The sequence below is a fragment of the Candidatus Mesenet endosymbiont of Agriotes lineatus genome (genome assembly GCF_964019585.1).
Taxonomy (GTDB): Bacteria; Pseudomonadota; Alphaproteobacteria; order Rickettsiales; family Anaplasmataceae; genus Mesenet.
This window is the reverse complement of the sequence record NZ_OZ026454.1, coordinates 57,672-115,342: the sequence shown is the minus strand read 5'-3', so window position 1 is coordinate 115,342 and position 57,671 is coordinate 57,672. Positions and strand designations below refer to the sequence as shown.

General features: G+C 31.8%; 49 protein-coding genes and 10 pseudogenes (2 of these 59 cut by a window edge). 30 read left to right on the top strand and 29 right to left on the bottom strand.

The features are described 5' to 3' along the window. The 4 genes and pseudogenes from AACL19_RS00555 to AACL19_RS00540 all read right to left on the bottom strand — a co-directional run. Positions 1-432 carry the start of an ankyrin repeat domain-containing protein gene (locus AACL19_RS00555; RefSeq protein WP_339045364.1) on the bottom strand. It extends 2,739 nt beyond the left edge of the window, so only the first 432 of its 3,171 coding nucleotides appear in the window; its start codon is at positions 430-432; its stop codon lies off the left edge, out of view. A 266-nt stretch (positions 433-698) separates the two neighbouring features. Further along, positions 699-827 (bottom strand): annotated as a pseudogene (locus AACL19_RS00550) (JAB domain-containing protein); the annotation flags it as partial. A 329-nt stretch (positions 828-1,156) separates the two neighbouring features. Beyond that, positions 1,157-1,291 (bottom strand): hypothetical protein, encoded by a 135-nt coding sequence (locus AACL19_RS00545; protein ID WP_339045362.1) that lies wholly within the window; start codon positions 1,289-1,291, stop codon positions 1,157-1,159. 393 nt (positions 1,292-1,684) lie between these two features. Then, complete coding sequence (locus tag AACL19_RS00540; protein ID WP_339045361.1) at positions 1,685-1,882, bottom strand: hypothetical protein; 198 nt, start codon at positions 1,880-1,882, stop codon at positions 1,685-1,687. Positions 1,883-2,216: 334 nt separating this feature from the next. Here AACL19_RS00540 and AACL19_RS00535 point away from each other — a divergent pair. From AACL19_RS00535 to AACL19_RS06970, 4 genes and pseudogenes are all read left to right on the top strand, one after another. After that, positions 2,217-3,021 (top strand): annotated as a pseudogene (locus AACL19_RS00535) (transposase family protein). Between the two features lie 92 nt (positions 3,022-3,113). Then, a pseudogene (locus AACL19_RS00530) lies at positions 3,114-3,503 on the top strand (IS481 family transposase); the annotation flags it as partial. Positions 3,504-3,628: 125 nt separating this feature from the next. Further along, a complete protein-coding gene (locus AACL19_RS00525) occupies positions 3,629-3,916 on the top strand; it encodes a hypothetical protein (protein ID WP_339045839.1) in 288 nt (95 codons plus the stop codon). 310 nt (positions 3,917-4,226) lie between these two features. Next, positions 4,227-4,673 (top strand): annotated as a pseudogene (locus tag AACL19_RS06970) (IS256 family transposase); the annotation flags it as partial. Positions 4,674-5,021: 348 nt separating this feature from the next. Here AACL19_RS06970 and AACL19_RS00520 read toward each other — a convergent pair. From AACL19_RS00520 to AACL19_RS00490, 7 genes and pseudogenes are all read right to left on the bottom strand, one after another. Further along, the gene (locus AACL19_RS00520; RefSeq protein WP_339045838.1) at positions 5,022-8,870 is read right to left on the bottom strand and encodes a DEAD/DEAH box helicase family protein; all 3,849 of its coding nucleotides are present in this window, start codon (positions 8,868-8,870) and stop codon (positions 5,022-5,024) included. A gap of 542 nt (positions 8,871-9,412) precedes the next feature. Beyond that, on the bottom strand, positions 9,413-9,652 hold the full coding sequence (locus tag AACL19_RS00515) for a hypothetical protein (protein WP_339045837.1): 240 nt from the start codon (positions 9,650-9,652) through the stop codon (positions 9,413-9,415). Positions 9,653-9,711: 59 nt separating this feature from the next. Beyond that, positions 9,712-10,206, bottom strand: coding sequence for an IS630 family transposase (locus tag AACL19_RS00510; RefSeq protein ID WP_339045836.1), 495 nt, complete (start codon positions 10,204-10,206; stop codon positions 9,712-9,714). A 761-nt stretch (positions 10,207-10,967) separates the two neighbouring features. Beyond that, complete coding sequence (gene lipA / locus AACL19_RS00505) at positions 10,968-11,843, bottom strand: lipoyl synthase (RefSeq protein ID WP_339045835.1); 876 nt, start codon at positions 11,841-11,843, stop codon at positions 10,968-10,970. A gap of 279 nt (positions 11,844-12,122) precedes the next feature. Continuing rightward, positions 12,123-12,422, bottom strand: a pseudogene (gene rpmB / locus AACL19_RS00500) (50S ribosomal protein L28); the annotation flags it as partial. Between the two features lie 107 nt (positions 12,423-12,529). Continuing rightward, on the bottom strand, positions 12,530-13,690 hold the full coding sequence (locus AACL19_RS00495) for a protein-disulfide reductase DsbD family protein (protein WP_339045834.1): 1,161 nt from the start codon (positions 13,688-13,690) through the stop codon (positions 12,530-12,532). Positions 13,691-13,908: 218 nt separating this feature from the next. Beyond that, the gene (locus AACL19_RS00490; RefSeq protein WP_339045833.1) at positions 13,909-15,258 is read right to left on the bottom strand and encodes a phosphomannomutase/phosphoglucomutase; all 1,350 of its coding nucleotides are present in this window, start codon (positions 15,256-15,258) and stop codon (positions 13,909-13,911) included. 66 nt (positions 15,259-15,324) lie between these two features. On the opposite strand from AACL19_RS00490, the gene AACL19_RS00485 reads away from it, so the two are divergent. From AACL19_RS00485 to AACL19_RS00455, 7 genes and pseudogenes are all read left to right on the top strand, one after another. Next, positions 15,325-18,240, top strand: a complete 2,916-nt coding sequence (locus AACL19_RS00485) for a hypothetical protein (RefSeq protein WP_339045832.1) — start codon at positions 15,325-15,327, stop codon at positions 18,238-18,240. A 64-nt stretch (positions 18,241-18,304) separates the two neighbouring features. Then, positions 18,305-18,781: a single-stranded DNA-binding protein gene (gene ssb / locus AACL19_RS00480; RefSeq protein ID WP_339045831.1), complete on the top strand. Its 477-nt coding sequence runs from the start codon at positions 18,305-18,307 to the stop codon at positions 18,779-18,781. 2 nt (positions 18,782-18,783) lie between these two features. Then, positions 18,784-19,515, top strand: a complete 732-nt coding sequence (fabG, locus tag AACL19_RS00475) for a 3-oxoacyl-[acyl-carrier-protein] reductase (protein WP_339045830.1) — start codon at positions 18,784-18,786, stop codon at positions 19,513-19,515. A 25-nt stretch (positions 19,516-19,540) separates the two neighbouring features. Continuing rightward, positions 19,541-20,002, top strand: a complete 462-nt coding sequence (gene tsaE, locus AACL19_RS00470) for a tRNA (adenosine(37)-N6)-threonylcarbamoyltransferase complex ATPase subunit type 1 TsaE (RefSeq protein ID WP_339045829.1) — start codon at positions 19,541-19,543, stop codon at positions 20,000-20,002. After that, positions 19,983-20,243 carry a hypothetical protein gene (locus tag AACL19_RS00465; protein WP_339045828.1) on the top strand — a complete coding sequence of 87 codons (261 nt, stop codon included), beginning with the start codon at positions 19,983-19,985 and terminating at the stop codon, positions 20,241-20,243. The genes tsaE and AACL19_RS00465 overlap by 20 nt, the downstream gene beginning before the upstream one ends. 24 nt (positions 20,244-20,267) lie before the next feature. Then, the gene (locus AACL19_RS00460) at positions 20,268-20,549 is read left to right on the top strand and encodes a hypothetical protein (RefSeq protein WP_339045827.1); all 282 of its coding nucleotides are present in this window, start codon (positions 20,268-20,270) and stop codon (positions 20,547-20,549) included. 295 nt (positions 20,550-20,844) lie between these two features. Further along, a pseudogene (locus tag AACL19_RS00455) lies at positions 20,845-21,709 on the top strand (IS481 family transposase). Between the two features lies 1 nt (position 21,710). On the opposite strand, the gene AACL19_RS00450 reads toward AACL19_RS00455, so the two are convergent. Next, complete coding sequence (locus AACL19_RS00450; protein ID WP_339045826.1) at positions 21,711-23,435, bottom strand: hypothetical protein; 1,725 nt, start codon at positions 23,433-23,435, stop codon at positions 21,711-21,713. Between the two features lie 150 nt (positions 23,436-23,585). Here AACL19_RS00450 and AACL19_RS00445 point away from each other — a divergent pair, with 150 nt between their 5' ends. The 6 genes and pseudogenes from AACL19_RS00445 to AACL19_RS06965 form a co-directional block, all read left to right on the top strand. Then, entirely contained in the window at positions 23,586-25,244 is a 1,659-nt protein-coding gene (locus tag AACL19_RS00445; RefSeq protein ID WP_339045825.1) for an ankyrin repeat domain-containing protein, read from the top strand. Between the two features lie 156 nt (positions 25,245-25,400). Continuing rightward, positions 25,401-28,871 carry a DEAD/DEAH box helicase family protein gene (locus AACL19_RS00440; RefSeq protein ID WP_339045824.1) on the top strand — a complete coding sequence of 1,157 codons (3,471 nt, stop codon included), beginning with the start codon at positions 25,401-25,403 and terminating at the stop codon, positions 28,869-28,871. Positions 28,872-28,910: 39 nt separating this feature from the next. Further along, positions 28,911-29,912, top strand: coding sequence for a hypothetical protein (locus AACL19_RS00435; RefSeq protein ID WP_339045823.1), 1,002 nt, complete (start codon positions 28,911-28,913; stop codon positions 29,910-29,912). Between the two features lie 137 nt (positions 29,913-30,049). Next, positions 30,050-30,628 (top strand): hypothetical protein, encoded by a 579-nt coding sequence (locus tag AACL19_RS00430; protein WP_339045822.1) that lies wholly within the window; start codon positions 30,050-30,052, stop codon positions 30,626-30,628. Between the two features lie 316 nt (positions 30,629-30,944). Then, the gene (locus AACL19_RS00425) at positions 30,945-31,109 is read left to right on the top strand and encodes a hypothetical protein (RefSeq protein ID WP_339045821.1); all 165 of its coding nucleotides are present in this window, start codon (positions 30,945-30,947) and stop codon (positions 31,107-31,109) included. Between the two features lie 15 nt (positions 31,110-31,124). Then, positions 31,125-31,924 (top strand): annotated as a pseudogene (locus AACL19_RS06965) (IS4 family transposase); the annotation flags it as partial. A gap of 268 nt (positions 31,925-32,192) precedes the next feature. Here the strand turns inward: AACL19_RS06965 and AACL19_RS00415 are convergent. The 5 genes from AACL19_RS00415 to AACL19_RS00395 all read right to left on the bottom strand — a co-directional run bounded on the left by AACL19_RS00415 (position 32,193) and on the right by AACL19_RS00395 (position 36,698). Then, positions 32,193-32,360: a hypothetical protein gene (locus AACL19_RS00415; RefSeq protein ID WP_339045820.1), complete on the bottom strand. Its 168-nt coding sequence runs from the start codon at positions 32,358-32,360 to the stop codon at positions 32,193-32,195. 97 nt (positions 32,361-32,457) lie between these two features. Next, complete coding sequence (locus tag AACL19_RS00410) at positions 32,458-33,720, bottom strand: ankyrin repeat domain-containing protein (RefSeq protein ID WP_339045819.1); 1,263 nt, start codon at positions 33,718-33,720, stop codon at positions 32,458-32,460. 197 nt (positions 33,721-33,917) lie between these two features. After that, the gene (locus tag AACL19_RS00405; protein ID WP_339045818.1) at positions 33,918-34,355 is read right to left on the bottom strand and encodes a hypothetical protein; all 438 of its coding nucleotides are present in this window, start codon (positions 34,353-34,355) and stop codon (positions 33,918-33,920) included. Positions 34,356-34,389: 34 nt separating this feature from the next. Then, positions 34,390-35,361: an ankyrin repeat domain-containing protein gene (locus AACL19_RS00400; protein WP_339045817.1), complete on the bottom strand. Its 972-nt coding sequence runs from the start codon at positions 35,359-35,361 to the stop codon at positions 34,390-34,392. Positions 35,362-35,468: 107 nt separating this feature from the next. After that, a complete protein-coding gene (locus AACL19_RS00395) occupies positions 35,469-36,698 on the bottom strand; it encodes a lipoprotein-releasing ABC transporter permease subunit (RefSeq protein WP_339045816.1) in 1,230 nt (409 codons plus the stop codon). 106 nt (positions 36,699-36,804) lie between these two features. On the opposite strand from AACL19_RS00395, the gene grxD reads away from it, so the two are divergent. The 3 genes from grxD (at position 36,805) to AACL19_RS06960 (ending at position 38,332) form a co-directional block, all read left to right on the top strand. Continuing rightward, positions 36,805-37,137 carry a Grx4 family monothiol glutaredoxin gene (gene grxD, locus AACL19_RS00390; RefSeq protein ID WP_339045815.1) on the top strand — a complete coding sequence of 111 codons (333 nt, stop codon included), beginning with the start codon at positions 36,805-36,807 and terminating at the stop codon, positions 37,135-37,137. Between the two features lie 74 nt (positions 37,138-37,211). Next, entirely contained in the window at positions 37,212-38,096 is an 885-nt protein-coding gene (locus AACL19_RS00385; RefSeq protein WP_339045814.1) for a cation diffusion facilitator family transporter, read from the top strand. An 11-nt stretch (positions 38,097-38,107) separates the two neighbouring features. Further along, the gene (locus tag AACL19_RS06960) at positions 38,108-38,332 is read left to right on the top strand and encodes a DUF1467 family protein (protein WP_410519860.1); all 225 of its coding nucleotides are present in this window, start codon (positions 38,108-38,110) and stop codon (positions 38,330-38,332) included. A 1,373-nt stretch (positions 38,333-39,705) separates the two neighbouring features. Here the strand turns inward: AACL19_RS06960 and AACL19_RS06955 are convergent. Next, positions 39,706-39,994, bottom strand: a pseudogene (locus AACL19_RS06955) (IS630 family transposase); the annotation flags it as partial. Between the two features lie 190 nt (positions 39,995-40,184). On the opposite strand from AACL19_RS06955, the pseudogene tnpA reads away from it, so the two are divergent. Next, positions 40,185-40,570 (top strand): annotated as a pseudogene (gene tnpA / locus AACL19_RS06950) (IS200/IS605 family transposase). Between the two features lie 61 nt (positions 40,571-40,631). Here the strand turns inward: tnpA and AACL19_RS00380 are convergent. The 3 genes and pseudogenes from AACL19_RS00380 to AACL19_RS00370 form a co-directional block, all read right to left on the bottom strand. Beyond that, positions 40,632-40,778: pseudogene (locus tag AACL19_RS00380) on the bottom strand (IS630 family transposase); the annotation flags it as partial. 158 nt (positions 40,779-40,936) lie between these two features. Beyond that, positions 40,937-42,040, bottom strand: a complete 1,104-nt coding sequence (locus tag AACL19_RS00375) for a hypothetical protein (protein WP_339045813.1) — start codon at positions 42,038-42,040, stop codon at positions 40,937-40,939. A gap of 128 nt (positions 42,041-42,168) precedes the next feature. Then, entirely contained in the window at positions 42,169-42,771 is a 603-nt protein-coding gene (locus AACL19_RS00370) for a DUF2460 domain-containing protein (RefSeq protein WP_339045812.1), read from the bottom strand. Positions 42,772-42,907: 136 nt separating this feature from the next. Here AACL19_RS00370 and AACL19_RS00365 point away from each other — a divergent pair, with 136 nt between their 5' ends. From AACL19_RS00365 to infC, 3 genes are read left to right on the top strand one after another with little or no spacing between them, the layout of a single operon-like run. Then, positions 42,908-43,843, top strand: a complete 936-nt coding sequence (locus tag AACL19_RS00365) for a hypothetical protein (RefSeq protein ID WP_339045811.1) — start codon at positions 42,908-42,910, stop codon at positions 43,841-43,843. Between the two features lie 54 nt (positions 43,844-43,897). Continuing rightward, positions 43,898-45,802 (top strand): threonine--tRNA ligase, encoded by a 1,905-nt coding sequence (gene thrS / locus AACL19_RS00360; RefSeq protein WP_339045810.1) that lies wholly within the window; start codon positions 43,898-43,900, stop codon positions 45,800-45,802. Then, positions 45,793-46,323, top strand: a complete 531-nt coding sequence (gene infC / locus AACL19_RS00355; protein WP_339045809.1) for a translation initiation factor IF-3 — start codon at positions 45,793-45,795, stop codon at positions 46,321-46,323. Before thrS ends, infC begins: the two co-directional genes overlap by 10 nt. A gap of 79 nt (positions 46,324-46,402) precedes the next feature. Here the strand turns inward: infC and AACL19_RS00350 are convergent, their stop codons facing one another. Further along, the gene (locus tag AACL19_RS00350; protein ID WP_339045808.1) at positions 46,403-47,872 is read right to left on the bottom strand and encodes a TrkH family potassium uptake protein; all 1,470 of its coding nucleotides are present in this window, start codon (positions 47,870-47,872) and stop codon (positions 46,403-46,405) included. A gap of 75 nt (positions 47,873-47,947) precedes the next feature. On the opposite strand from AACL19_RS00350, the gene AACL19_RS00345 reads away from it, so the two are divergent. Both AACL19_RS00345 and AACL19_RS00340 read left to right on the top strand, forming a co-directional pair. Further along, on the top strand, positions 47,948-48,964 hold the full coding sequence (locus AACL19_RS00345) for an ABC transporter ATP-binding protein (protein WP_339045807.1): 1,017 nt from the start codon (positions 47,948-47,950) through the stop codon (positions 48,962-48,964). 16 nt (positions 48,965-48,980) lie between these two features. Further along, entirely contained in the window at positions 48,981-49,154 is a 174-nt protein-coding gene (locus AACL19_RS00340) for a twin-arginine translocase TatA/TatE family subunit (RefSeq protein WP_339045806.1), read from the top strand. A 65-nt stretch (positions 49,155-49,219) separates the two neighbouring features. On the opposite strand, the gene AACL19_RS00335 is transcribed toward AACL19_RS00340, so the two are convergent. Together AACL19_RS00335 and AACL19_RS00330 are read right to left on the bottom strand one after the other, a co-directional pair. Further along, positions 49,220-49,522, bottom strand: a complete 303-nt coding sequence (locus AACL19_RS00335) for a hypothetical protein (RefSeq protein ID WP_339045805.1) — start codon at positions 49,520-49,522, stop codon at positions 49,220-49,222. Positions 49,523-49,531: 9 nt separating this feature from the next. Further along, entirely contained in the window at positions 49,532-49,672 is a 141-nt protein-coding gene (locus tag AACL19_RS00330) for a hypothetical protein (RefSeq protein ID WP_339045804.1), read from the bottom strand. A gap of 685 nt (positions 49,673-50,357) precedes the next feature. Here AACL19_RS00330 and AACL19_RS00325 point away from each other — a divergent pair. From AACL19_RS00325 to folK, 4 genes are all read left to right on the top strand, one after another. Next, positions 50,358-51,140 (top strand): succinate dehydrogenase iron-sulfur subunit, encoded by a 783-nt coding sequence (locus AACL19_RS00325; RefSeq protein WP_339045803.1) that lies wholly within the window; start codon positions 50,358-50,360, stop codon positions 51,138-51,140. 38 nt (positions 51,141-51,178) lie between these two features. Then, positions 51,179-52,060 carry a 4-hydroxy-tetrahydrodipicolinate synthase gene (gene dapA, locus AACL19_RS00320; protein WP_339045802.1) on the top strand — a complete coding sequence of 294 codons (882 nt, stop codon included), beginning with the start codon at positions 51,179-51,181 and terminating at the stop codon, positions 52,058-52,060. Positions 52,061-52,072: 12 nt separating this feature from the next. Beyond that, positions 52,073-52,741, top strand: coding sequence for an ABC transporter ATP-binding protein (locus AACL19_RS00315; protein WP_339045801.1), 669 nt, complete (start codon positions 52,073-52,075; stop codon positions 52,739-52,741). A 144-nt stretch (positions 52,742-52,885) separates the two neighbouring features. Further along, positions 52,886-53,374 (top strand): 2-amino-4-hydroxy-6-hydroxymethyldihydropteridine diphosphokinase, encoded by a 489-nt coding sequence (gene folK, locus AACL19_RS00310; RefSeq protein ID WP_339045800.1) that lies wholly within the window; start codon positions 52,886-52,888, stop codon positions 53,372-53,374. On the opposite strand, the gene gmk is transcribed toward folK, so the two are convergent. The 5 genes from gmk to ispG all read right to left on the bottom strand — a co-directional run. After that, positions 53,360-53,980: a guanylate kinase gene (gene gmk, locus AACL19_RS00305; RefSeq protein ID WP_339046724.1), complete on the bottom strand. Its 621-nt coding sequence runs from the start codon at positions 53,978-53,980 to the stop codon at positions 53,360-53,362. The genes folK and gmk overlap by 15 nt on opposite strands. Positions 53,981-54,049: 69 nt before the next feature. Continuing rightward, on the bottom strand, positions 54,050-55,879 hold the full coding sequence (locus AACL19_RS00300; protein WP_339045799.1) for a pentapeptide repeat-containing protein: 1,830 nt from the start codon (positions 55,877-55,879) through the stop codon (positions 54,050-54,052). A 60-nt stretch (positions 55,880-55,939) separates the two neighbouring features. Further along, positions 55,940-56,554, bottom strand: a complete 615-nt coding sequence (locus AACL19_RS00295; protein ID WP_339045798.1) for a hypothetical protein — start codon at positions 56,552-56,554, stop codon at positions 55,940-55,942. Further along, a complete protein-coding gene (locus tag AACL19_RS00290; RefSeq protein WP_339045797.1) occupies positions 56,514-56,714 on the bottom strand; it encodes a hypothetical protein in 201 nt (66 codons plus the stop codon). Before AACL19_RS00290 ends, AACL19_RS00295 begins: the two co-directional genes overlap by 41 nt. Before the next feature lie 85 nt (positions 56,715-56,799). Next, positions 56,800-57,671: the 3' portion of a flavodoxin-dependent (E)-4-hydroxy-3-methylbut-2-enyl-diphosphate synthase gene (ispG, locus tag AACL19_RS00285; RefSeq protein ID WP_339045796.1), read on the bottom strand. It continues 457 nt past the right edge of the window; only the last 872 of its 1,329 coding nucleotides appear in the window; its start codon lies beyond the right edge, outside the window; it ends in the stop codon at positions 56,800-56,802.

The following is a 57,671-nucleotide window of genomic DNA, read 5'->3' as shown; positions in this document are numbered from 1 at the left end:
CTCTATACAATAATCTTCAGCAGCATAATGCAGTGGTGTTTTTCCATCTTTGTCTTGCACATTTGGATTAGCACCAGCTTTCAATAATAGATCTAGGACATCAATATTAAAGTTGACAACTTCATGTAGTACTGTTGTTTTTGATTCTCCCCTTTTAAGATCAAATACTACTTTTAAATCTTGATCATTCTCATAATCTTCTAAAAATTTCTTAAGTTCTGCAGCACCAGGACGGTCATATTCAAAGTCTGTGTTAAAATCATAAACTCCTAAATACAATCTTAAATTCTTCAATTTATTTAAAAATTTACTATTTAATTTTCTTTGATTCTTTGTTAGTTTTAGCTCTTCACTAGACCACTTAGCTATTTGCTCTTCCCATAAATCTTCCGGTATGTCATCTCTACTTAAAGAACTTTCCTCCACAGCCATATTTTTCCCCTCTACCTGTTTTGTATGCTATATTTAGTTTATAGACGTAAGTTAAATTTTCTCTTAAAGGACATCTAAAGATTTCAAGAAATTAGCTAAATAGATAAAATTAGACTACTTTTTTTCCTTACATTACTTGCAACTAAAGGAAACAGCATACTCATATGGTTTAGATTATGTTGTAAAAAGCTTTCATTAAGCTCTGTAATTCAGCTATCAAAAGTAAGTCAAAATTGTTATATAGAAGTATTAATTTCCCTTTATAGCTACAACAATCCATTTTCATAGAAACTAAAATGATCATCAGCAGTAATAATCACATGATCTAGCATTTCTATACCAAACACGCTAAGGATAAACATTTCAATATCATTTTCTGAAGGTTTTGGATCTCCGCTTGGGTGATTATATTACTGATGTTGCACCTTTAAATAGTGCTTTTTTGATAATCTCTCTTATATGTAATGATACTTTGTACCAACGTTTTGAATTTCCTCTGCTATTAAATGATATTTCTTGTTTAGATATATTATCCTGACGTTTTCCATTCCCGATTGGCCAATCTTAAGTAATCTACCAATTTCTGCCAATTATATACAGTTTTTTTAATCTATCTCTCTGTTTAAAGCTTCTCTCACACAGAAAATTACTGCAACATTCACACTTTTAATATTTTTCAAATCATCTATTTCAGAACCTTACCTATACTGCTTAAATTAGTTCTTTAGCTGTAATACGAGCTTGGGTGCACTGCATATAACAACAATTCAATTATTTCACAATCAAGTAAAGCTTGTCCTTTGCTTGCCAATATTCTTGATTCTAAGCGTTTCTTACGTTTATTACCATTATTATTCATAAAACTCTTAAGTAGCATATAAATTTTAGATCTGATATCTACAGTGGTGGTCATCTATCCATCTATTTCTACTTAAGTCAACTTATTTATTTTCTTGATGTTTTTTATTTATAAGATATTCATTAAAGTACAGAAGATGTTAATGTTTAGATTTACAGAATAAATTGCAATCCCTACTGTTCGTAAAAAATCTTCTCCTGTTCATGCCACAATATTGGTATATTTCTTATACTGGAAAAGTTAGGAAATAAGTTTGTTGAGCCATTTAAAATATCTTCTTTAATTTTTGGCGAAAGAAAGTTTAGCTTTAATACACGTTGTGGGTATTTTGATCCTATTGCGAATAGAGCTCCTTTATAGTTCCATATTTACCACAAGTTTTTGCCACATTTACTAGTGCTTTAAGTAAATTATACTTTTTTCTTCTTTAAATTCAGGGGATAGTATTACTGTTTGGTTGCTACTTTTATTAAATTTTAGTGATGTAAATAAAAATATTTCTTCATTTGCCATACCATCATTTGATCCTTCTTCAATATTCCCAGCAAGCCTTATAAGTTCTGTAGGATTAATGCAGATTCTTTCACTCACTCTTATAGCTTTAACTAGCTTCCGAACGATTTTTTCTTGTTCTCTTGGAAATAAATTGTCCCAACTATCCCTTATAATTGAGAGATTTTTTTATCATCTAAAATCTGTAAATGAGTTTCTGTTCGTGGGTTTTTAAATAATAAGCGAACTTGCATAACAACAGCTCTTTCTATCTCTCCTGCAGCTATGCTACTACTACTTAATAAGCACCTCTTATATGACTGTTGCCAAACATAATAACAATACCAGGCCTGGTGCAAAAGAGGAGAAATGGTTATATAAAGAGAGATAGAGCAAGAAAAAGTGAGGCAAGATGAGCTTAAATTAGCATAATATAAAAGAACATCCGAGGAATTTTCAAGATGTAACAGGTCTGACAATAAGAAAATTCGAAAAGGTTATAGAAAAAGTGCGCCCAGAGTGGGAGAAAGTTAAAAAACGGAAATGGAAGAACATCAAAATAGCCTGTGTTGGAAGACAAAATACTTTGTATAATTCTGTATTATAGAACTTACATAACACACCGATTCTTGAGTTACCGATTCAACTTGCATAACTCAAACATCTGCCGATTACTCAAGAAAATGGAACCACTTTTGGCTAAAAAAATCTCAAAAAAAAAGGACAGAACTATGACGCCAGAAAGAATTTTGAAGATATTAGCAGATGTTACAGAACAACCAATAGAACGGCCAAAAGACAGGAAAAAAAGAAAATTGTCTTATTCTGGCAAGAAAAGAGTAAACACGATAAAAACGGAAATCGTTATAAGAGAAGATGGGCAAATTCTATCAGTGTCAAAGTCATACAGAGGTCGAACTCACGATTTTAAGATATGAAAGCAGGAAAAAATGTTACCAAAAGAGAATATAAAGTATGCAGATTCTGGATATCAGGGGTGGCAAAAATTGCAGAGTAACGTTATGATTCCGCATAAAAGGTATCGAAAAAAATTGCTGACGGACGATCAAAAAGAGCACAATCGGAAGCTGGCATCATTTAGGATGAAAGTGGAGCATAAAATCCGTGAAATTAAGATTTTTAAAATCATGTCGCATACCTATCGCAATTTTCAGAAGAAATACAACATGAGATTTAACATAATTGCTGGTCTCGCAAACCTCAGGCATGAGTTTTAATTGATTCTTGCTGTTGTTGCTGCTGAAATTAGTTGCATACCGTTTCTCAGCGGGTCTTAAGTTAAAAACAATATAAAAAAGGAGTGTTAGAAATGAATACAATACAAACAAAAATACTAAAACCAAAACTAGGATTACTAGAAAATAACTAGGAAATGTGTCTCAAGCATATGGGCTATTCAAATTTTACAGGTTCAAAGAGTTATATGATAACGGTGGAGAAGAAGCATTACATGAAATAAGTAAGAAAAAACCGCTATTAGCAAATAGAGTTTCTCAGGATATAGAAAGAGCAGTGTAGCAGTAGAATTTCCAGCATATGGACAAGAAAAAATGAGCTAAGAAAAAGGGGAATAATAATATCTGAAGGTGGAGTGAGATCTGTGTGGGTAAGAAATGATCTTGAAACTTTTAAGAAAAGACTTAAGGCACTAGAAGCAAAAGTCATGCAAGATGGAATAATTCTAACAGAATTGCAGCTTTAGAAAAAATTAAAGAACAAAGATGGTGAAATTGACACTCAGGATATTTAAGATACTTATTATTTTGTAATATCAAGCAATTGATACTTACTCTTAGGTAGCCTTTATAATTGCAGACCTTCTTAATGATAGAATTTTTTGATGAGGCTACGCGTTCTGTGGTACAGTGGCAAGCCAGAACTTTATTTGAAAATAGAAAACATTCTAGAACTAAAGCCAACTCTCCACAAACTAATGGCATATGTGAGAGATTTGAGAACGTGCAACAAACTGGATCAAACAAGAAAAATATTAATATAAAACATGGAATGGACGAAAAAACATCGAATAAAACCAGTGGATTAGTAGATTATAAAGAGTTAATATATTATCGTCCATCCGAGGTTGCTAACTGGCAAAGGAGGAGCCTCTGATCAATAGAAGCAAGTTTAGAAGGTGAAATAGAAAATAAATGAGAATGAAGAAGTAGAAAAGTTCAAAACACAGATTCATTTGAGCTTATGAGATAGAGCCACAGGTAGTCAAAAAAAGACAGACTAATTTACATCCGAAGCAAAAATTCTTAGTATGTTTGCAAAGTTATCAAGTCGATAAGATATCAGCAGCAGCAATATTACCGATAAATTGTTACCAATGAGTGGCGCAATTACTTACCCAATAATTTTTATGATTTTTTAAAGTTAAAGTAAGCAAATAATATACTTGGCATAGATCAAAAAAAGAGGTTTTTATCTAGCTGAAAGCGAAGGTTTTAGTTAGGGAATGATCTCAAAGTGTGGAATTTGTGTATTAAAAGCTTTCCTACAGCCATAAACAACCAACGCAGAAGTGCAATTGTATATGAGATAAGGAACTCATTAAAATATGTATCCAGCAAAATGGATGATTTGAAGAAAGGCTTCAAATAGAGAAATAGCTGAATGCTTAAATTAGAAGAAAAATGGGGAATCCTATGGCAGAATAATTGGGAAACTGGCTATTTTAAGTATTCTGATCCGGTTAGGTTTATACTACCATCCAATTGAATGGGCAAATCAGGAAAAAACCAATTACAAATGCCTTGAATTATATTGTGCTATAAAAAAAATAGAGCAAAATTGGACTATACTAAATTGGGCTTTAACCATCTCTCAGCTTGATATTTTCTTTCCTAACAGATTGAAAATTTAGTTGAGTTTTTGACCCAGTTTGGAGAACACTCCCTCTTATATATTTAGCTATGAGTAAGGCTATGTTAAGTTGGGAATATTCTTGAATTTACTGCTTTGTGGATAAGCTCTAATTCACGGTTAAGCTGTTTTATATTTTTTCTCTATCTTATCCTTTCATAGCTGTTCACAGAGCATAGAATCCTTTCATACCATCGACTTTAGCTGATTATAATTAATATTATTAATTTTATATAACAAGATTAGCATTCTTATAAAGCTATTGGTAAATGACGCACGATTAAATTACAAACAGCCTTTTGGAACCTCTAATTAGACAAATACTTTCATATTAACACACTAATAGTAGTTATATTGGCGTTACTAAGTGACTTTTTTGCTCTGCAAAATACACATTTATAGGATTTGTGTGTTCACCATTTCCGTTCTCAATATCATCTTTAGTAAGTGGTTCAATGTTCTTCAATCGAGAACGAATTCCATCTTCAATTATATTAGATGCTTCTTTTATAAATGGAACTTTCTCCTTATTTGCAATAAATTCTAGTTCATTACAAGCAGAAATTTGTTTATTGAAAATAATAGATCTAAATTTTTCTGGACAACCAAAGACAAAAGCCATCAGTGGAATACAGATTATAATGGTACTTACAGCTGACGCTATTTTTACATTAGCCGTACACAAATATGGAACCTGTGGAAAGACTACAAGTAGTGGAAACCATTTTATGAAAAATATAAATGTTTGTAATCCTGAATTACCATAACTTTTTCTATACTCTTTCCCTTCTTCATTATTTAAACTAAACTTTCCATCGCTATGGTAAAAGAAACTCGAAAAAAATTTCCCTGCATTACCGACATTTCTAATATAAAATATCTCATTGTCATTCTTTAACTTTGGCAGCTCAACATCAACTATACTACTAGAGTCGTGATACCAAGCTTGAGCAGCTACAATTTCTCTGCTGATTTCTAATATGTAATTAATTGTGTCGCTATCAGTTTTTATTTCTTCTTTATTTTTTATCTTATCAAAAAGCGATCGTATTTTCTTTACTTTGTCATCATTGTTCTCACTTGGATAAATAGAATTTAATATTGTTAAAATATACTCATCCTGTAGCGGTAAAATAATGTTCTTAAGCGCTTTTTTACATATTGAGCTATCTAGAAGTTTGTTGAACAAATCATCTTTATCTTGTGATAATTCTAAAAGCTTCTCTATTATCTTTCGGTTTTCAATACTGTTTGCAAAGGTGTAATTTTTAATTATATGAACATATGTTGCCTCTGCACTTGCAACACCATCTATTATTTTATTTTTACCGATTGTTCCAAGGAAGCACACTAAATAGCTAGGCACGGTCCACGGATAGTAGAGGATCTTACTAAAGATATAAGCAATATAATATGGAACTGCATATAATACGCTTGGTTTACCTTGGTTTTTTATATTTTTTTCATAAGAAGTGAGATTTTTCTTCACATTTTTTAAAATGCGACGAGACTCTTTTTTTGTCTTTTCCCAATCGTGATCATTTCTGTTGTCTAAATCTACAAGCTTTTTTATTATAAAATCATTAATGAATTCTTTATCTTCATCACGAAGTTTATTATCTATTTCTTTTCTATTATCTACATAATTACTGATATACTGAATTATTTCTTCTGAAATTTCTGCATTGATTGTTTTTAAGAGTTCTTTATTGTATTTTTTTCTAGCCTTAAATAGCAGTAAAGTAACGTCTCTTGCCATCAATTTTTCTACGTCAAAGCACAATTTTACGCCTTGACGTGTGATCATTCTAAAAAACGGTTGTTGAGTTGTATCTAATCCTCTATTTCTACCATAGCTTTGGCAAATCTTGTCTGGATTATTAATTTCATCGTCGCTTTCATTTATGAGCATAGCGACATTTTGTAGAGTAGGATCACTAAACCCTATAGACTTTGATGGATCCACAAGTGTGCCTATCCAGCCTTCAGTAAATAACTTAGTCACTTCTTCTGACGTGTATCGATATGCTATAGGTTTTTTCTCTTCATCAAAGCCAATAAATGGCCCATTTATTTTTAAGTTGCTTAAATTATCAAAAATAATCTTGTTTTTTTTACATATTTCTCTTAGTTTATATAAAGGGAATTTATCTTTATTTACATTTATCTTTTCTATAAAATTGTGCTCTTTTAATAGTAGGGCTAGAGCTGGATAATCTTGAGATTGCAGCAAACTATATATCTTTTCTACTATGGATTCACTAATTTCTAACCCAAATTCCTTTTTTAAATACTGCTCTAGTTGAGTTTTGTATATGTCATCAAAATAGTCATTGGAAAGATCATGGAATTTAGTATACTTGCTTTTTAGTCGAGTTGAAAAACCAAAAGAACCAGGTGTACTTTTCGTCATTCTTTTAAACTCATCACATAAATCATCTAATACTTGATATTCATCTCCTACTTTCATCATATTATGGAGTCTTCTATCAAGTTCCCAATTTTTTACTATGGAATACAAGTTTGTATTTAAAGCTCCCACTACACACTCAATGCTCTCTGTCATTTCAGCAAGTAGGTCACCTTGAAACCCCTTGTCTTTAAGATGTTTTATTATATTTTCTTCATTTATTTTATCATCTTTAAGTGCATTTTTTACGTCTTTATATAGCTCATCTGGTCTTTCTTCTCTTGCTTTCTTCAGCGCAATAACGTTGTCATATTTTTTGTTGCCTTGATCGTCATAACACTCTTGTAATAACGCTAAAAGGGTACTATTGATTATGCCATGCATTACTCTATATTCTGAGTAAGTTGAAGTATCACTAAAATCTATTTTATCTATCTGATCTCTTTTTATGTGACGATTATTTTTTCTTATTTCTTCTTTAAGCTGCACTACACAATAATTTCTCTGCGATTCTTTATAAGAGAAATCATATTTTTCACCGAAATCTTTTCCTAACTTATATTGGTCGTGAGCCTTACTTAAACTCAATAACTTACCATTTTTATATATTTCATTTTTTTCATCTCGATAGATGAAACTTAAATTTCTAATCACATCATAGTTGCACGCCAAAACTAAAGATTTTTTTCCTCTAGGGCTTTGAATGTTTGTATCCTTATATCCAGAATCCGTTTTCTTATATATGAAAGTCTCTTCAGTTTTATAAACGTCTTCATGAGCTGGACTAGAAGCTTTTGTATCTGCCAAATTTGCTATAAATCTACCAGATATATCCCTATCAGCCATTTTATTCACTACTAGGTTAACAAGCGATATAATAGGCAAAGCAATGATAATAAGTGATATCTGTCCTATGACAGGGTGATATATAAATGTATTAAGATAAAAATTATAAAAATTGTATAAGGTAGATAAATGAGTAAAACCTTCTATAGTATAAGAATTCAAATAGATTTTAAATAATAAAGTTAACAGATATGATGTTACTATAATGCAAGCATATGGCAGGAAACCAGATCTTTTATTAGTCCTTTTCATAACGCTACTTGCCGTAGCATTTATCGAATGTGCTGGGATAATTCCCATCTCCCTTATTTTTTCTTCTAAAGAAATACTGATAACCTTGCCTTGAGCCTCCTTAATGCTCCTATACAACCACTCTTGTGATGTTGCACTAAGACTTACACATGGATACTCATTTTCTAAAGATTTAAAGCGCAATCTACATAGATCTTCTGTTGTTGCCGAATCTACTTCATCAATCATCAAAAATGTCGATTTTGGAAGCTGTTGTGTTTTTTGCCAGTTTTCTATAAAGAATTCTTTGTGTCCTTTTATTTTACTTTTTATTTGTTCAGCAGTTTTGCTAGAAAAGAGCTTGTCAACATCATTTTCAAACTGCAATATTAAATTATCAGGAACCACTATCCTATAATCAGTTTTAGTATTCTCTAAGATACCAGCGAATGATATTTGAATAAATGACTTACCAAACCCCGTAGCTATGTCAAGTAGCATGTTAGGATTTTTACTATCTCTTATATGCTCTAGCATTTTGCTCAAAACGCTCTTTTGAATTGGATATAATTTTTGATCTAACTCTTTAATCTCTTCAATGACACCATTACTATCTTTTTCTCTAAGATCAGAAAATAATGACTGTGCAGCACTTAAAATGCCCTCTACATCTGGGTTTAGCTTTTGTATATTTATGGCTGAATCTGACATAAGTATTACTTAATATTAAAATTATTCTTTTAGGCTTCAGAAATATATTTGCTTTTCTCTCCCTCTAAAAAATGAATCTTTTTATAAAATCTTATTAAGAATTTAACCCAATGTCAATAATTTCCTTTAAAAGGAGTTATTAACTTTAATAAGTTGTTATCCCAATTTTTATTAGTATTAAGTTGCAGTAATTTAAACCTGATCTAATAAAATTATATAACTGCTCTTTATAGCATAACCTAAAAAGTATCTATAGTGTGTGAACAAACACTGTTTATCTTCTAATTTGTACACATGCACCTATTACCTCAGCAACTTTTATTGTGTAACCATTTTTATGCAAAGTACAATTTACGATTATAGTAAATCTTTTGTTTATTACAGAACCATCCTCACATTTTTCTTTAAATAGATCAGGAATATATTTTACTAAAGCATTTTTTGTTTTACCTATGTTATCAATGCTAGGTATATCTGAATAAGAAAATACAGGAATATTGATATGTTTATATAAATCGTTAATAATAGAGTTAAAATTATTTTTACCTCATCAATTTTAGTTTTTCCTCTCTCCTTTTTAAAGATAGAGAGTAATCCTTAAAAGAAGCTTTTTGGTTTTCTTTTAAATGTTTAAACTCATTTTCAACTTCTTCTAAGTTAGATTTTAAAGTAGCCAGTGTCTTCTCTATCTCAACTACATTTAGTATCTTTGTAAAAGCAGCATATAACTTGATATAGCAATCTAGTATTAATTTAAATTCTTTAAGCTCTTTGCCAAGCAAATACTTAAAAATATCTTTTATGTAGTTAGCTTCAGCTTTAGTATTAGATCTACTTTAGTTTATTTATAAACACAGCTCTCACAGTACGTTTGATTTAAAGTATAACTAACCCAATTCCCGGATTTTTGGAATATAAAATCAATAGCATCGTTAATGTTTGGCCAAAAGGTTGGTAGTGTTTTTCTCACAGCGTGTTTAATGGTAAACCAAATATGTTCAATAGGATTTAAATCAGGGGAATATGGCGGTAAAAACATTAATTTACAGCCAGAATTTTCTATTAATTCTCTTATTTTTATGGATTTATGAAAGCTTGCATTATCCATAATTATAGTTTGTCCTGGCTTTAATACTGGAACAAGAGTATTCTCGACATAGGCTTCAAAAATTTCACTGTTACAGTAACTTTCAAATATCATTGGCGCTACAATCCTTCCCTGATTCAATGCTCCAATAATACTAATTCTTTTTCTTTTGAATTCAGGCCTATCAGCAAATAACCTTTTGCAGCCCATCCATATGCATAAATGCGTTATCATCAATGCCAGATTCATCTATAAATATTAAGTCTTCTTTGTTTATTTTAGCTGCTTTTTCTATAAATTCTTTACGCTTTTTCCCATCTCTTTCCTGATACAGAAATTTATATGTATAACCAACTTTTTTGCAATACTGTGCTTTTTACCAAATTTTTCGATTATTTGGTCAACTGTAATATCCTGATTTTTATATAAAAATTTGTTAAAATCATCTATATTTTTGATTGTATGACTATCTCCTTTTTAAAAGCTGGTTTTACATTATCTCCTCATCTTACGCCATCGGTATATTGTCGATATTGAACATCTCTTTTTCATGCTCATCTTTCTTTCACTTTTTAAACTCGTTCTCTCAAATCTTCACTATATGGTTTTAACTCCTCTTTTACCTAATATACCTTTTTATCACACAACCTTACTTGGGGCAATCTATCATGTGTGAGCTATAGACCCTCAACTTGCAAAAAAATGCATTATCACTTTATATGTCCTCGCTGCCTAAGTTACCATACATGCTGCTTTTCACAAAAAACAAAAGTGTTAATAGAAGCTGCTATTTGCTTTCTCCATATTCCCCGGATTTGAACCATATTTTTGGAATACTTGAAAATCTAGAATTATAAAACGATCCATAAATTTAGCTTCAATCGTGCCTTTTAATAGTCCTGTTGCTAATGGGATTTGCTATATAATCAAAATTAAAGTAACCAAAGCAGATGAATAATGTTGACATAGTCTAATCTAATATAGAGTTTACTAAAAAATAAAGCTTTATGCTATAAAGCGAATTTTTTAGCAGCTTTTAGTCTATTAAAATCTTCTTCGGCATGATATGAGGATCTAGTTAAAGGGCTTGATGATACCATTTGAAATCCCTTGGAATAAGCTGCGTATTTATAGTATTCAAATTCTTCTGGAGTAACATAGCGATCAACTTTGGCATGCTTAGGTGTAGGCCTGAGATATTGTCCAATTGTGATAAAATCTACATCAGCTGCACGCAAGTCATCCATAACCTGCAGTATTTCTTCTTTTGTCTCCCCAAGACCAACCATAAGCCCAGATTTAGTAAAAATATCATAATTATTTTGCTTAACTTTTTTAAGTAAAAACAAAGAATGAAAATAGCGAGCACGTGGTCTAATTTTAGCGTATAATCTAGGCACCGTTTCGACGTTATGATTATAAACATCTGGGCTTACTTTTGCTATTTTTTCAATTACCCCTTCTTTATTTAAAAAGTCTGGTGTTAAAATTTCCACTGTTGTACTGGAATTAATTTTTCTTATTTCCTCTATGCATCTGATAAATTGCTCAGCTCCACCATCTGGAAGATCATCCCTGTCAACAGAAGTAATTACAACATGCTTTAAACCTAATTTTTTTACAGCGATTGCCAAATTTTCTGGCTCATGAGGATCAAGCTTATCAGGAGTTCCTGTTGCAACATTACAAAATGCACAAGCACGCGTACACACTGATCCTAAAATCATCACTGTTGCATGACGCTTATTCCAACATTCTCCAATATTGGGACATGCTGCTTCTTCACATACTGTATGTAAATTATATAACTTAACTATATTTAAAGTTTCATTAAAAACACCACCAGATGGAGCTTTAACCCTTAACCACTCAGGCTTACTTTTCATATTTATTTATAAAAATTTCTTATTTTCAAGTTGTGTTTTTATTTTCTGCGCTCTTAATTTTAACTCTTCAAGTTCTGTTTTCATCTTTTTTGCATCTGACTCTTCAGAATGTACTGCCACTTCTTGTGCCCTCAGACCAACTTTCTCAAGCTGTAACTCTATCTTGGGTATTTTTGCAATTAAATTTTTAAGTCGAATTTCCGTTTTGTGCCTTCCTGGCACCAATCCCTTAAGTTGTATCTCTATTTTCCTTATTTTTAAAATTAAACCTTTAAATTGGACCTCTATCTTTTGCTCTGCTGAAATTAGCTTCTTTAGCTTATTTTTTATCTTTTGTGCTTTTAAGCTTAAACCCTCTTTAGCAGCACTTAATAAATATTGATCAAATCCACCTTTGTAGTCTATTGTCCTTAAAGCCTTTGTTGCTATACGTTCTTTGAATTTTTTGTTTAAAATCTCACTTCTTAAAGAAACGTTGTGCAAATTCAACAAAAAAGTACGCTTAGTCTTACGGTTTGAATGGGATACCTTATTACCGAAAGATTTTGTTCTACCAGTTACACTGCATACTCTACTCATTTTAATTATTCCATATAGAAATTCCGACTTATTTTAAACATTTTAGCTATTTAGTCAATAGATTATGTTTTTAGCTTTAAGATTTTTGAATTTTTCAAAGACAAAAATCATTGTAATTCAGATACCAGTGCTTTTTTATTGAGAATTTGTGGTAGAACTTTTCCTTCTTTATTATGAAAATATAATACATACAGAGGCACCCCACCCCTTTTGAACTTTAGTAGATATTTAGTAATTTTTTCATCTTTTTTTGTCCAATCTAACTTCATATATAGAACATTTTTGCTTTTGAAAAGGGTTTGCACATCCTTTGATGCTAGCAAATGCTCATTAATCTTACATGTCATACACCAATCAGCACCTACTGCAACTAAAACATTATGTCCATTTTGAACTAGGCTTGTAAGTGCATCTACAGAGAAAATTTTATTATCTTGTACATGTGCCATATTTTTTACTATGGCAAACGGAAGCAAATTCAGAAAGATTAGAAGCATAATTATATAAATTCTCGAACTTAATTTAGTAAGTACCCAAATACTAAAAACTAGAAGTAAAAGTCCTGTTAGTGCGGGCAGTATAATGTTAACATTTGACTCCTTAACCAGTACCCAAAACAACCAGATGCTTGAGAGATACATTGGAAAAGCTAGAAATTGTTTAACAGTCTCCATCCATTGCCCTGGTTTTGGCAAGAATTTAAGAATAGTGGGAAAGAATGATATGAAAAGATAAGGAAAAGCTATACCAAGTCCTAATGCTTGAAAAATAAGCGAAAAGTATAAAGTTGGTTGAGTTAACGCAAAACCTATAGCAGATGCCATAAATGGTGCAGAACATGGAGTTGCAACTAAAATTGCAAGTACCCCAGTGCAAAAACTGCCAATGTAACTTGATTGATTTGTGTATTTGCTGCCAAAGTTAGGTAAAATAGAGGGAATGTCATAAAACCCAGAAAAGGATAATCCTATTAAAAACATAAGGTATAGCAGTACTAATATGAATATAGGAGACTGCATTTGATATCCCCAGCCTACTGAATTACCCATGCTACGCAGTATTAATAACAAAATTGCTAATATAAACATGCTAAGCAGCACACCAATAGTATAGGCAATCCCTTCAATTCTTATTGTAAGGCTACTAGGACCTTTAGCTTTTTTTAAAATTGAAAGAAATTTTAGTGAAAGAACAGGGAAAACACATGGCATACAATTTAGAATAATACCACCAAAAAATGCAAAAACTATGGCATTAATGAAACTCATAATATAAATGTTGAATTGCTTTAATATATCTTTTTTGCACAAAAATCAAAGCTCAATCTGACAATAGAAGTACTGATGTTTTTATGCTTTGTAAGTCCACTATTTTATGTAACATATTTTTCTTAAAAATTTCTATAAAAATATTAATTATATATAAATCACAAAATAGCATTAAGATATTGATCCCTGATATCCTGACTATTAACTTATTTTCATAACTACGGCTTATTAAGTAACTTTATCCTTTTAATATATTGATCCAATACGTTTTTCATCTCCTTAAAGTCCTCATTACTCTGGCCTTCGCACCGTGCTGTAATATAGTTCTGTGTGTTGGATGCTCTAAGTAATAACCACCCTTTTTCAAAGGTAACTTTTATGCCATCAATACTTGAAAATATAATATTCTTTTGTTCTAACTCTTTTTTTAAAAGATTGATAATCTGAAATTTCTTTTCTTCCTGGATTTCAATTTTGATTTCGGGACTAATGTATAGCTTAGGTAATTTGCTCATTATGCTATCAAAATTTTCATACTTTTGTAAGATATTAATTAATTTAATAGCTGCATATATGCCATCATCAAAGCCAATTTCTGCAAAGAAAAAGTGGCCACTAAGTTCTCCGGCAAATTTTGCATTTTCTTTTATCATCATCCTTTTTATAATTGAATGGCCAGTAGTACATGTTATTGCTACCCCACCTAATCTTGAGATGAGATCAGAAACTTTCATGCTACTTTTTATGTCAACAATTACTTTATCACCTTTAGTCAGTATTCCATTTACAAATATCATAAAAAGGTAGTCATTAGGAATAATATGACCTTCACTGTCTATTACACAAACTCTATCACCATCACCATCTAAAGCGATGCCAATATCACATTGATGCTCTCTTGTAGTACTGATTAGTTTATTGAGATTCTGCTGCTCAATAGGATCGGGGTTACAAGATCCATCTATTGTATTGTTAATAGTAATGTGATTATGGTTGGGTAAAATTTTTTGAATATGCCTAATAACACTACTTGTTGCTCCATTAGAACAGTTCCATGCTATTTTAAATTCTCTTCCGTTTCCTACATTTATGTTTTTGAGTATTTTGATATATTGATCATATATATTGCAATTAAGAATAGTGTAATTACCTGTATTGTTTTTAGCATCAATACCCATAAATGTAGTTATTTCTTTTTCACTAAATACTATCTTGTTACTATAAAATTTAAATCCATTGTACTGTGCAGGATTATGAGATGCAGTAATCATCACTCCGCCATCTGCATCAATAAGCTGAGTAGCAAAGTATAGCATTGGAGAAGAACACAGCCCAACTCTTATAACACTTGCTCCAGAAAAACATAGTCCTTCAATTACTTTTTTCTCTATTTGAGGTGAATGCACTCTACTATCATAGCCAACACAAATTTTAGCATTACTGCCTAAGAATTGGGCAAATTTTTCCCCTATCTCATAACCATCTTCAACTTTTAAGTTTTGCCCAATTATTCCTCTGATATCATATTTTTTTATTATTGAGGTGTCTATTTCTGTAGTTAAGATCATTAACTTATTGACATTAATTATTAATTAATATACTATAGAATATAATATTTTTATTAAAGATTGAACATGAATATACTAAAATACTTTGAAAATCAATTTAAAATTAACAGCTGTATAAATACAGTAGAGAAAAATAATGTTGTATATACTGCATATTATAGAGATGTGGGTGATGGATATAGTAACGTTGAATGTACAATTACTACTCCTTTTAATAGTCAAAAACACTCTTTTAGCATAAATACAAAAATACCGAGTAAACTGATAGAAAATGATAGGCCAGTTATCCTGCCAATTAGTGATAAAGATTTTGTTGTTTTTGCCTTTCCTGAAGAGAAAGAGCAAGGCAGTAAAAAATTCTCTATAATATCATATGCTCCATATCAAGTTGATTTAAAACCAAATTCTATTAATGCTAGACCTTATGGTGAAAAAATATCTCTGTCAAACAATGCAAAGCTTTCTCACTCCAGCAATAAGTATCATAGTTATAGCAAGCCAAAAGCCATGGAATTACCAAATGGTGACATTATAATTGCTGCGATAGACTCAAATTCTGAAGGACAGTACGTTACTGCATGGCTTTTGGAAAAAGGACAAGGTTTAGAGTTTAATGTTAATGAAGGGTCACGTGGAGTTGTAAGTAGACTGTTGTTCAAGGTAGATGAGAATATGAAAAATAGTTTTCAACTTTCACCAGCAAACCAAAACGGTAATGTAGGAAAAATAATTTATTCAGATTCAACCTCTTTATTCTCTTTAGATATTACTGAATCAATGATTGATGATATCAGAGAGGGAAAATACGTAAATAATGAAGATGAAGAATGTTTATTTGCAGTAGGTAAAGAGCGCTGTGATCAATTTGACAAAAAAGTTTCTACTCCGTTTTTAACTGGTGATAAGATAAGTAACTTAAGTGCAGTAAATACTAAGAATGGAGCAGTAGTTGCTTTTCTTGAGGATGAGCAAAGGTTATGCCTTGCAAAGCTAACAGGTAAAAAGGGAAAGAAGCAAATAATTCATAATTATAAGGAGAAAATAAAATCACTACAGCTAAGTGTTATTGGTGAGAATGATATTATAATATCAGCAGTGGGTGAGAAAAACATTACTCAAAGTACAATTAGTTCAAGTAATTTAAAGGTAGTTACTACAAGAGACTTTCCAACTGATGGAGTAAAAACTTTGAGTGATTTTGTAGATATTGTTTATAATAATCCATTAAAGCTTACAACATCTTTTCCATATACAATTTTTTCAACACCTAAAATAAGTTCTAGTACAGTATCTGTAACTTCTCCTTTATCTACAATTGCTACTGAAGAGATAACTACAAGAGGAAGTATAACTACTGTAGGAGATGATACAACAAGTGCTGCAACTACAGAGATCACAGCTCAATACACTACTACAAAACAAAAAACTACTAAGCATATTACTGTAGAACCCAGTACAACTACTGTATTTACTACAAAATCAACTACAGTAGCCTCTCCTCAAACCACTATTTCGACAGAAAGAGCTCCAACTACTGCTAAGACAACAGCAGAAACCAGTACTGCGCAACATACCACTGTAGATCAAAGCACAACAGTAACTACTATTCCTACTGTACAGCCAACTACATCGTTTAGAATTACTACCCCAGCAAAAAAAACTACTATCAGCACTAATCCAGCTACTAGTCAGACTGCAAAGTCAACTTCACATATAATTTCTTCAAGTTCAGATGCACCCAAAATAAGCTCTAGTACGATATCAACAGCTACTCCTTTAGCTATAACTGATATGGAAGAAATAACTATAAGAGAAAGTACAATTACTGTAGAAGATGATACAACAAGTGCTGCAACTACTCAACGCACTACTACAAAACCAAAAATTACCAAACATATTACTGTATTGACTACACAATCAACTACAGTAGCTTCTCCTCAAACCACTACTTCAGCAGAGAAAACTACAACTACTGCATCTACTACACAATCAACTACAGTGGCTTCTCCTCAAACCACTACTTCGACAGAGAAAACTACAACTACTGCTAAGACAACAGCAGAAACCAGTACTGCGCAACATACCACTGTAGATCAAAGCACAACAGTAACTACTATTCCTACTGTACGGCCAACTACATCATCTAAAATTACTACTTCAACGGAAAAAATTACTGTCAAGCCAACTACTAAGCCTACAAGGGTTACTACAGGGAGCACTGCAAGACCAACGAGCCGTTATACGACAAGCACTGAGCAAGACAAAACAACTGTTATGAGTACTATTTTGCCTAAAAGCACAACTACTGAAACGCAAAGAATAAATAGCACATTAGGGTTAGTTTCAACAATAGGAAGTGCAGTAGTGACCACGTTAGGATTAGTGACGCAGAATGTTACTAATATGATCACTACAGATAACAATTCAATGATAACAGATCATACATCTAACTTTAACAAAACAGATGAATCATCTGGTCCTGCAGAAAGATCGCTCAACACTGCTGAAATTAGTACAGCCATTGTTATACCTATAGTGGCAATGATAGGGATGTCCTATCTTATATATAGACATTGTTGCCGCAGTAATATCCGCCTGCCAAGTGACTATACGGATGATATTGGGTTATGGCAATGTTTAAGACGTTACTTTAGAAGCCACTTTAATGGACAAGGACAAACTGTACCTGAATTTCAATTAGAGCCACTAGATGGAGATAATGCTAACCGGGTAGATAGTAACGAAGATGAAATTGTAGTATATCAAAAAGACATATCAAGTTCAAGAGATGATCTTTTAAATCAAAATCAGAGCAGAGGAGCTTATTCTTCTTTTACCATAGGTGGAGAATCAGGCTCAGAATCAGGAAGGAGTAGAAGTGGTAGCGAAGGAGCTGATGTAAGCTCAGGGTTAGCCGAGGCTAAAGTCAGAGGCGGTATAGAACAAAGTTGTAACACTGGAACTCATGAATCAATAGTGTAATATAACTTGTAAAAACAAAAGAACTATTTTAGAGTAATATATTAATTAAATTAATGTTTTAAAGATGTCGAGTGGTAGTGTTAATAAAGTAATTTTAGTTGGTAATCTTGGTAAAGATCCAGATATAAGAGCAATGCAAAATGGCAAGGAGATGGCAACGTTTTCACTTGCCACTTCTGAAAGTTGGTTTGACAAGGCATCTGGTATGCGTTCTGAAAAAACAGAATGGCATAATATTGTTGTGTTTAGCGAAGGGTTGGTAAAAATTGTAAAAGATTTCGTACGCAAAGGCAGTAAAGTATATATTGAAGGTTCCCTAAGAACTAGGAAATGGGTGGATCAAAATAATAATGATAAGTATACCACAGAGGTAGTGCTGCAAAATTTTAGCAGTGCTTTAACTCTTTTAGATTCTAAAAATGCTACTAGCGCTGAATATACAAACAATGAACGTAAAGATTATAAGACCAGTGGCGAATATAAAAATTACAGTAAAGAAGACGAGTTTGAAGGAATTATTGATGATGAGGTGCCATTTTAACTATGTTCAACCTAGCAGGTAAGAAATTCTTAGTTACAGGTGCATCAGGTGGAATAGGGCAAGCCATTACGGATGTGCTATATAAGGCTGGAGCTACTTTATGTATTTCTGGAACAAGAAAAGAAATTCTAGAAAAAATGGCAGAAGGTAAAAATAATGTGTATTCATTGCAATGTGATTTAACAAATAGTGAAGAAGTAGATAGTTTAGTTGATAAAGCTAGTGATCTAATGGCAGGTTTTGATGGCATTGTATGTAACGCCGGAGTAACGCAAGATAGCTTACTACTTAGAATGACAGATGAAGCATGGGATAAGGTTATTAACATAAATCTTACTTCAACTTTTAAATTAAACAAGAAGGCATGTAGTAAAATGCTCAAAAATGGTTGGGGAAGAATAATCAATATTTCTTCTATAGTTGGTTTTACAGGTAATCCAGGGCAGGTAAATTATGCCACATCTAAAGCAGGAATGGTTGCTATGAGTAAGTGTATTGCAAAGGAATTTGCAAGCCGCAATATAACAGTAAACTGTATTGCGCCAGGTTTTATAGAAACATCAATGACTTCTTCTCTTTCAGAAGAACAACAAAACAATATAATGAGCAATATTCCTCTAAAAAGAATGGGTATTCCAAAAGAAGTAGCATCAGGAGTTTTGTTTTTAGCAAGTGATGAAGCTAGTTACATTACTGGTCAAACTCTCCATATAAATGGGGGGTTATTAATGTAATGATCAATATTCATTATATATAATGATGCATATTGAAAAATATGAAGCCATTGATGTTGGTTTTGTTGAATTATTAGCAAAGAAAATTGCTAAAATTGTAAAGCCTCCATATGTTATTGCTCTGTATGGAGATTTGGGAGTTGGAAAAACTGCTTTTGCTAAGTTTTTTATAAACACTTTATTGCCTGATGAGGTAGTTTCTAGCCCTACTTTTAATATTATGAGTCGTTATGATGCTTGTGATTTTACTATCTGGCATTTAGATTTGTATAGAATAAAAGGTCTGGATGAGCTATATGGTATTGGTGTGGAAGAGGTGTTAAATTCAGGTATTGCTGTTGTTGAGTGGCCAGAATTAATAAAAAGGTTAACCATACCTGATATAGAAATTAATATTAACTATAATGATGATAAGGACGATTTGCGTGATATAATAATACAAACTAAATCTGAGAAAAGGAGGAGTTGTGTCACAAATATTAGATGATCTGAAGAAAGGCTTTAAAGCTGTTGATGAATTTTACACCAATAAAATAAGAGAGCCTGTAGTAAACCTTATAAAATCATGTAATAAAGTTTTTAAGCTGGCTAAGCACGATGATACTCCACATGACGATAATGAACATATGATAAAAACAGCTTTTGAGCAAAATGAATCTACATTCAATCAGGTTTCTGCAGCAGAAGATTTAATTGAAACAAGCATAAATGATAATGACATACTATAATCTAGATAATTTATACTACAAATAATGATAAAATGGATAATACTTTTAATAATAGCTATTATAATTGGGGTTGGTTGCAAGTGGTTTTATGAATGGCTGAGTCAGAGTTATTTTTCAGATGATACTAAACTTAAAGATGTTAGCTCTGTAGATGATAAACCTCCTTTAGAAGTAAAAGATAAAAAGTTTGATAACAAAAAAGATTTAGGTAAAATTCCATATGATATTAAGAATAAAAAAAGTGAGTTACATATAAAATCAGTAAAGTCTGTATCGAAAAATACAAAAAAAGGGAAGCATTTATAAGTACATCTTGATTTTATAGTCTATAATGTAAAAGATAAAACTTAAACTGATAGAAAAATTGAAAGCTAATATCAAGTGAAAAATTTAGTCAAAAATAGTGATAACTGTAATACTGTATTAACTCAACCAAAAACAGGGAGTATACTAAATGCAAGCCCCAACTATAGATGAGGAGAAATTTGTACTGTTTGGCTTAAAATAACAAAAAATAAGAGAAATGAATACAATACAAACAAAAAACCAAAGTTAGGATTTAGCAAAACAGCTAGGGAATGTATCTCAAGCGTGCAAAGTGATGGGATACTCAAATTTTACAGATTCAAGGAGTTATACGAAAATGGTGGGATGAGATAAGTAAGAAAAGTTTGCAAACAGAGTCTCTGAGGATGTAGAAAGAGCCGTGGTTAATATTGCAACAGAATTTCCAGCATATGGGCAACAAAAAATGAGCTGAGAAAAAAGGGCATTCTGAAGGTGGATTAACCTTTAAAAAAAGGCTTTGAAGCAAAAGTTGCACAAGATGGAATAATTTTGACAGAATTGCAGCTTTAGAAAAAGTGAAAGAACAAAAAGAAGCGTATGGTGAAGTTGATACTTAGATTATCTGGGTTCTCAGGATATTTATTACGTGGGTAATATAAAAGGTATTGGGCGAATTTATCAGCAGACTTTTATTGATACCTATTCTCGTTGCTAAGCTTTATGTAGATAAAACAGCAATTACTGCAGCTGACTTGTTAAATGATAGACATTCTTTGATGGACAAAACATTGCGCATTTTGACTGATAGAGGTACGGTGGTAAGCTTAAAATTATCAGCTTTATTTGGGTATATCGATCATTCTAGACCCAAACATTACAGACCAATGGCACATATGTTTCACAAAACTATGCAAATCATCTTTAGAAATACAATTCTTTAGAAGATCTACAAACTGATATTGGTTGCAATGAGACAATCAGGCAAATATTGCTACGGTAAAACGCCAATACAAACTTTTCTTGATATATTGCTTTTCAGAAAAACATTAAATCAAGATTCTGATAGTAGTTTAAACTATTTAAATTCTTCTAATGCTCATTTGTCAGATTATGTTCTGTCTAGTACAGTTAATTTTGCTTTGACACAGTTTGTTGGATGTTCTCGCTTAATTATATAAATCATCCATTTCTTCCAATAACGTTGTTTTCTATATTTCTACTATGTATAACCATTTCTACACAGTTTCTAGAAGATGGTGGTGCTTGTCTTTCAGGTGGACTTCTGCTTACAGAGTTTGAGCTTACATTTTTCTCGTGCAAATCAACATTCAATAATTTTGATATTTCTTCTCTTAGTTCAACACCTTGATAATTCTCGCTAAGATCTTTAATTTTCCCTTTGTCCAATTTCATTGTTTGAATTAGATAGGTATCAATAATATCTGTTTTTATTTTTTGAACATCTATTGGCTTATTACCACAAATAGTAATTTCACACTTTCCCTTTTCACTACTAACAACATAACCCTGTTCTTTGATTTTCGCTCTCACTATCTTTTTAAATGAGCTATGAATAGCATTTATTATTTTTTGACTACAATCTGTAAAAGAAGACTTGATTGTTTCGAACCAGTGCGCCAAAGAGATTGTGCTTTTTTTAGTATATATATCTTCTTCTTTGTTTTTACCTATACTGTCATGAGAAGCTGCTGCATGTAGATACTGAGGTTTAGGTGGAAGTGGTGGCGGAAATGATAATTCTTCGGTGTTCTGATATATAGGTTCTGTTGTTTTAATATCTTGAAGGTTTTGGTATATAGGCCCTATCTCTCTTAAATTCTCATTAATTGATTCTTGTTTTAATTCTTTGAGATTTTTATCTCTTCTGTCGCTTAACACCTCGTTACTTGCTACCATTATTTGATTTAACACATCTGTTATTATTCCCTCAACATCTATTGATTTACTTCCTTTGACAATAATCTCAGACTCTTCTTCTTCGCTGCTTTTTACACTGTAACCCTGCTTATTGATTGCTTTTATTACTGTCTCTTTAAAAACACTTTGAGCACCACGTATTATTTCTTTATCACCATAATTGTTCTGAACACAAAATGACTTGATCTCTTTCATTGGCTTTGCTAAGGAAATAGTACTCTTCTCAACCGCCGCATATATTGGCCCTTCCTTTTTTAAATTTTTATGAATAGGTTCGTGTACTAAATTGGTATTGATAAATTCTTGTACTTTTTCTAGATAATTAATATCTCCTGTTGTTTTTCCGTTTTTGTTTTTATGAGACGCTTGTACACCCTCAAATTCAATATTTTTTATATCTTCAAAATTAAGTCCGTTCTTTTCAAGCCACTCTTTCTCTATTGATGATGTAAATTCATTAACTTTCCTAATATTTCCTATACTATCATCAACCAACATCACAGTCTTTGGCAATTTACCATGCTTCTCCTTATACTCTACAATTGCCTTATAGATGTGTAAATTTTTTCCAACTTGATTTTGCTGTTCTTTTATGTCTTCTGGTAGTTTAACATCATAATCTTTTGGGAAACCACCGAATACAGAAATACCCCCTGATTGTTCTTTAGATAAATCTAAGTAACCCTCTACTACCTTTTTTACAGCATTTGGATATCCTGTATATGATGCAATATTAACTGCTATACCATTTGAAAGCGCAGATTCTAATCTAGACTTCAAACTCTCTTCATTCTTGATTCCACCTGTGTTCTCAAGAAAATTACTTATGTCATCATTAGTTACCGCATATTTTGCAGCAGTGTTAAAATCGCTTTTCTCAAGTTTAGAAAAGGTGTTATGCATATGCCCATTGGTAATAGTATTGTCAAAATCAAATATTAACAGAGCATCACTTTTCATCACCATACTATCCCCCATACTTTATAATATTTAGTTTACACATTAATATATTAATTATTTATTTAAATCTTATAATTTTATTATGTAAAAAGTAAAACTAAGTTATAATGATACTAGCATACATTATAAAATACAAAATTTTCATTGTTGGGGGATATGAGGAGAGAGTTAGTTTTAGGATCTATCATAACAGGAAGCATTGGAGTTTTTGCAATGTCATCTTTATTTGTGGCGTTTCCATTTAGAAATGATCCAAAAGGTTTAAGATTGGGTATTGCTTTGCTTGCAGCAAGCTCTTTTATATTATGCGTTGCAAGTATAATACTTCTAAAGTTAAGTAATAAATTACTAGATGCTAGCAAGAAGGGAGATACAGCAAAAGTAAAATCTCTTTTAAAAATAGGGATTAATGTTGATACTAAAGATTGGAATGGGAGCACACCTTTGCTTTTAGCTATTGAAAAAAAGCATATAGAAACAGTAAAACTCCTTCTTAAACATAATGCAAATGTTAACGTTAAAAATGGATTTTGGACTACGCCTTTATCTTTATCTATTAGGGAAGGTTATATAGAAATAGCAGAACTGCTTTTAGAACACGGTGCAGATGTTGCTTTTGCAGCAAGATCTAGCTTTGCAGAGTGGAAGGACGATAATGAGCTTGCGATCTTTGCTGCTGCAAAAGGATATACAAAAATATTAGAGTTGCTTTTAAATAGAGGGGTAAGTGCTAATCTAAAAAGAAATAGTGATACTTTGCTACACTTAGCCCTTGAGAAAGGTCATACAGGAGTAGTAGCACTGCTTTTAAAGCATGGTGCAGATATCAATGCTAAGTGCGTGTTAGGTAGATCACCTTTAGATCATGCTATTTGTAAAAAATATAAAGAAATAGTAAGGCTGCTTCTAGAAAGAGGAGCGAATGCTAATCTTACAGATAGTGTATTTAGTGCTGCTTACAACGGATGTTCAAAGATAATGGAATTGCTTCTAAGACACGGGGCAGATGTTGGTGCTATAGGTAATTTTGGCGATACGCCTTTGCACATTGCTGCTGAATTTGGACATACAGAGATAGTAAAATTTCTTCTAGATAGAGGGGTGAATATTAATGCTGCAAATAATTATCACAATACACCCTTGTATAAAGCTATTAGAAATAATCATGTAGAGACCTTTTTTACCCTTCTGATTTTTGGTGCTAATATAGATGAAGAGTGGAACCAAGCAGTAGTAAATAGCAGGCCTGATTTGAACCATTGTTTAATGGAGTTTAAGAAAATCAAGAATACGACTCACTTAGGCAAGATCATACAAGGATATAAAGAAAGGAACTTAGAAGTGATTTTAGATTACATTAGTAAATATGGTAGAGAAAATAATATAGAACAACTAATTCAAGAATTGCAAAGTATTAAAGGATGTTACAGTTCTAATGAATCTCAGTCTTTTATACCTGAAACTTTGTTAGATATTGTAAAGTATATGGTGCAACAATATATGAGTCAACACAGGAAAACACGGTTTAAAATAGGAGCTTTAAGTGATTTGATTTATCAGGCAATAGATAGTCAACTAAAAGTGGAAATATCACTAGAAGATATTGTGTATATTGTGTCATCGAGGGTAGCCTCAACAATTAGTGATCAAGATGCAGTAAATCTTAGTTTGGTGTGCAAATCTATTAACGATGAAGCCAACGATCGCGCAAAAACCACTCAGTGTGCAGAAAATATGTTACTCACTCAGTTGGAAAAAATAGTAGTATCTTCAAAGGCAAATATTGGAGTAGGTGGTCCACAGGTTGGAGGTTAATATAAATTATTTTTTCGTTACTTTTGCTTTTTCTACATCCTATTCTTTCTCTTACAAGTCAAGCTATAGAAGTATGTTTTAATTAAAAAAAGAAGTTGATTTTTATATATACCAATAATATTATTAACTTAATATACTAAGTGATAAGGAGGTGATATGGGAATGGTTCATACTAATGCTAAATCAGTAGAAAGTGCAAGGCTAGTTAAGTTTGTCGTTGAGAATTTAAATAAAGCAAGAAGCGACAAAGAAAACATTATCAATAGAATTGTAGAAAAAATTAAAGGAAACGAAACTGGTTTTGAAGGAGAGCTAACTGATGAAGTTAAAGTTAAAATTACAAAGCATGATGAGAATACGCACGATATTGAATTTATAGATATAAGTAAAGATGAATTAGCTTTATTCAAAGAACTACACCTACAAGTATATAAAAAAAATGAAAAATATGAGTTTGGAGTAAAATTTAACGAAAACGGGCAAGAATTTGTTTTGGGTGGAACTAACGAAAAATTACCGTACAGGTCACAAGTAAGTGCATTAGCAGGTGGTTTTGCTAAACACTTAGCGCTAATTGCATCATCAACAGGATCTGGCAAAACTATTACAAAGTTGATGTTTGCTCTTGTAGCAAGATTATCTGGGATGGAGGTTATATCAATTGATGCTCGTCAAGATTTAGTAGATCAAGAATATAAAGATCAAAAGGGAGCTGTCTCATTTAGTGAATTGGGCAGCATTAATTACAATGGTACTTACAATCAAAAAAAGAAACATAATATATTGAGTCTAGAAAATTTCTTTAACTATTCAAATCAAGTGATAGATTTGGAGGTTCTTTCTAACCTGGTAACAGAGAACAATGCAAAGCAGCAAGAATTTAAAGTAGATTTAAAAAACAAAAGAATAACAATTGGTAAAGATATTAAAATTTATCAAAACTATTATGAAATAAAAAACAAAAGGTATGAAAAAAGTATTTTTGAGAGAAAGGATGTACTTTTAATTTTTGATGAAATACAGGATATGGTGAATAAAGGGGAGGCTTATCATATTCAAATTCAGCTTCTGTTATTACTTGCAAGTTGGAAAAAAATAAACTTAGTAATCACTACTGCAACTCCTCCGGTTTGGATAAAGGAATTTGTAGAAAAAGAAAATGGTTACATTGAGGCACAATCACTGCAGGAGAAAATAGCATCAGGAATTGGGGGAAAAATTGATATTGAAGTTTGTAAAAACACAAGAACTGCAGAGTTTGTACAACACTATGTAGATTATGGTAATAGTAAAATACTAACAAGACTTCAAGATGAAGATTATTATTATAATCCGCAGAAAGATAATTCTACCACTGATATAAAAGAAAAAATAAGAAAGTATATTACTTGGAACTTGCAAAGCCAATATAACAGAATGACTCTTGCGTGTATTGACTCAAATGATTTTAAAGATTCATTTGAAGATAAAATCAAAAGTCCAGAAGAACAACTAAAAACGTTACAGGATAAAGAAAAAATAAAAAAACAAGATAAATACTATAATAAATGTGATTTTTATCATCAAATCAATAGTTATAAGTCCCATGGTGAAGTAAGAGAGTTGCTCATTGAGCAATTTGGTTGCACTGACGATATTAATGAGGTTTTAAGTGAATTTGACTATAAGAGCAGCATAGCTGAAAGTGGTGTGTTCGCTGTAGAGCATGGATTTATCAACAACGTTATATCGTGCATAACTGCAGTACCACTTGATGAGTTAGATAAAGAAAGATTTTCAGGATCACTTGAGGGTAAATTTAAGGATTTTACTAACAATTATGCTGACAACAAAATAGATGAAGAAATAGATAAAAGAATATCTGACTACGTTTCAAAACTAGATATTAAAGATCAAGATGTTGTAGCAGATATACAAAAAGGGATGAAGATAGTATGGAGCCTTTTTAAAAAATATCATGACAAAGAAAATAATGAAAAATTTGGTACATTGCTAAATAACCATAATTTAAGTAGAGAAATTCATAGCATGATGCCACCTGATTTTAGTAAATTATCTGACGATAATATTATTGAAATCTTTGCTCAAGGTAAGAGTTATGGCGTTTTTCAATATTTAAAAAGTAATTATGGTGGTGACCTTTTAGATACTGAAAAAGAATGTAAGGAGCTTTATGAGAAGCTAGAAGAAGGAATTAAAGAAGCAGAAGAATATAAACGTGATAAATTAGATCCATCACGCGAAAAGTGTGAATTGATAAGGTCTCAGCTATATAATGATGATGGTACTCCAAGAAAGTCTGCAGAAAAATTATCTTCTCAAAAAAGAGAAAGTCTTCGGGAAAAACATACAAAATTATGCAGTGAATGTCGTGAGTGTAAAAAGGAACATAAAAATTTAACAGAAAAACCAAAACAAGCGTTAATTAAGAAATTTAAAATCATACAAGAAGCATTTCAAGCTGAGAAAAGGTACCCATTAAATGAGTTGAGGGCAATTTGTAACAAATTTTCGATTATTGATGAAAATACTGTAGATAGGTGTCTTGGTGATGATTTATCACGCGTAAGTCTTGTTGGTTTTTATTTTAATGATCATAGAAAATCAGGATTTAACAACACGATTTTATACAACGTTGTGATGAAAGAAGCTACTGTTGATAGCTTAGCAAATAAAAAACAGTGTGTTGGTAGGCCTGGGCGTAAAAATGGGCCTATTATATCTTCATCTTATGTTGATTCTTCTAAGATTAGCAATCTTAGTGAGATTAAAGATAAATTAATGTATGGCAGCCCTTTTGATTCTTTTGAAAAAACAGAGCATAAAATTGATATAAAAGAACATGCTGAAAGGGTAATTAGAACGATTGAAGAAATTATTGATTCACAATTTACAGCAGATACAACTCTTAATGAAGACAGATATAATAAGGTTATTGAGGATGTTATCCAGTATGTTTTGAATGTGCATCGTGAAATGTATAATCATAGTGAATACAATAAAGACAAAACATACAAAAATTTCACTAAGGTTTTAAAGTCTGCAACTTCTATTTTAGAAAAGGAATTAAAAAATAAGGAAATAGTAACAGGGGGCTGTGAGATCAAGCTTAAAATCAAAGATCTTGAGTCTAAGATAGCTAATTTATTGGAAGAGGATGAAAAGCTTGGGCACAGCATTGAGTATACGAAAGAAAAAAAAGGTAAAATCAATGATAAGCTAAAGATAGAAGTAAATTTTCTAAAGGCCCTAATTATAAAACTTTGTGTTCTGGTACTGCGTTTATGGTATTTAAGACTTAATCCAGAAGAATCGCAAGTGCAAGAGATTTTAAAGAAAGATGGCATGCCTACTTTAAAGGAGGGGCTAATACTTAAAAGAGCAAGAGTAAAGGTTATAGATGAAGAAAAGGCTTTATTAAAGGAACATAATAAGAAAAAAGCAAAAATAGAAAACTTCAATAGTGAGAAAATAAAGCTTCAAGATCAGTATTACAGTACGCCTAAATATATAGGAATGATAAAAAGAAAAGAAAATGTTAAGCAAAAAGATATAACTGATGAAGATAAAAATAAGATAATAAAAGAGCAGCTAAATAAGATTGAATTAGAATTAAGTAAGGTATAAAATTCTTTAAGTAAACGTGAGTGTGAAGAAGACTTAGCTATGTTTAAGGAACTCAAAAATAACATAAACATAATGAGCTTGAAAGCAAAAGTAGAGCCATTAATAAATGGACAAAGACAATACATTGAAGAATATAAAAAAAATATGCAAGAAAGAAGTAAATCTCTAATGGATTTAAAAAACAGAATAAAAGGATCAAATAATTTTCAAGATTTAAAAAAAAGTATGGATGAGGTGGAAAGTGTAGTTAGTACTTATAAAGTTGAAGGTCTAGAGGAGGATTTAATTTTGCAAAAGTACGTGAAAGACATAACAGGTAAAGCTAACTCTTTATTAGAGCCTAAAAATGAAGCTAAGCTCAAAGCTATGGGCAAAGAATTACATATGGAATATAAAAATAAAGTATCTCAAGCAGTTGAAGACTTGTTAAACAATACAAGAAAAACTCAAGCTCAAAGGTTAGCTGAGGATTATAAGCCACAAGGCCGAACTAAGTTTGAGAGATTATATAATATAATGAATAATCAGATTGAAGATCTTAAAGATCAAGAGTTAAGTAATAATAATATTGAGACATTAGGCAATATCGGAATACTAATTGAATATTATGATGAGTTTACAAAAGAAGAAACTAGGCTTGAAGAGATAGAGAAAAAGCAGGAAGCTTTAGTTAAAGAAAGGGAGGAACTGGAAAGTGAAAAGCAAATGTTGCAGAATAATGACAGGCAGTTTGATATCTGTAGAAAGTTAACGGTATATGAAAGCATAAATAAGAATTATGAGTTAAATAGGATTATATGGTCACAAAAAGTACTGTTTGAACTTATAAACAAAATCCAAAGCAAAGGTAATATTGCAGAAAATAGAGATCTTGCAGCTGAATGCGTCAGCTCTTCAGTTTTTTCAGAGTTATTTACTAATATCATAATGCCACTCTTTAATGATGGGAATTTAAAAATAGCACTTGATATAGTTGAAAGTAGCGGCGATAGCTCAAAAGAAAATGTAAAAAAATTAATGAGTTTTATCAAAATCTACTAGATAGAAAGTTTGAAGATGTAACTAGTGATGTTAATTCCATTTTAGAAAGCATGCTAAAATTATGTAGCTTAATTTCATTTGTAAAATTAAATCACCATTCTAATAGTTTTAAGAAAGACCTTAAACTTGTTAAAAGAATGACGTTTGGTTTATTTGATCCTATGAATCTTTTACGCAACAATTTATTTAATAATACCAATCCAGATACAACACAAAATTTGATACAAGCTTTTCTTCAGGATAATAAAAATACAGATGATATGTATAAATTTATCCAAAAGTGTAATCCTATGACAGTAGGGATTCATGATAATCGTTTAAACTCTGGAACCACTTTATTTTCATCTCTTCATTTAGCTTTAAGTGCATTTACTATACACAAAGGCTTTCAGGCAGATAATGAAGGGATGTCCAAGCTTTTTAGTAATACTAGTGTAAGGAGAGGAACAGAAGCAATCAAAAAGTTAGATGAAGGAAAAGATAAAGATGATGTAAAAAGAGGTATATATGAAAGATTGGAGACGCTTAAAGAAGGTTTAAATGGTGGTAAATTTCCTGCGTATGAACTTGATAAACTGACACAAGAAGAACAACATATCTGTAAAACTCAAGAGTTATCACAGAAATTTAAACAAGTTTCAAAAGCTCCATTTCCTGCAAGTTTTATTGTAAGGCCAAGCTCTCAATGTTTAGATAATTGTCATCGATTGATGTGATGCATGGTGTTTAGTAAAAATTATAGTTTCAAAGTTATGGAAAAATTATGTAATATGTTAATTTAAGTAATACCGCATGGTATAATGTATAAGAAAAGATCAATTAAGTTTGAGTTGGTGTGATTTTTCTAAATTTTTCAGTATACTATTAAGTAATAGTACACGGTTAGGTTAAAGGGGGGGGAATAAGGATGAAATTAAATCATTAAAAATACTAGTATTGTTTTTATAGACTTTTGGTAATAATTTTATTAATATCAAAATATATTCAACCACCATGGAGACTATAAGTCCAGAGATTGAAAAAAAGCATAGAATGGAGAGCGTGCAACAAACCATACGAGTGCAGATAAGGAAAGTTGGTGGAGAGAAGAAAAAAACAAGGCTCTTAAATTTATTACAAAAAATTATAATGAGAAAAATAACTAATTTATCCTCAACGAATTTTGTAATGAGAAAGCAGATGAAATATCAACTATAACAGAAAAGAAATTGAATGATTTTGGGTAACATAGGGGTTGAAAGCTGTAGCATAGATGGAATTATTAAATGAAGATTCTGTAAGGTTTAAATTTTAGGTTTACTGAATATGAAAAGAATGTACAACAGTTTTATTTAGAAACATCTCACAATTTAAAAGCATAGGATATATTAGCCTACCTAATGATATGGAAAATTTGTATAAAGGATATGTATAGTGGTTATGAATGGGATAAAATTACATTCTAAATCATGAGCTAACAGATCAGGGTTATAGAGGCAATATATCAACTGCTGACTTAGTTGTACCTTAAACAAATGGATGAAGCTTAGCAGTTATAAATCCGATACCAATATGTATGACATAGAAACAAATCAAAAAATAGAGTTTGTTTAGAATTTCTAGAAAGGGAAAAATTAAAGTGAGATCAAAAATTAACTGAATACAATCAAAAGAAGAAGGGCTAATAAAAAGTCTTCTCAAAAGAATCAAAAATTGCTGGATTGGTCAATATTCATAACTAATGTCACAGAGAATAAAATTAATGCTATTAACAATTTACAAAGTAAATTATTTAAATTATATAAGTGATGAACTTAAAGATACAATATATGTTAAATTGTGCGCAATTCTTATATTTCATGGAATTGTACAAAACTGAAAGAGCTGAAAGGCGTTCATTGAACTAAAAATAGAGAGTTGTTTTTAGCGCTAAAATTAATAATTTGAGAATTTTTCTAATAAAACTTATCACAGACTGGACACAATTTTCTGTGAAAGTTAAGTTCATTGAATCTTCTAACACTTTAACTTGACTCGTATGGTTTGGGGAATACTCCCTTTGGCAATCTTGTGAAAAGCAGCATAACTACTATATGGTAATTTAGGCAGTGCTCCAGCCGTTTATTACAACCTCCAGTAAAGCAACAAATCTTCTCATCCACATAAATTTTCTCTCCTCTTGGTGGCCTCTCTATATCCAGCTTCATCTATATACGATTTTTTCGATAAATCTCTACCTATTTGGTAAATTTTTTTTAATGTGATTTTTAGCTATCTTACCAAATTGTGCTTATTTCGAAATCAAGTTTCATCTTTGCCAGCTGGATGCTTTTTTACATATTCTTCTATTACCATTCTTTCTTTTTGAGCCATGTATATAGCGTCTAAAAGCTCCACAACCTCATCTTTTGACCCCCCTTCAACCACAGATATTGCTTTTTCCCGCCTATCTCTTTCTATACTAAACATTTCATTTTTTTGCAGGTGATATAAATCATAAAACGTTGAAGATCTAACACTGTTTATCTTTTAGCTAAACTCTATGGGTTTTAGGTATATCAGTAATTTAAATCACACAACACTCCGTACTTGATTTCATGGACTCTACTGTAACTCCAATGAGTGATTTTTTTGGTGCTTCAAGGACTACTTCCTTTAATCTTGTCAAGAATGAACTCACTCTCTTACTAAGAACTAATGAAACAGCTTTATTTGTATCATCATCAAAATATGAAACTATTATTTCTGCTGCTTCATAAGGTAAATTTTCTAAAATAATTCCATCTTTTGTTGTCACTTCAATGTCATTTTTTGACTCATGCAATTGAGCTGCTACTACTTTCTTACTTGTAAAAAATTTTAAAAATATATGTTTTACAAAATCTAACAAATACTCAAGTATGAAAAATAATCGCTCATAGGAATGTCTCTTCTTAATAGCTTCAAATTCTTTGATTAACTCCTGTTTTTTAGTTTTACCATTTATAAATCCCAAAATAACATCTGTATTTTCTTCTATACCTTTGCTTGTATTTATCTGCATTAATTCACCTAAATTAGGCATCTTTTTGATTTCTTTGAATACTATTAAGCACTCTTTAAGCTCATTATTGACTTTGCTTGCATTATTCTCATCTGGGGTTACACCATAAATTAAAAGCAAGCACATAATTTCTTTCTGATTGTTTATGATGGCATAGCGTAAAGCTACATTTCCATCTTCAGTGTTAACCCCATGCTTTAAAAGCAACCTTACAACTTCTATATGGTTCTTTTGAGCAGCAATATGTAAAGCCGTTTTTCCATTAAATTTAGCATCAATATCTATTTCTTCGTGATCTAGAAGCAACTCTACAACCTTTACATGACCACAACTTGCAGCAACGTATAAGGCTGTCTCCTTACCAAGATTTTGAGTATTAATATCTGCCCCATGCTTTAAAAGCAATTTTACAATTTTTGTGCACCCCCCTTTAGCAGCAACGTATAAAGCTGTTCTTTTATAAAGATCACAAGTATTAACATCTATTTTTTCATGGTTCAAAAGCAACTTTACGATCCCTACATGACCACAGCTAGCAGCAACATATAAAGCTGTCTCTCCATTAAGTTTAGCATTAACATTAATTTCTTTATGCTTTAAAAGCAATTCTACAATCTCTTTATCACCACTTTCAACGGCAATGTGTAAAGCTGTTTTTCCGTAATAACTTGCGTATCGACAAGAATAATCTCTAGCATTAACATTTATTTTTTGAGTTAAAAGAAACTTAACTTCTTCTACATCTTCTATCTTAACTGCAGCTAAAAATGCATCAGTAAATGACATATCCCCTCCTAAATAAGTAGACTAATAGTAGTATACTTTATTGCAGATAGTCAATTATAATGGTTTTAGTATAAAAATTTAGGTTACATTAATAAACTTACTCATAACGTAATATTTCAGAAGGATTTGTAGAAGCTGCCTTGATTGCAGAAGGAATTGTAGCAATCAGTGATAGTGGTTAAGAAGAAGTTCCTGCTTCAAGTCACACAGCACGATGTGCCTGGTTCTATAGACTCTACTATAACATTAACTAATGATTTTTTTGATATTTTAAAAACTGCTTCCTTTAAGTCTACTAAGAATACCTCTACTTTCTTATTAAAAGCCAATGAGATACTTTCCTTTGTATCATCATCAAAATATAAAACTCTTCTCTCTGCTGCTTCGTAAGGCAGATTTTTAAAAACAGTTCCATCTTCTGTTGCCACTTTAATGTCATTCTTTGATTCATGCAATTGAGTTGCCATAGTTTTATCATTTGTAATGAATTGCAGAAATTTCAAAATTATGTGTCTTATAAAATCCACCAAACACTCAAGCATAAAAGACAATTGCTCATAAGGGCATTTCTTCTTAATAGTTTTAAGTTCTTTAATTAATTCCTGTTTTTTAGTTTCATCATTTATAAACCCCAAAATGATATCTGTATTTTCCTCTATATTCTTACTCTTAATTTATCTCCATTAACTTACCTAAGTGAGGCATTTCTTTGATCTTTTTAAATACGGTTAAGCACTCTTTAAGCTCATTGTTTATTTCTCTTTCATTATCCTTATCTAAAATTGCACCATTAATCAAAAGCAACAACATAATGTCTGCTTGATTTTGTGTAATGGCAATAGATAAAGCTGTTTTTTCTTTATGATCTCGTACATTAACATTTATTTCTTTGTGACCTAAGAGCAATTTTACAACTTCTATATGGTTCTTTTTAACAGCACAGTGTAAAGCCATTCCTTCCCACCAGCTTCCAACATTAACATCTATTTCTTTGTGATTTAAAAGCAACGTTATAACTTCTATGTCACCCCTTTTGGCAGCAAAGTGTAAAGCCCTTTGTTTAGAACAGCATTCAGCATTAACATCTATTCTTTTGTGATTTAAAAGCAACTTTACAACTTCTATGTCGCCCTTGTCGATAGCAACGTGTAAAGCTGTTCCTATACTAATTCTAACATTAACCTCTATTTCTTTGCGCTTTAAAAGCAACTTTACAATTTCTGTATTGCCATTTTGAACAGCACAGTGTAAAGCTGTTTTTCTATCATGATCTTTAGCATTAACATCTATTTCTTTGCGATTTAAAAGCAACTTTATAACTTCTATATCACCCCTTTCAGCAGCAAAGTGTAAAGCTGTACCCTCAGTATCTACCCTGTCTTTGCCCTCTAAAATAGACCTTTGGTATTTTTCATAAATGCTACAGGTAGTATCAACATCAGTGATATTAACATCTATTTCTTTGCGATTTAAAAGCAACTTTACAATTTCTATATTGCCATTTTTAACAGCACAGTGTAAAGCTGTTTTTCTATCATGATCTTTAGCATTAACATCTATTTCTTTGTGATTTAAAAGCAACTTAACTTCTTCTACATCTTCTCTCTTAACTGCAGCCAAAAATTTATCAGCAAGTAGCATAACTTCCCCCTAAATCGCAAGTATATTAATACTAACATATTTTATTGCAGCTAGTCAATTAGCTTATAATGGTTTTAGTATAAAAAATTTAGGTTACATTAATAAACTTACTCATAACGCAGTATTTCAGCAGGATTTGTAGAGGCTGCCTTGATTGCAGAAGGAATTGTAGCAATCAGTGATAGTGATAAAGATAATAGTGATATTTTTACCACATCTTCTGGTAACAAGATTACAGGTAAAGTTGAAAAAAAGTAAACCATAGGGTCAAGAAATTGTACGTTAGCTATATATTCTAGAAATGTTCTTATTCTTTCAACATTAAGAGAAAATACTACACCGATAATAGAGCCTAAAAATGTACCTATAAATCCAGTAATAAAACCGCAAAAACAAAATACTCTCATTATGCTGCCTTTAGTTGCACCAATTGTTCTCATAATAGCAATAGCTGATTTTTTATCCTGCACAAGTGTAATTAAACTTGAAACAATGTTAAAAGCAGCAACTACAATAATAAGAGCCAAAATCAAAAACATAACACTTCTTTCAGTTTTTAAAGCATTGAAATAATAGTTTTGTAGGGATTGCCAATCTTTGGTTTGCATGCCGGTCTGCTCTTCTATAGCTTTAGCAAATTGTGGTGCTCTATCTACATCATTTATAAATATTTCAATGTTTTTTATATTATTCTGATAATTGAAAAAAAGCTGTGCCTCCTTAAGTGGAATATAAATTAGCATACTATCATAATCAGGCACTTCTGTATAAAATGTTGCTACTACCCTATATTCTTTCATTTTCGGCATTTCATCTAAAAGATCTGTAAGCTCTTCAGATGAAACAAGAGTAATGTAATCACCATAGTTTATACCAAGATTTTCAGCCAAACGTGAGCCTATTATAACACCCTCATCAAATTCCTTGGTACTGCCTCTGTTTATATGATCAGCTATGATATTTTTACGTACCAAATCCTCTTTTGCTATACCATAAGCTAGGGCGCCTAAAATATTGGCTTTAGATTTTATTATGACTTGATTTTCGGTAATAGCAGCAGCATTGCTTATACCTTTTATATTTTTGATTAACTCTACAACTTGGTTATAATCACTATTTATATTTTTATCAAAGTAAACAACAATGTGACCACCAACTCCAAGTATTGTCTCAAATAATTTAGCTTTAAACCCGTTCATTACCGACATAACGGTTATTAAAGTTGCAACACCTATTGCAATGCCAATTACAGAAAATAAAGTCATAATTGAGAAAGGGTGTTTACTATTTTGTCGCAAGTAGCGGAAAGCTAGCATTAATTCAAAATTTAAAGACATAAGGTTTAGGTCTAAATCTAGAAAATTTAGCTTATCGCTTTATTTTATGAAATAAAACATTTATATTTTGTTAGTTGAATTAGTACTGGAGTAAAGGATGTCAATTATGCAAGATGATTACCTATTAAAGCAAATTGGAAAGGACGTAAAAGAAAATGACGTAGTGCTTTACATAAAGGGTAGCAAAGATTATCCACAGTGCGGATTTTCTCTTGCAGTAGTATCGATATTGCAGAAAATTGGTGTAAAATTTAAAGATGTTAATGTTTTAGAGGATCAAGGATTACGAGAAGCTATAAAGAAGTTTTCAGAGTGGCCAACAATACCACAACTCTACGTAAAGGGAGAATTTATTGGTGGATGTGACATTATTAAAGAAATGTATGAGAAAGGAGAACTAAAGAACCTTTTAATTAATAAAGGTATTATTAGTGAGTAATATATGCCTCTAAAAAGCTGGTAGACAAAAAACTGTATTACAATATTGTTAAGATATATAATTAAATATTTTAAATGACTGCAATACATAACGGTAAACATTCATCTCACTCTAAGTCTCTTATTTATGCTATAATCATTATAGCTGTAACTGCAGTATTAGAAGTAGCAGGTGGCGTAATTTCAAATTCTCTTGCACTATTGTCTGATGCTGGTCATATGCTGACTGATCTTATATCGCTAATTTTGAGTTGGTTTGCATATAAAGTTGCAACTAAGAAATCAGATTTAAAGAGATCTTACGGGTATCATAGGCTTCAGGTAGTTGCAGCATTTGTAAATGGCCTTACGCTGTTTTTAATTTCGGGAGTAATTATCTTTGAATCCATAAAAAGGTTTATATCTCCAGTGAATATTAACTGGCAGATTATGTTTTCTATTGCAACTATAGGATTGATTGCAAATATACTGGCATTTTTTCTATTATATAAAAAAGATGAAGATAATTTAAACATAAAGAGTGCTGTGCTTCATATCACTGGAGATATTTTAGGGTCTTTAGCAGCAATTGCTGCATCATTCATCATTATGTACACTAATTGGCAAATAGTTGATCCTATTCTTTCAGTATTCGTCAGCATTGTAATACTTAGAAGTGCGTATAAAATAGTAAAACATTCTTGCCATATTTTGCTTGAAGGTACCCCTAAAAATATAAATCCAGATGAGGTAAAAAGTAAAATTGTTCAAATAATACCTGAGGTGATTGATGTACATCACGTACATATTTGGTCACTTACTGAAAACTACCTTATCATTACAGCTCATATAAAAGTAGGCCAAGGAATAAACTATAATGATACAGTATATAATGTGAAAAAATTACTATGCGATATATTCAGCATAACACATGCTACTGTTGAAATTGAATACGATCAATGTGTAGATGATAAGTTGTAGAAGGTAATTACGTGAATTTCATAGTTTTTGTATCTTTTATGTTAATATGGTGGATTGTTTTTCTCTGTATATTGCCAATAATGGTTAAAATAGATGATAAACCTAAGCTTGGTTTTGCCAGCAGTGCCCCCACCCATCCTTACGTATGGCAAAAGATGCTAATGTCTACTATAATCTCAATTATTTTGACTTCAGTTTTATTTTATTTTAGAAGTCATAATTATATTAAATTTTAAAAATCTATTTAGCTAAATAGATTATGTAACGCCAGTGGGTTGTGAAAAAGATTTTTTTAAAAATGGTAAAATCTGTCAATTTAAATCTGTTCTATAACTTAAATCGTGTAAATTATGAGATTTTACAATAGCTTTCATACAAGAAACTAGGCAGTTTGATAAGAAAAAGTTATAATAAAATTTTGTAAAAAGATGACTTGAAAAGTAAGCAGTGGGAAAAGACCAGAAAAAGAAGGAGGTAGCGGAAAGAAAGAGAACAATAGCTGTAGTAATGTGGATATGAAGCGCCGCAGCAGAATATGGAAAATGGTCGCTGCATAAGATAGGAAAATTGGCAATTCAATACTCTGGCTGTAGGTGAAGATACAAATGATAAGTTCAACAATCATCAGAACATGCTGCCGGTGCAAGAAAAAAAATATATAAACTAGTAGACAAAGTTAGAACGATGCAAAGGGGTATTTAAGTAAGCTGCTTGTTGCATTGAGATTTAAAGGTCTGATTATACTTTAGATTTAATAGATATGCTGATGATACATGGTTGAAGCAGCAAAACCTGTTATTCCATCATGTTCCAATAGAAAAATACCAAATGATAAAGAGAGGAATTTAATTGAAAGAATAAAATTAAGCATTTCCGTAGATTGTTATCACAAGCTGGCATAGAATGGAGAGCGTGCAACAAACCATACGAGGTGAAGATAAGGAAAGTTGGTGGAGAGAAGAAAAAAACAGGCCTCTTAAATTTATTACAAAAAATTATAATGAGAAAAATAACTAATTTATCCTCAACGAATTTTGTAATGAGAAAGCAGATGAAATATCAACTATAACAGAAAAGAAATTGAATGATTTTGGGTAACATAGATGGAATTATTAAATGAAGATTCTGTAAGGTTTAAATTTTAGGTTTACTGAATATGAAAAGAATGTACAACAGTTTTATTTAGAAACATCTCACAATTTAAAAGCATAGGCTATATTAGCCTACCTAATGATATGGAAAATTTGTATAAAGGATATGTATAGTGGTTATGAATGGGATAAAATTACATTCTAAATCATGAGCTAACAGATCAGGGTTATAGAGGCAATATATCAACTGCTGACTTAGTTGTACCAATAAACAAATGGATGAAGCTGGAGCTTATTTTGTTAGCCGTTATAAATCCGATACCAATATGTATGACATAGAAACAAATCAAAAAATAGAATTTATTTAGAATTTCTAGAAAGGGAAAAATTAAAGTGAGATCAAAAATTAACTGAATACAATCAAAAGAATAAGGGCTAGCAAATCAAAAGAATAGACCTCTTTCAAAATTCATGTATGGAGCTCAAAATTATAAATATAGCATTTCCCACAGAAGGATTCATAAGAAAGCAGAATATGACTTGAACAGAGGGATGTTCTTCCTGGCCCTGTTTTTAACCAATGAGTTTATTAAAGTCAGGGTGGAAGATTTCAGTGCCTTAGCAAATTCACTGATTTTTTTTGATTTATGGAAAGTAACATTGTCAAGAATTACAGTTTGACCAGGCTAGTGTTAAAAATTGTTAAAGTTAAAAACCTCTGTATCACTTCGAAGGTCATAGGAGCAATTATTTTCCCATTATTCAGAGTATACTAATACGCTGACTCTTTTTTCCAGCTTTTAAAGCATTTCTGGTAATATCCATAAGTTCTGTATTATTGATTCATACCAGACTTTTAGGTTGCTATAATTTCTTTAAATTTCATCTCTTTCTTTATGTAGTTAGGTGGGTGACCCACGCCTTAAGGCGAAGACTTTAGTATAGGATTACTTTAGTATTTTCTATGGATTAAAAACATAGCTCTCATAGTACGCGTTTGATTTCACGTAGTACTAAGTATAGGTACAGGATACTTGTAGGTGAAACAGCAGTAGAGAGATTATCAGAAAATTACGTAGATATTGTAAGTGGTAATATTACGCCTGATCACGTACATATGCTAATTTCTATGCCGCCCACTATCCAACAATATATCAAAGGGAACGTAAGTTATTCCAAGAGTTTGAACAATTAAGAAAAAGATACTGGGGTCAACATTTGTGGGCTAGAGGATATTTTGCTGTTACCGTTGGTAATGTAAATTCTACAGATGTGCAGAAGTATATTGAAGAACAAGAAATTCATCATAAACATCACAAATCTCTGAGTTTTAAAACTTGCTTTAAAGCTTTAACTCATACCATCAGCTTTAGCTGGTTGTAATTGATACCCATAGGTCTTTTTTTAATCCTCTATGTATTGTTCGAAAATTAATATTACCCTAAAATTTAGCCATTTCCGATAGTGTTTTTCCACCTTAGCAAATTCAGTCAGTAATTTTATGATTATAGTTCCAATGACTGAAAATCTCCTGTTTCCTTGCGTTTCTGCTGCCACTCATATAATGTTCTACTTTAAATCTTATAGCTATAGATTTTCTCCTTCATCCAATTGCCTTTTTCCTTAAATCATAACTCTGGCATCAACCATCCTAAATCTTTATCTTATCTCATTCGGATCTTTAAAGGAAGGGCTATACTACAAACTTAATATGAAGAGGTTGCTGCTTAAAACAGCAACCTCATTCAGCTATCTACTTCTGCCAGCAACAGCTTCTTGACTTTTAGCTTCAAACTTCTCTACTAGTCTTTCAACATTATTCTTAACTTTCGATTTCGAATCAACATTGCCACTAAGTGATTCAAAAAATTGCTTTTTGCTCGCAACGTTTTGACCATATTGCTTCTCTGCTTGAGTATAAGCTTGCGCAGTAGGCTTTGGTGCTATCTTAGGTTTTTCACTAGCAGGCTTTAAGTTTACTGTAAACTGTGAAACATAATTTGGAGTTTCTGTTTTCTGGCTACCCTTTATTTTATTACCAGCATCAATAACCTTTTGCGACTTCTCTGGTATCAAAGGCTTAACAAGTTGCTTTGTAGCTTTAGGTACAATCTCTTCTTGTGCAATTTGAGTTATAGGAGTAACAATTTCCGTATAAGTTTCAATTTTAGATGCAGCTTTTGTTGCATTATTAACAAGATTCTCGTCTTCTTCAACAATAGTTTCTAAAGCAGGTAATTCACTAACCTTTCGCTCAAGAACTTCTTGTTTAGGCTCTGTTTGAGTTGCAACATAAAATGTAGCATTGTCCACTTTTACCGTATGCTCATCATTAAAATCTTCAAGATTTTTGCTTTTAAACTTTGCGATAATTTCTTGAAAGAACAGCCTTATTGCTTTAAAAACGCTAATGCCTTTAGAATCTTGATCTTTTATTGTTTTTCCATATTGATCGAAGATTTTATAAAAATCATCACATTCTTCTTCACTTAAGGACTGAAGATGAGTATTGAGCTTTTCTAATGGATGCTCTTGTGAAGCAGCAAGGCTACTACTTTCAGTTTTCATTTTTAGCGCTTCTTCGCATTTCATTAGGAACAGGTGTTTTAATCCGTCTTGTAATTCTTTTTTAAGAAACAGCTTTTTAATTGAATTGCTATTACTTTTATTCTCAAATAAAATACTGCGTATACCATTAAAATGACGATCTGCAATATCTGAAATTTCGTTAATAGTAACTTTTTCAGGAAAGCCTTCTTTTATAAGTTCGCCTATTAGCTCTAAAGTTTCCTCATTAGTTCTTTCGGCTTTTTTGGCATTGTGATGCATGTTAATTAATGTAAAACTAGTCATTTATTCCCCCATAATTAGTTTAGATATTAACTATATTACTATATAAAGTATTAATTATTAGTTAATATCTTTTGTAAAAGGAATAATTTATTTTAAGATTTTATTACTATAGTTAAACTAATGTTCAATTAGATAGATTTTATCTCTATCAGTTGAATATCGTTCCAACTGCTGCTGCCATAATTATCAATCGAAGCTGAAAGGTAATCGGTGTCGAAACGCACAGGAACGTCAAATTCAAAATCAGCAGTGATTAATACACCGCTGCTTGGTGCTGCAATAAATGTTATCTTTCCTGTAGTGTGGTCTACTGAATAGCCATCTGTTTTTATGATATTATTGAAGTAGATTTTTACGGTCTCATGGGTAGGTTTTTTAATAACACGCACGTATGCACTACCTCCGCTTTCATACCTTTTTACTAATTGAAAGGTTGTGCTGCTGCCATCACCAATTCCAATCTTTTGTCCAGTAGTTTTATAGTCTGACCAATCCTTAAAGCGAAATCCAATGGCTTTGCCATGACGGGCACGAAAAAAGGCAATGAGTTCTGACAACTGCTGATCTGACTTAACCCCATAAGCTACGTTATATTTAGCGCGTGCTACAGACCAGTTAATGTTTCGCTGTTCATGGCCATTGTGAGTTGTGATAATATCAGTTGAGAATTCCGGTCCCCCTGTTGAACCATAAGATATATCCTCTGGAAACCTCATTTCTGTAAATTCCATACTTCCTCCTTATTAATTTTAAATAAGAGTTTATGCTTATTTAAATTTAGGCCGAAGCATAATCAGTTGATAGATTCCGTTGACTTATAACAAATAGATTATATAATAGTTAATATTTTAATGTGATAAAAAGAATATGGGGAAGTATTTAACAAAAAGAGAGTTTGAATATAAAAGTAGTTTGTTTGCAGCATTAGGTATTAAAAAAGAAGATGCTGTAGGCAAAAATTTTGCGCAGCTATCTAAGTTGATAGGAAAGCAATATAGAACACTATCACTTGAGTGTCATCCTGATAAATTTCAAAATAGTAGTAAAGAAGTAAAGGATGAAAATGATAAAAAATTTCAGATATTAGATGATACTAAGAAAAGGTTAAATAAGTATATCTTACCTTTACAAAAAGAGCGGGGAAGCCTCATTATATCATCTGAATATGAAGAATTTTTCTCTATTTTACAATCTGAACGTGAATTCTTTCGCAGAGATAAAATGTATTTACTATATTTATTGAGCTTCTTATTTACTTCTCTTCTTAGTTTAGTATCTTACTGTTACTTAATAAGCAGGCTAGTTATCAAATGTCAAAGTATTTCACTAAATTTAAGCAATGCTTCATTTTATGGAGCTTTGATTTGCTTCATCGCCATTCCTATTTCTTTTTTTGCATTCACTTGTTTTGCAGCAAAAGATTTTTCTAAAATAAAAAGCAGTGAGGAATGCCTAGATCAAGAAGATTTGACTAATAAGCTTGAAGATAAATTTTCTAAAAAGATGGAGTACAAAACATTAATATTGCTTATGAAATGTCTTCCCACTATGGCAATAATTCTAACAGCTGCTAGCTTGATAACAGAGTCAGCTCTCGATAATTTTAAAACTGTAGACACTCAATTACTTATAGGAGTGTCATTACTAATATTGTCTTTTGGCTTGCAATGCTTAGCTAATGAGATATACGAAAGAAAAGTTGTAAACTTAGTTAAAGAAGAAAGAGCAGAAGGAAAATTGGATGATGTCAATATCAACGTTTTCAGTAATGTTCCAAATCAAGGATTAAGCCAAGGTAATTAAACTTGACATATTGCTGTGATTTTGAAAGATGAATCTAAGTTTTAAATATATTTAATGATCAGTATCACCTTCTTATATAAAACCCAGCAATATGAGAATGAAATAAGTGGTTTTGAGCTTTTAAAAGAATCAGAGATTAAAAATAAAGCTATTGCCTTAAAAGTAAACGGCAATTTATGTGATCTATCATGTGCTATTGACTGTGATGCAAGAGTGGAGGTGATAACTGCACAAGATCAGGAAGGCCTTGATATTTTAAGGCACGATGCTGCACATATTATGGCGCAAGCGGTGAAGGAACTCTTTTCTGAAGTGCAAATTACTATTGGTCCAACTATAGAAGATGGTTTTTACTATGATTTTGCACTGGAGCCTGGTAAATCTTTTTCTTCGGAGGATTTGCTAGCAATAGAGGAAAAAATGCAGGAAATTATTAAATCTAACTATAAATTCATTCGCGAAGTTTGGACGCGCGAAGATGCGATAAATTTCTTTCAGGGTCAGGGTGAGAACTATAAGGTTAAAATAATATCCAGTATACCAGAAAGTGAAAAGCTTACTGTTTATAGGCAGGGCAGCTTTGTTGATTTATGCCGCGGTCCGCATTCCCCATCAACAGGAAGAGTTAAAGCGTTTAAGCTGATGAAAGTAGCAGGTGCATACTGGCGAGGTGATTCAAACAAACCAATGCTGCAGCGTATATATGGAACCGCATGGAGGGATAAAAGCGAGCTGAAAGAATATTTAACTCGCTTAGAAGAAGCGGAAAAAAGAGATCATAGAAAAGTTGCAAAAGACATGGATCTGTTTCACATCCAAGATGAAGCTAAAGGTCAAATTTTTTGGCATGAAAATGGATTAATCTTATATCATATAATTGAAGCTTATATAAGGAAAAAATTAAGAAAAAACGGCTATACTGAAGTTAAAACACCTATTTTAGCAAGTAAAGAGCTATGGGAAAAATCAGGTCATTGGGATAAGTTTCGTGAAAACATGTTTATAGTTGATGCAGACCAAGAAAAACAAATGGCAATAAAGCCAATGAATTGTCCTCTTCATATACAGATTTTTAACCAAAAGACGAGGAGCTATCGTGATCTACCGATGCGTATTGCAGAATTCGGCACCTGTCATCGCAATGAATCATCTGGTTCGCTACATGGCCTTATGCGTGTCCGAGGCTTCACACAAGACGATGCACATATTTTTTGCACTGAAGATCAGATTACCGAGGAGACAAAAAAGTTTTGTAACCTTCTAAAAGAAGTATATAAAGATTTTGGTTTTAATGATATATCGATAAAGTTCTCTGATCGCCCAAGTATGCGAGCAGGAAGTGATGAGGTATGGGATAAAGCTGAAAAAGCATTGTTGCATGCTGCTAAAGATACTGGGCTAGATTATACTCTAAATCCTGGTGAGGGTGCCTTTTATGGACCAAAACTGGAATTTGTTTTAAAGGATACAATTGGTAGAGACTGGCAGTGTGGAACATTGCAGGTCGACTTTGTTTTACCACAAAGGCTTGATGCTTTCTATATTGGAGCAGATGGCCAAAAGCATCATCCAGTAATGATACACAGAGCGATACTTGGTACGCTTGAGCGTTTTATAGGTATTTTAATTGAGCACTATGCTGGCAAATTTCCTCTATGGCTTGCACCCGTACAATTAACCATAGCAACCATCACTCATGAATGTAATGAATATGCGCTGGAGATTGAGCAAAAGCTAAAACAAAAGGGGGTTAGAGTAAAAGTTGATTTAACTAATGAGAAAATTAATTATAAGATACGCTTGCATAGTTTAAAGAAGGTACCTATATTATGGGTCATAGGTAAAAATGAGGTACTAAAAAAAGAAGTGTCAATAAGGTATTTAGGTAAAATAGATCAAATTTCTTCATCAATTGACGAAGCTATTCAATCATTATTGGAGTTAGTAATTTGCAAATAAAGAAAAATTTCGGTACAAATAGAACCAATCAATATATTACAGCTAAAGAAGTGCGTTTGATTGATCAAAGCGGTAATATGGTTGGGGTTGTACCAACTGGAGATGCTATCAGACTTGCAAGAGAGGAGGGTCTAGATTTAGTTGTAGTTGCTCAAGATGCTAGCCCTCCTGTTTGTAAAATATTAGATTATAGTAAATATAGGTATGAAACTAAGAAAAAGATAAGTGAGGCCAAGAAAAAGCAGAAAATGATAAAGATTAAGGAGTTTAAACTTAAGCCTAATATAGATCCTCATGATTATGATATAAAGTTAAGAAACATATTAAAGCACCTTGAAGAAGGTCATAAAATTAAAGTTGCCATGAGGTTTTCTGGCAGAGAGATGAGATTGCAGCTACCTATACAAAAAGGCAAAGAAATTTTAAATAAGTTGGTAAAAGACACTGAAGATATAGCAAAATTAGAATTGCCCCCTAAGATGCATGGAAATCAATTGTTAATGATTCTTACCACAAAATGAACTAAAATTACATTAAACAGAGATTTTGCACATTCCATTGTAAATGTCCTTAAGCTTCTATAAAAAGAACCTCATATAATCAAGAAGTTTTGTTTTTACTAAATCCATAAAAAACAGAAGATAAAAATGCAAAAACAGGTAGTATTTCTAACCTACCAATTAGCATCACAAGCGATAACAACAGTTTTGTTGAGTTTGAAAAATTAGCATAATTTCCCGACGGTCCAATAACAATACCGAAACCAGGACCTGAATTTGTCAGAGCCGCTGAGGTAGCACTTAGGCTTGTTATAAAATCGGCATTACTTATAAAGGACATAGCTATTGTTGCAATAGTAAATATTGATATATATAGAAAGAAATATATAAAAATACTTTTGATTTCTTCATCCTCTAAAATTTTGCCGTTAAATTTAACAACATTTGTTTTATTTGGGTTCACTACATCATAAAAATAAGCTTTCACTGCTTTAATTAGCACTACTATACGAAATATTTTTATGCCACCACTTGTTGAACCACTACAACCACCAATAAGTGTTAAAAAGAATGCAAACACTGCAATAAAACACCAATTTCCATAATCGCAAATGATAAACCCAGCCGATGTTATCAAGGATACTATGCTAAATATACTATATCGAAACAGGGTAAAATCTCTATCTATTTTATTGTTCAAGCAAATACTACTGAAATGAAACCAGATAAACGTTATAAGTACTGAAATGGTAATAATTCTAATAAAGTAAAAGATCTGTTCATCGTAAAAGTATGACCTTTTTGTTATTTTTAAGTAGGTTAAAAATGGACATGCTCCTAAAAGCATAAATGTAACAGCAATAGTCTCGATTTTAATGCTGTTGTAGTGAGCAAGAGAATCATCGTAATTAGCAAAACCACCAGTTGATACAGTCGATATTCCATGACATATGGCATCAAAAATAGACATGCCAGCAAAGTAATAGAGTAGAATACATAGAAAGATGAGAATGCAATATATTACAGTAATATGCATAATTATATGCACAACATTTGGTAATTTCTTTTTTGCAATTTCAGAAGATTCAGATGCAAGTAAATTGCGTGGACCTGCTAGTTTCAAAGAAGGAAAAATAATGATTCCTATTGTAATAATTCCTAAGCCCCCAATTCCACTCAGCATTGCTCTCCAAAGCAATATTCCTGGGGATTTTTTATGTAAGTGATTTAAGACAGTTGCACCTGTTGTTGTAATACCTGATATAGTTTCAAACACAGCATCAATATAGCTTATAGAGGTCTCAAAGAGAAAAGGAATTGCTGCAAATAATGGCAAAATACACCAAGTGCAGCTTGTGACAGCAAAATCTTTTATACTATTTAATTTACTGAGCTTACCAAGTAATGAAAAAACTATGCTAAAAAACAGTGTAATAGCAGAGCTAATAATAAATCCCCTCCACTCATAGCCAAGAAGTAGATTAGTTATTGCAGGAATAGTCATGATAATACTTAAAGGAAACAAAAGTATTCCAATTATAAATATTATCGAGCGCAGATCTTTGAGCATTTTTTGGCATTATAAAAAGATTTCTACATCTAAAAAATACTATACAATTATAATTTTAATTTAGAGTTATAATTGATGTTAGAGTTAAAGAATATTTCTTATTATTATAATAAGGATGGTTTTGCTTTAAACAATATTAATATCAAAGTAAATAGAGGTTCAGTTGCATGTTTGCTTGGCCCATCAGGTTGCGGTAAGTCTACAATATTAAAATTGATAGCTGGAATAGAGAGGCCAAAGTCTGGCTTTATTATTATAAGCAACAAGGTAGCAGTGAATGATCATATTTCTCTTCCTATTGAAAAACGTAATATTGGGTTCATCTTTCAACATCCTACATTATTTCCTCATAAGACAGTTATTGAAAATATAACTTTTGCTATCAAGAGGTGTAATAAAGAAGAGAAATACAAAACTGCTCTGGAGATCTTAGATTTGGTAAACATGGTAAGCTATAAGGACTTATATCCTCATATGCTATCTGGTGGGCAGCAGCAACTGATTACAATTGCAAGAACGATTGCTCAAAAGCCCGAGGTAGTTTTACTTGATGAACCATTCTCTAACATGGATGTAATATTAAAACGCAAAATAAGAAAATATATGCTATCTCTCTTTAAAGAGAGAAATATAGCCGCATTGCTTGTTACTCACGACCCTGAAGAGGCATTAGAGGTTGCAGATGCTATATATGTTGCTCGTGATGGCAGCGTAATCCAACATGGCACTCCGTATGATATATATTACAATCCTAAAGATTACGAATTAGCAAAGTTTTTCGGTGATTTAAATCATTTCCACGCAGTTGCTAAAAAAAATTATGTGGAATCACCATTTGGGAAAATACCAATTAACTCTCAAAATAACAATGATAAGGTTATCGTCTGCATTAGACCGGAGGCAATTTTATTACAGAATAACGGTGGGATTCAAGCTATAGTTGATAGCGTTAAGTTTTTTAATAAGATGGTTTATATTAAAATAAAAAGCTACTTATACCTAATGAGGTTTCCTATTGCATTATTGCCAAATAAAGGTGATATAATATCTGTAGCACTTGATCTAGATCAAGTGCTTGTATTTAAAGCTTAAAACTTCGGAGGTAAATATGAGTTTAGGTCCATGGCAATTATTTTTAATTTTAATGATAATCTTAGTATTATTTGGTGCAGGAAGGTTACCGCAAGTTATGAGTGACTTGGGTCGTGGTATTCGTAACTTAAAACAAGAACTAAAGGATTCTGATAAGTTATCACCAGCAAAAGACGAACCGGATCGTTAGCTTTCTTCAAGCTACTAAATAGCATACCTTTAAAAAGTATGCTATTATATGATTTAATTAGTTTTCTACTGTAAACAGCTTCTCTTTCTTATTTGATCAGGTTGTGTATTAGTACAGTCCACATTGCTACTAGGAGATTGCTCATCATCTTCAATAGGCATTCTGATAGGCCTTTGTTGCTTTTTATTAACTCTACTATCATTACTATTATCTAAAAATTGATCTGTTATTTTTTCTATTTGATCTGCTATTTCGTTGAACTGATTTCCTATTTTTACATATGTATTTTTTCCTCTTTCATGACAATCTATAATTCCCTTTTCTTCTTCTATTGTATAGTGAAAGAGATTAGGATATTTACCTTCCATGTTGCTCACTTATTCCTGATGTTCATCTATCAATTTTTGCCATCCTTCTTCTCGCCTTTTACATTCACTCACCATTTCTTCCCTAATTGTCTTTACTATCTCATTTTGAATTTCTTCTACTGTTATTGCAGTGCCTAATCTGCTTATCATTTTTTTAAATTCATTTGCTATTACTTCAACTCGTTGACTTTTTTATCGAAAAAGATACGCAAACCTGTTGGCTCAGGCCCGTCATCATCTGTCAACGTATGTTTCTCTGTACTGACTCTTTGTGCTAATTTACTTAACTCCAGTACTGTCGTCCTTCCATTAGAGCTGATAACTTCAATGCCATCATGATTAATAATGTTTTCTTTCTTGTATTCTTTCCCTCTTATTACAACATGGGCCCCATTTGCAACAAGTTTTGCATCTCCTTCGATATCACCAACAGTAATAGTAATAAATTGATATAACCTAGACTTTGTTGCTTCAAAAACACAACCTCTTGGAATTTTTTCAATCTCTATATCTGGGCCGCCATCATCTGTTATATGTAGCTACCTCTCACTGGGTTATTAACAGCAGAAGATTTATTAGAAATCGAATGCTGTACTTCCTCTAAAATGAAATCTCCCTCAATTCTGTATTTTGATTTTCATAACTACTTTTTTCAAAGTCATCTACAGTATATTTTATTATCATATTATCCCCCTATTATTAAATATTTTATAGTATATATTGTAAAATAGTTTAGTAAAATATTTACTAAATTTAGTATTAGCCTTCAGATAATTGAAATTGCTTTTTCAAGCACTTGTTGTTAAAATGTAACTTATTATGAATAATAAGGCATATGGTACAGCTATCATTACCAAAAAACTCAAAAATCAATAAAAACGGTAGAGTTTATTTAGCTCCAAGTGCTGCAAAAAAAGTAAAACGCTTTAAAATTTATCGTTGGTCTCCTGATGATGAAGAAAATCCAAGAATAGATACTTTTTTCATTGATATGGATGATTGCGGCCCAATGGTACTTGATGCCCTTATTAAAATCAAAGATGAAGTTGATTCAACTTTAACTTTTAGACGTTCTTGTCGTGAAGGAATATGTGGATCATGTGCAATGAATATTGATGGTACTAACACGCTTGCATGTACTAGAGCTATTTCTGACATATGGAGTGACGTTAAGATATATCCATTACCACATATGTACGTAATAAAAGATCTTGTTCCAGATTTGAGCCATTTCTATGAGCAATACAAGCAGATAAAACCATGGCTGCAGGCTAAAGAGCCCAAAAACCAAGATAAGGAACGTTTGCAATCTCCAAAGGATAGGGAGAAATTAGATGGCTTGTATGATTGTATATTATGTGCATGTTGTTCTACCGCATGTCCTAGCTATTGGTGGAATAGTGATAAATATCTAGGTCCAGCAATATTATTACAAATGTATAGGTGGATTGTAGACAGTCGTGATGAGAATAAAGATGAGCGTCTTAATTTTCTGGATGATGCCTTTAAATTATATCGCTGTCACACCATAATGAACTGTACTAAAACTTGCCCTAAGAATTTGAATCCAGGTAAAGCAATAGCGAAAATAAAACAGTCAATGCTAAATTGCATTTAAATATGTTTTTCTACGTTATTTAGATTAAAAGGTTATATATGCAGTTTCGTGGCGTATTTACAGCTCTTGTAACTCCATTCAATAAAGACAATACAATTAATAAAAATGCATTTTGCGAACTAGTTGAGTGGCAGATAAGCGAGGGGGTCCACGGGTTAGTGCCATGCGGTACTACTGGAGAAAGCTCTACCTTAACATTTGAGGAATATTGTGAAATAGTAGAGCTGTGCGTAAAAACTGCAAATAAACAAGCACCTATAATAGCTGGTGTTGGATCTAACAATACTGCTGAGGTTATAAAGAAGGTGAAATACGTAGAATCAATTGGAGCTGATGCCGTGCTTGCGGTGGCACCATATTATAACAAACCAACGCAAGATGGTTTATATAATCATTTTAAGTCAATACATGATAGTACTCATATTTCAATCATACTTTACAACGTTCCTGGAAGATGTGCTGTTGATATTTTGGATGTAACTGCAGCAAAAATAATGGAGCTTGAAAGGGTTATAGGTATAAAAGATGCAACTGGTGATTTAAATCGTCCATTAAATTTAAAAACATTAGTAAAAAAAGAAATTTCTTTATTGTCTGGAGAGGATTCAACTGCGCTAGCGTTTAACATTCATGGCGGATGTGGATGTATATCAGTCACTGCAAATATTGTACCGAAATTGTGTGTAGAGTTGCAAAATTTATTTTTTACTAAGCAATTTGAAAAAGCAGCAGAGCTTAATAAAAAGTTGTTTTCTTTAAATCAAGTGTTATTTTGCGAAGTAAATCCAATACCTGTAAAATATGGGTTGAGCCTACTTAAACCTAATATCTCCCCGAATTTGCGCTTACCACTTACCAAAGCTAGTGAAAATACTAAAACTAAAGTGAAAAAAATGATGCAAGACCTTAATATAATATAAAATTTCTCAAGAATGTCTTGCATATTAAAGTTATCATCTATTACCAAAAGCTTCGGTCAGCATGTTATTATAGACAATATTAATTTAGAAGTTAAAAGTGGAGAGGTTATTGCACTAATTGGCAAATCAGGTTCTGGCAAAACAACAGTTTTGCAAATAGCAGGACTGCTTGATGAACCAACTTCTGGAAGCATTTGGGTTAATGGTACCGATTGCACAAAAATAAACGATAGACAAAAAACATACTTGCGTGGAACTTTATTTGGTTTTATCTATCAATTTCACCACCTTCTACATGAATTTTCAGCACTTGAGAATGTTATGCTTCCACAAATGATATTGGGTAAAAATAAAGGTGAAGCAAAAAAAAATGCACAATCCATGTTAGCAAATTTTGGCCTGCAGGATAGCGAGTTTCACATGATATCTGAGCTTTCAGGAGGAGAAAGGCAAAGGCTAGCGATAGCTAGAGGTCTTATCAATTTTCCCCAGCTTGTGCTTGCAGATGAGCCTACAGGTAACTTAGATCCAGAAAATTCACTTAAGGTATTCTCACTTCTACACGAATATGCTAAAGTGAAAAACATCGCTGTACTTATAGTTACTCACAATCACACTCTTGCTCAAAAGGCAGATATGATTTTTGTGTTAGAGAAGGGGGTGTTAACCAAATTGCAATAAATATAGCTCTTTTTCTGTGTATGCTTTTTGTGTATAGGACCTAACAATTTAAATCTTTCCTTTTTTATAAAACAGATTTAGAATAAGTTAATGAAATTTACACCATTAAAAGCGTGTTCATAAGTAATATAAAACAAATATGAATTGCTGTTGAATAATATAGTACTTGCACTAGGTGCAAATTGTGGTAGTGAGCTTAGAATTTTAAAGATGGTAATAGATCTGCTACCGCTCTATAGTAAAATTGCTTCTTTCGTTTATAAAAGCAAAGCATTATTACCTAAAAATGCACCCACATCTTGGAGTGTCCCATTTTTTAATATGGTAGTTGTTGGATACTCTAATTTAGAGTTAAACCAGTTTTTTCGTGTGATAAAAAACCTTGAAGTAATTATGGGACGATTGAGCAAAGCACACTGGTCGCCAAGAACAATTGACATCGATATTTTATTTTGGGGAAATAGTAAAATAGAGTCTAAAACCCTCTCAATACCTCATTCTCAAATGCATTATCGCGATTTTGTCTTAGTTCCAACATGCGATATTTGCTCAAGGTTTATTCATCCAGTTTTAAATAAGAGTATAGCGGATATTGCAGCAAATCTTAAAGAAATCAATTTAATTAAGATCTAAAATTTCTTGAGACATATTCTGTAAAAAGTTCTTCAAGTTCATTTTTCTTTTTACTTTCATTTTTTCTGAATGCAGTATCTGTCTAATTTTCTGTACACTATCATCAACACTATGGTTTGTTATGACATAATCATAATAAAGACAACGTTCCATTTCAGAACATGCTTGACCTAGTCTATTTTTAATTTCATCATCTGGTGTTTTGCAGTTACGTTTTTTTAGCCGAAATTGAAGTTCCTTAATTGATGGAGGTAATATAAAAATACTAACAACTTTTTCTTTCATAACTCTAGTTAAGCTAGCAGCGCCTTGCCAGTCTATGCTAAATAACACATTTATTCCTCTTGCTAGGTTGCTCTCTACTGGTTCTCTTGGTATACCATAATGGTTATTGAATACTATGGCGTGCTCTAACATTTGCCCAGCATTACAAAGGCTAAAAAACTCTTTCTTATTAATAAAATTATAATCTTTCCTATCTATCTCCCCTGGACGAGGCTTACGGGTAGTAACAGAAATAGACTTGATTAAATTACTTTCTTTAGTAACTAGCTCATTTGAGATCGTGGTTTTACCAGCACCAGATGGGGAAGATAAAATAAGCATAATACCTTCACTCTGCAGCTCACCCACTAAATTTACCTTATTTATATATTAATTATATGTATAAAATCCTTACTTAATAGTAGATTCTAAACCAATTGCCTCAAAAAATCTAGTACTAAGTAAATTGGCATTTTTAAATATTGTACCTTGCAGATTTGACCAAGAAAAGTCTGCGCCTTCTAAATTGCAACCAGACATATCAGTGTTATTTAGTATAGACCTGTGAAAAATAGCTGAACGAAGTTGTGCATTAGATAAATTTGCACCTTTTAAATTAGCACCAGAAAAGTTTGCTCTATTTAATATAGAATCGGTCAAGTCAGTATTACTTAAATCCATATTTGAAAAATCAAGATCGGAATAATTAACTTCAAGCCTTTTATTACTTAGTATAAAATGTTGTAAATCTTCAGTTGAAGTAATAACTTGGCTTTTAAGTAGATAGTCATTAAAGTTATATTGTCCCTCATTTTCAAGCATAACTGTTGTATTAAACTGACAATTCTCTAATTGAAGGTCTGTTAATGAATTTTTATATACGCTTGAAGAATTAAATAATGAATTGCTAATTATTGATGAATTAAAATCATTGTTAGAAAAACTAGTTTTATCAAATGTATTATTATGAAATACAGAGTAACTAAAGTTACTTCCTATAAAACTAGTATTGTGTATTTTTGAATTTACCCAATTTGTGTGGTCTGAATTTACATTCAAGTACAATGAGCTATCTATTTGATTATTTTCAACTTTAGCATAAGAGAGAAGACTATTAAATATAAATGAATTTTTCCATTTTACGTTGGTCATGAATGTTTCACTTAAGTTAGTTTCATCAAGCTTTACATTATCAAATATCGCACTATCAAAAAATGCACCACTGAAATTGGTGTTTAGTATGTTATTAGAGTAAAACTTTCCACTATGAATATCAGCATAAATAGCAAAAGTATTTTGGAAGTTACTAAAGCTCATATCGCTGCCTGCCAAAGTAGCATCTTTTAGATTTGATCTTAAAAAAGAAGTATTTTTTAAGTTTGCATTACTTAAATCTGCTTTAAAGAAATTAGAATAGTTCAAATCAGCAGCATACATGCTTGCGCCTTTTAGGTTAACCATATATAAATTGGCACCATTTATATATGATGTATCCAAATATGCTCTTTGCATATTTGTGCCTGTTAGATCAGAATCACCTAAATTTACTCCGTACATTATAGTATCTTCCAAGGAAGAAAATTGTACTCTTGAGTTATATAAATTTGCACCAAAAATATTTGCTTTAGATAGATTACTTGCTTGTATAGCAATATTTTCCGCTTGAATATTTTCAAAGTTTGCATGGCTAAAATCTGATTGAACTAGGTAAGCATAAGTGAGATTGGAGTTTGAGAAATCAGTGTATATGCCTTTTACGTTGTGCATATTTACATTATGCAAATCAGCGTTACTAATATTAGCACTACCAATATTAGCATTATTAAAGGTTGTTTTGCTTAAATCGGTAGAAACTAAGTTGGCGAAACTTAAGTTTGTGTAGTTCATACTAGAGCCATGCAAATTAGAATTTGAAAAATTTGCACCTTGCAAATCTGCACCGACAAAGGAAGAATCTGTTATATCTGCATTAGCAAAATTTGCTCCAACTAAAGTCATGCCATCAAAAACTGCACCTCTTATATATAAGCCACTAAAGTCTGCACCAGATAAGTTTTCACCAAACCCTGCTTTGAAATTAAGAGGCACTTTTTTTTCATGGCATTTTATGACAAAATTCAAAAAGACTTTTTTATCGTAGGATACGTACTTTACATTTTTAGTCTTTTCTGAAAAATGCTTATCATCTGCGTAACTAGTATGATAAAATAGGCTCAACAGTACACATAAAACATAAATCATAGAAATAACATAATTTAGAAAGATAATTATACATCAAATAAATTACTAAATCAGTAATATCTATAACTCTACTCCTTCTTGAAGAGGCTTAACTCCACCTTTTCTTATAGACGAATTAGTGCTCTTTTCCACTTCTCTATTGGATACATTTGCATTTTGAAGATGTGATTCAGGGTAAGTAATGTTTGCTTGAAAATTGGAAATATAATGTGCAATTTCTACATTTGACTTAGCTGCTTCCTTTACTAACCCAGTTAATACTTTGTTGATAGCATCAATATCTATACCGTATTTATGAATATTCTCTTTAATTTTTTTTAAACTATTTTTTACTTCATTCAAGTCATTAGATTCTATAGCGTTATAAGTCTCTTTAAAGCACTGCTTGAGCTCTTTAAAATTAGCATGATCTTTAATAGGCAAAAGGTAGTGTGGTTCAACATGATATGTGTCACATTCAACTTTTGTGCAATATTTCTTAAGGGCTTCTTCTACATTATTGACAATTTCTGGTTTCAATCTACCATGCATTGTCCATTCTTCCATATCTATATAAGGAAGCTCATCCACAGCTGAATCTGACATTACTTCTAATAACCTTGGTATTAGATTTTGTTCATGGGTAAGTATGTGACTAATTATCCCTCCTTCCTCCATTTTTTGTAATATATTCATCAAACATTTCTGTCACGTGATAACCAAGAGAATCAGGATAAAGCTTTATAGCAAGAGCACATGCGTTGCCTAAACTATTATCTTCCATCATTTGACAAAAGAAAGAACTGTTTTTTAATGCAAGTTGTAAAAGTTTATCTGTTTGAGAGCTAGTAAGCATATATTATCTCTTAAATAAGTACATAAGAAAAATATAATACTTTTTTTGAAAAAATCAATACATATGTTTAGTATATTAATAGAATTTAACTACTACAAACGTAATATTTTGATACATAATCCTCTATAATGCCTGTAAACTGCTCGAAGATGTTGCTTCCTTTTAAAGAGCAAAAATATTTACCATCAGCATACACAGCAGTTATTGGTTTTTCACCATATCCTGGCAGGCTTATCCCTAGATTTGCATGTCTGCTTTCACCTGGACCATTAACTACACAGCCCATTACTGCAACGTTCATATACTCAACACCAGGATTTTTCTCTTTCCACACAGGCATACGTTCTTTCATATAATTATCAACCTTTTCAGCTAATTCACGAAAATAACTGCCGTTGGTACGTCCACATCCTGGACAAGAAGTAAGTTGTGGCTCAAAGTGACGCAAACCTATAGCTTGCAGTATTTCTTGACATACTTTAACTTCATTAGTACGAGGTTCACCAGCACGTTGGGTTAAGGAAGCACGTATAGTATCACCTATTCCATTCTGCAGCAAGTACGATAGACCAGATGCTGTACCTATTACTGCTTTGCTGCCACCGCCCGCTTCAGTTAAGCCTAAGTGCAGAGCGTAGTTGGATAGCTTTGCTAGTGCAGTATAGACTGAGATCAAGTCTTGAACTTTGCTTACTTTGCAAGAAATAACGATTTTATCTGGACTGAGCCCAATTTTTTCCGCATGTTTTGCACTATTTAAAGCAGACATAACTAATGCCTTTCTTAAGACCACATCAGAAGGCTGAGGGCTCTCACTTGCAGCATTTTCATCCATAAGCTTTGAAGCTAAGTATTTATCAAGACTACCCCAATTTACTCCGATCCTAACAGGAATATCATACTTGATTGCATATTCTATTATTCTTTCAAATTTTTCATCACGCTTATCACCAAAGC

Coding starts and splice junctions, on each gene's coding strand:
- AACL19_RS00545 (WP_339045362.1), bottom strand. CDS start 1,291: ATGAATAATAATGGTAATAAACGTAAGAAACGCTTAGAATCAAGAATA.
- AACL19_RS00525 (WP_339045839.1), top strand. CDS start 3,629: ATGATAGAATTTTTTGATGAGGCTACGCGTTCTGTGGTACAGTGGCAA.
- AACL19_RS00520 (WP_339045838.1), bottom strand. CDS start 8,870: ATGTCAGATTCAGCCATAAATATACAAAAGCTAAACCCAGATGTAGAG.
- AACL19_RS00510 (WP_339045836.1), bottom strand. CDS start 10,206: ATGAATCTGGCATTGATGATAACGCATTTATGCATATGGATGGGCTGC.
- lipA (WP_339045835.1), bottom strand. CDS start 11,843: ATGAAAAGTAAGCCTGAGTGGTTAAGGGTTAAAGCTCCATCTGGTGGT.
- AACL19_RS00495 (WP_339045834.1), bottom strand. CDS start 13,690: ATGAGTTTCATTAATGCCATAGTTTTTGCATTTTTTGGTGGTATTATT.
- AACL19_RS00490 (WP_339045833.1), bottom strand. CDS start 15,258: ATGATCTTAACTACAGAAATAGACACCTCAATAATAAAAAAATATGAT.
- AACL19_RS00485 (WP_339045832.1), top strand. CDS start 15,325: ATGAATATACTAAAATACTTTGAAAATCAATTTAAAATTAACAGCTGT.
- ssb (WP_339045831.1), top strand. CDS start 18,305: ATGTCGAGTGGTAGTGTTAATAAAGTAATTTTAGTTGGTAATCTTGGT.
- fabG (WP_339045830.1), top strand. CDS start 18,784: ATGTTCAACCTAGCAGGTAAGAAATTCTTAGTTACAGGTGCATCAGGT.
- tsaE (WP_339045829.1), top strand. CDS start 19,541: ATGCATATTGAAAAATATGAAGCCATTGATGTTGGTTTTGTTGAATTA.
- AACL19_RS00460 (WP_339045827.1), top strand. CDS start 20,268: ATGATAAAATGGATAATACTTTTAATAATAGCTATTATAATTGGGGTT.
- AACL19_RS00450 (WP_339045826.1), bottom strand. CDS start 23,435: ATGGTGATGAAAAGTGATGCTCTGTTAATATTTGATTTTGACAATACT.
- AACL19_RS00445 (WP_339045825.1), top strand. CDS start 23,586: ATGAGGAGAGAGTTAGTTTTAGGATCTATCATAACAGGAAGCATTGGA.
- AACL19_RS00440 (WP_339045824.1), top strand. CDS start 25,401: ATGGGAATGGTTCATACTAATGCTAAATCAGTAGAAAGTGCAAGGCTA.
- AACL19_RS00435 (WP_339045823.1), top strand. CDS start 28,911: ATGTTTAAGGAACTCAAAAATAACATAAACATAATGAGCTTGAAAGCA.
- AACL19_RS00430 (WP_339045822.1), top strand. CDS start 30,050: ATGACGTTTGGTTTATTTGATCCTATGAATCTTTTACGCAACAATTTA.
- AACL19_RS00425 (WP_339045821.1), top strand. CDS start 30,945: ATGGAGAGCGTGCAACAAACCATACGAGTGCAGATAAGGAAAGTTGGT.
- AACL19_RS00415 (WP_339045820.1), bottom strand. CDS start 32,360: ATGTTTAGTATAGAAAGAGATAGGCGGGAAAAAGCAATATCTGTGGTT.
- AACL19_RS00410 (WP_339045819.1), bottom strand. CDS start 33,720: ATGTCATTTACTGATGCATTTTTAGCTGCAGTTAAGATAGAAGATGTA.
- AACL19_RS00400 (WP_339045817.1), bottom strand. CDS start 35,361: ATGCTACTTGCTGATAAATTTTTGGCTGCAGTTAAGAGAGAAGATGTA.
- AACL19_RS00395 (WP_339045816.1), bottom strand. CDS start 36,698: ATGTCTTTAAATTTTGAATTAATGCTAGCTTTCCGCTACTTGCGACAA.
- grxD (WP_339045815.1), top strand. CDS start 36,805: ATGCAAGATGATTACCTATTAAAGCAAATTGGAAAGGACGTAAAAGAA.
- AACL19_RS00385 (WP_339045814.1), top strand. CDS start 37,212: ATGACTGCAATACATAACGGTAAACATTCATCTCACTCTAAGTCTCTT.
- AACL19_RS00375 (WP_339045813.1), bottom strand. CDS start 42,040: ATGACTAGTTTTACATTAATTAACATGCATCACAATGCCAAAAAAGCC.
- AACL19_RS00370 (WP_339045812.1), bottom strand. CDS start 42,771: ATGGAATTTACAGAAATGAGGTTTCCAGAGGATATATCTTATGGTTCA.
- AACL19_RS00365 (WP_339045811.1), top strand. CDS start 42,908: ATGGGGAAGTATTTAACAAAAAGAGAGTTTGAATATAAAAGTAGTTTG.
- thrS (WP_339045810.1), top strand. CDS start 43,898: ATGATCAGTATCACCTTCTTATATAAAACCCAGCAATATGAGAATGAA.
- AACL19_RS00350 (WP_339045808.1), bottom strand. CDS start 47,872: ATGCTCAAAGATCTGCGCTCGATAATATTTATAATTGGAATACTTTTG.
- AACL19_RS00345 (WP_339045807.1), top strand. CDS start 47,948: ATGTTAGAGTTAAAGAATATTTCTTATTATTATAATAAGGATGGTTTT.
- AACL19_RS00340 (WP_339045806.1), top strand. CDS start 48,981: ATGAGTTTAGGTCCATGGCAATTATTTTTAATTTTAATGATAATCTTA.
- AACL19_RS00335 (WP_339045805.1), bottom strand. CDS start 49,522: ATGGAAGGTAAATATCCTAATCTCTTTCACTATACAATAGAAGAAGAA.
- AACL19_RS00330 (WP_339045804.1), bottom strand. CDS start 49,672: ATGATAAGCAGATTAGGCACTGCAATAACAGTAGAAGAAATTCAAAAT.
- AACL19_RS00325 (WP_339045803.1), top strand. CDS start 50,358: ATGGTACAGCTATCATTACCAAAAAACTCAAAAATCAATAAAAACGGT.
- dapA (WP_339045802.1), top strand. CDS start 51,179: ATGCAGTTTCGTGGCGTATTTACAGCTCTTGTAACTCCATTCAATAAA.
- AACL19_RS00315 (WP_339045801.1), top strand. CDS start 52,073: ATGTCTTGCATATTAAAGTTATCATCTATTACCAAAAGCTTCGGTCAG.
- gmk (WP_339046724.1), bottom strand. CDS start 53,980: ATGCTTATTTTATCTTCCCCATCTGGTGCTGGTAAAACCACGATCTCA.
- AACL19_RS00300 (WP_339045799.1), bottom strand. CDS start 55,879: ATGATTTATGTTTTATGTGTACTGTTGAGCCTATTTTATCATACTAGT.
- AACL19_RS00295 (WP_339045798.1), bottom strand. CDS start 56,554: ATGAATATATTACAAAAAATGGAGGAAGGAGGGATAATTAGTCACATA.
- AACL19_RS00290 (WP_339045797.1), bottom strand. CDS start 56,714: ATGCTTACTAGCTCTCAAACAGATAAACTTTTACAACTTGCATTAAAA.